Genomic DNA, 55,437 nt, shown 5'->3' on the forward strand with positions numbered 1-55,437 from the left:
GTCTCGGGCCGGCCGGTTCTCTCCCCAAGAGCAATTCCAGGAAAAGTGTGAAGCGGTTTTCCCGGGAAAAGCGCGGAGCGCTTTCCCTAGGGAATTGCGTAAAGCAATGTGGTCGGTTCCGGCCGCCATCAAGCAACGAAAGCACCACAATGTGGGAAGCCCTGATGATGCTGCGGCTGATCGCAGCGTATGGCCCAGTCGGTGGCCGAGTCGGTTCGCCCGGCCATGGCGCGCGAAGCGTGCAGCCGACGCTGCCGGCGGACACGCTCAAGGGTGAGATTCGGCTGAGCTTCGCTGCCTGGCGCCTTTCGCTGCCGCTTTCGACGCAGTCGAGCGCCGCCCTTCGTGACAAGAAAATTGCGTAAAGTCCGCCCATTGCTGATCACAGGCAAAGCGCTTGGCGCAATGCCGCTTAGTGGCCTATTGATGTGCTGGGCATCGCGGCCAAGACTTCATTCTCCTTGTCGAATACGCCCTGGTCACCGAGAAGGAGCGCAAGATGAGCCGCTTCGAGGCATTGCTCGACGCCCCGCGCAAGCGGGCGCAGCCGACTGCCATGACCTTCCGATTGCCATGACCTTCGACTGCAACTCCAGCGAAAGATGATCGACGCTATGCCCCTCCCATCCAGCCAGTCCTATCTGCCGTCGCGCCGATCCGCATCCTGGGCCGCGATGCTGGGCGCCGCGCTCTTTCTCGCATCCTGCTCGCAAGAAGAGGGCAAAGCCCCGGCAGGCATGGGCGCTGCCGGCCGGCCCGAGGTCGGTGTCGTCACGTTGCATCCGCAGTCGGTTGCCATCACCGCCGAACTGTCGGGACGCACAAGCGCTTCGCTGACAGCCGATGTCCGCCCGCAGGTGAATGGCATCATCCAGGCCCGGCTTTTCCAGGAAGGCAGCGAGGTCGTGGTCGGCCAGCCGCTCTATCTCATCAACCCCGCCAGCTACCAGGCAGCCCTGGATAGCGCGAAAGCTGCGCAGCAGAAGGCCGAAGCGGCGGTGCCTACCGCTCAGTCCAAGTTCGACCGCTACGCCGGCCTGCTGGCGCAAAAGGTCGTCTCGCAGCAGGATTACGACGACGCTGCCGCGACGCTGGCACAGGCGCAGGCGGATGTAGCGTCGGCCAAGGCGAGTGTGGAAACCGCGCGCATCAATCTCGACTACACCAAGATCACCGCGCCGATCGCCGGCCGCATCGACAAGTCGTCGCTGACGCCAGGCGCCCTGGTCACCGCCAACCAGGACACTGTGCTCACCACCATTCGCGCGCTCGATCCGATCAATGTCGATGTCACGCAATCAAGCACCAACCTGCTCAATTTGCGCCAGGCCATCAATGAAGGCCGGCTGAAGTTCAGCGGTCCCAACGTCTCGGTCAAGCTCAAGCTCGACAACGGCACTGTCTATACGCAGACCGGCAAGATGGAATTCGCCGGCGCCAATGTCGACCAGTCCACCGGCACCTTCGCGCTGAGAGCGCAGTTCCCCAACCCGGATCGCCTGTTGCTGCCCGGCATGTATGTGCGCGCGCTCATCGAAGAAGGCGTCGCCCAGAACAGTTTCCTGGTGCCGCAGCGTGCCGTCAGCCGCAACACCAAGGGTGAAGCGACGGCCATGGTCATCAACGCTGCCGGCAAGGTCGAGCAGCGTGTGCTCGCCGTGCGCAACACCGTCGGCAACAGCTGGCTTGTGGATTCCGGTGTCGGCGACGGCGACCGCGTCATCGTCGAGGGCGTGCAGCTGGTGCGCCCGGGCGGCGATGCGACCGGCGTCGAGGTGACGATCGACGAGGCAACCGGCGAGGTCAAGGACCGCGCGCAGACCTCCTCGGCCGTGCCCGCCGCCTCCGAAGTGGCGGCCAACGCCCCGAAGACCGGGAACTGAGCCGATGTCCGCATTCTTCATCAACCGGCCGATCTTCGCCTGGGTGATCGCCATCGTGATCATGCTGGGCGGGCTGCTCGCGCTCACCACCCTGCCGATCTCGCAATACCCGCAGATTGCGCCGACGACGGTCAACATCAGCGCCACCTATCCCGGCGCTGATGCCCAGACGGTCGAAAACTCGGTGACCAAGGTCATCGAGCAAGGCATGACCGGCATCGACAATCTCGACTACATGACGGCGACGTCGACCTCGACCGGTGCGGCCTCGATCACACTGACCTTCACCACCGCGGCCGATCCCGATACCGCGCAGGTGCAGACGCAGAACAAGCTGCAGCTGGTGCAGTCGCAGCTACCGCAAGTGGTGCAGAGCAACGGCATCACCGTCTCCAAATCCTCGACCGGCTTCCTGATGGTCATCGGCTTCGTCTCCAGCGAGGGCAAGATGAACTCGACCGACCTTGCCGACTATATCGACTCCACCATCAATGACACGCTGAAGCGCGTCGAAGGCGTCGGCTCGACGCAGCTTTTCGGGTCCGGCTATGCCATGCGCATCTGGCTCGACCCCGACCAGCTCGCTAAATATGCCCTGATGCCGAGCGACGTGGCCGCCGCAATCGAGGCGCAGAACACGCAGGTGTCGGCCGGCCAGCTCGGCGGCCTGCCGCAACGCAAGGGCCAACAGCTCAATGCCACGGTGACCGCCAAGAGCCGGCTGCAGACCGCCGAACAGTTTCGCAACATCATCTTGAAGAGCCAGACCGACGGCTCGCTGGTCCGCCTCAACGATGTCGCTACCGTCGCGCTCGGCGCCGAAAGCTATACGACGCAGGCCAATTACAACGGCAAGCCGGCAGCCGGCGTCGCCATCAACCTGGCGACCGGCGCCAACGCCATCAGCACGGCGGAAGCGGTGCGTTCGACGATCAACCGGCTGAGTTCGACCTTCCCGCAAGGGGTCGAGGTCGTCTACCCCTACGACACCTCGCCCTTCGTGCGGCTGTCGATCGAGGAGGTTGTCAAGACGCTGCTCGAGGCGATCGTGCTGGTGTTCCTGGTGATGTTCGTCTTCCTGCAGAATCTGCGCGCCACCATCATCCCGACCATCGCCGTGCCGGTGGTGCTGCTCGGCACGTTCGGCGTGCTGTCCTTCTTCGGCTATTCGATCAACACGCTGACCATGTTCGCCATGGTGCTGGCCATCGGCCTGCTCGTCGACGACGCCATCGTCGTGGTCGAAAATGTCGAACGCGTCATGCAGGAGGAAGACCTGTCGCCGAAGGAGGCGACGCGCAAATCGATGAACGAGATCACCGGCGCGCTGGTCGGCATCGCCACCGTGCTGTCGGCGGTGTTCGTGCCGATGGCCTTCTTCGGCGGCTCGACCGGCATCATCTACCGGCAATTCTCGGTGACCATCGTTTCGGCGATGGTGCTGTCGGTGCTGGTCGCACTGGTGCTGACGCCGGCGCTGTGCGCCACCATCCTGCGCCGGCCCAAGGACCACGCGACGCAGACCGGTCCGTTCGGCTGGTTCAACCGCGTCTTCGACCGCGGCACGACGGCCTATCGCGACGGCTCGCACGGCATCATCAACCGGTCCTGGCGTTTCCTCACCGTCTTCCTCGCCATCGTCATCGCCATGGGCTGGATGTTTGCCCGGCTGCCGAGCTCCTTCCTGCCGGAAGAGGACCAGGGCATCCTGATCACCAGCGTATCGCTGCCGGTCGGTGCGACGCAGGACCGGACCGAGCGCGTGCTGAAGCAAGTCACCGACCACTATCTCAACGACGAAAAGGACGCTGTCGCAGGGGTGTTTACCGCCTCCGGCTTCGGCTTCGGCGGCGCCGGACAGAATGTCGGCATCGCGTTCGTGCCGCTGAAGGAGTTCAGCCAGCGCTCATCGCCGGCCTTGGCGGCGCAAGCGGTCGCCGGCCGCGCCATGGGCGCCTTCCGCAAGATCAGGGATGCGCAGGTCTTTGCGCTTGCTCCGCCCGCCATCCAGGGTTTTGGCAACACCAACGGCTTCGACTTCTACCTGCAGGACGTCAACGGCGCCGGCCATGATGCACTGATCCAGACCCGCAACCAGCTGCTGGGACTTGCCGCGCAGAGCAAGTTGCTCACCGCCACAAGGCCCAACGGCCAGGAGGACCAGCCGCAATTCTCGGTCGACATCGACCAGGAGAAAGCCAGCGCACTTGGCGTCAACCTCGCCGACATCAACAACACGTTGTCGGCCGCCTGGGGCAGCGATTACGTCAACGATTTCATCGATCGCGGGCGGGTCAAGCCGGTCTATTTGCAGTCGGACCCGAACTTCCGCATGCAGCCGGAAGACCTGGACAAATGGCAGGTCCGCAACTCCGCCGGCACCATGGTGCCGTTCTCCTCCTTCGCCTCCAGCCACTGGACATTCGGTTCGCCGCGGCTCGAACGCTACAATGGCTCGGCCGCGGTCGAGATCCAGGGCGCCGCGGCACCGGGCATCAGCTCCGGCGCCGCGATGGACGAGATCGACAGGCTGGTGGCGCAACTGCCGCCCGGCTATTCCCATGAATGGACCGGGCTGTCGCACCAGGAAAGGCTTTCCGGCAACCAGGCGCTGTCGCTCTACGCTATCTCGGCGCTGGTCGTGTTCCTGTGCCTGGCAGCACTCTATGAGAGTTGGTCGATCCCGTTCGCGGTCATGCTGTCGGTGCCGATCGGCATCTTTGGCGCACTGCTCGCGGCAAGCCTGTTCGGCCAGACCAACGACGTCTATTTCAAGGTCGGCTTGCTGACCACGATCGGCCTCGCCGCCAAGAACGCCATCCTCATCGTCGAGTTCGCCATCGAGCGGCAGACGGCCGGCATGGGTCTGGTCGAGGCGACGCTGGAAGCGGCGCGACAACGATTGCGGCCGATCCTGATGACGTCGCTGGCCTTCATCCTCGGCGTCACGCCGCTGGCGATCGCCAACGGTGCCGGCTCGGGCGCGCAGAACTCCGTCGGCATCGGCGTCATGGGCGGCATGATCGCTGCGACGGTGATCGGCGTATTCCTGGTGCCGCTGCTGTTCGTCACGGTGCGGCGTATCTTCAAGGGCGGGGCGGCTAAACAGGGCGAAGCGCCAGCAGCAGCCAACCAGCAATAAGGGTTCTTCCATGACAGGTTTTGAACGTGGCTCGCGGGCCGCGAGGCGGACGCTTGCGCCTATACTTACCGCCGCCGTGCTCTCCGGCTGCGTTGTCGGGCCGGACTATCAGAAGCCGTTTCTGGCGATGCCGGCGGCATGGAGCGACCAGAAGTCGTCCAAACCGGCCAGTCCGCCGCAACTGTCGCAATGGTGGCAACGCCTGCGCGATCCGCAGCTGGACAGCCTTGTTGACGAGGCAGTTGCCGGCAATCTCGATGTCGCCACCGCCAGGGCCAAGATCCGCCAGGCGCGCGCCAGTTACCGCCAGAGCGCCGGGACCTTGTTCCCGACGGCCGACGGCAGCGGCTCCGCCACCCGCAACAAGACCGCAGCGACCACGGAAGGCGGCGCCGCCAGCGATGCCTACAGCTATTACCAGGCCGGCTTCGACGCCAGCTGGGAACTCGATCTGTTCGGCGCCAACCGCAGAGGCGTCGAGGCTGCCCGCTATGGAGTGGACGCTTCCGAGCAGGAGCTGCGCTCGACGCTGCTGACCCTGGTCGGCGACGTCGCCTCCTACTATGCCCAGGCGCGCGGCTACCAGGCACGCATCCAGCTGGCACGGCGCACCGCCGCATCGCAACAGCAGACCGCCGCACTCACCCGCACCATGCTGCTGGCCGGTACGGCGACGGCGGCCGACGTCGCCAAGGCCCAGGGACAGGCAAGCGCCACGGAGGCCGATGTGCCGACGCTGGAGGCCAGCTACGCGGAAGCCGTGCATCGACTTTCGGTGCTCACCGGTCGCCCGCCGGCGGCGCTGAACGAGCGGCTGAAGCGCGGGGCGCCAATCCCGACGCCGCGCCTGCCGCTTCCATCAGGCATTCCGGCCGACATCCTGCTGACCCGGCCTGATGTGCGCATGGCCGAGCGGCAATATGCCCAGTATACCGCCAAGGTCGGCCAGGCCGAGGCGGCCCGCTATCCCGCGGTCAGCCTGACCGGCAATATCGAGACCTCCGCCTTCAAGCTCGGCGACCTCGGCAAGAATTCCACCATCGGCTGGTCGTTCGGGCCGACGCTCAGCGTGCCGCTCTTCAATGCCGGGCAGCTGAAGGCCGCGGCCGACGTCGCCAGGGCCGAGCGCGATCAGTATTTCATCGCCTACAAGGCGTCCGTGCTGACGGCGCTCGAAGACGTCGAAAATGCCATCGTTGCGCTGCGCCAGGAGCGCATCCGCAACGGCAAGCTTGCGGCCTCGGTGAAATCCTATGGCGAGGCCGCAAATCTCGAGCGCACGCTGTTCAAGGCAGGCGAAGCCAGCCTTCTCGATGTGCTGGATGCGGAGCGTTCGCTCTATTCGGCCGAGGACGATCTCTTGCAAAGCCGCATCGCCATTGCCACCGACTATGTCGCCCTCAACAAGGCGCTCGGTGGTGGCTGGGACGGCACGATCGACAGCGCAAAACCCGAGATCGTCGACGTGAAGACGGGGCCAAGGCTGGCGTCGGCGGCCGCCACGCAGTGACGCGCATTTCGGCGAGGTGCTTCTACTTGAAGCTAAAGGCGGGTGCGCGTCTGGCGCTGCCCCGGAGCGGCATCGTCCGCCTTGAAATGCATCTCGTCCTGGACGGCGGCAAAAAACCGGCGGACATCGTTGGCGGCCGAAGCCGCATCGCTGCCGGCCGCGATCGCCTTGTCGAGGAGTTCGCGCGCCGTAGCTTTCCAGAAGGAGGTGGCCGTGTCGCCATGCAGCCTGCCCAGCCTGGCGGCGACCTCGCGCACCAGCATGGTCTGCCGGTCTAGCGGAAAGGCGCGCACATTTGCTGAGGACATATTCTGCACCATGACACTGACGCAACGAATCAGACGCTGCTCTACGCCGTCATGACTAGCTGTGAAGTCGGAAACGGAACCTTAACGGCGCGGAGTCCGTGCCGATTAGAACGAGTCGGTTGGTCGGCCTCGAGGCCAAGCAGAACTCTAGATCCGCAGGCCCCTTGCCTCGCCGCCGCGCTTGGCCGTCACCATCATGTCCCTGGCTAGCAGGCCACTGACCCGGCAGAATGCCATGAAGGCACGACAGGCGTCCTCGGTCTTGACCACGTCCACCGTGGCCCCGAAACAGGCGTTGAACGCCGCCTCATAGACCTTGCCCTGTCGCTTCTTTGGCCAGTCATGCAGGACATCCAGCGCCTGTTCGACGCTGTAGATCTCCTCTACCGGCAGCCCGGGCGCGGGTGCGATACGCACCGGCACCTCGAATTGCAATCTGTCCATTTCCAAGTCTCCCGAACGGCGTCGACCACAGCAACGCCGTTCGTTCCGAAAAGTTGCTTCAACCGCTTGTTGCGCAAAAATGTGTCGTCACTGCGGTCGCCGCAAACAAGCCGGCTACGGCGTATCTGCCGAGTGATCCGTGCGACGTCGGCTTTGCGGCTCAACAGCCTAGCAAGGCCACTCAAACACCGAATATCGCCGGCGCCAGCCCCTCGCCGGCAGTTCGTCCTTGAACCTTGCGGCTTCCAGTGCCAAATCTGGAGAGATTTTCGAACGGGCTGATATGCATTGCCCGCTTACAGGCAAAACGGACACTATGGTCACCTATCTCGACGCCGCCACTGCACCCCTCAGGAACACCGGCCAGATCCGCCTCTATGGCGAGGAAGGCTTTGCCGGCATGCGCAAGGCCTGCGATCTCACCGCACGCTGCCTCGACGAGCTGGTGCCGATGGTCCAGCCGGGCGTCACCACCGAGACCATCGACCGTTTCGTCTTCGAATACGGCATGGACCATGGCGCGCTGCCGGCAACGCTCAACTATCGCGGCTACACCAAATCGTCCTGCACCTCGATCAATCATGTCGTCTGCCATGGCATTCCCGACAACAAGCCGTTGAAGGACGGTGACATCGTCAACATCGATGTCACCTACATCCTCGACGGCTGGCACGGCGATTCCTCGCGCATGTATCCGGTCGGCACCATCAAGCGCGCCGCCGAGCGCCTGCTCGAAGTCACCCATGAATGCCTGATGCGCGGCATCGCGGCGGTCCGGCCCGGCGCCCGTACCGGCGCCATCGGCGCTGCCATTCAGACCTTTGCCGAGGCCGAGCGCTGCTCGGTGGTGCGCGATTTCTGCGGCCACGGCGTCGGCCAGCTGTTTCATGACGCGCCCAACATCCTGCACTACGGCACTGCCTCGGAAGGCGTCGAGATGCGGCCGGGCATGATCTTTACCATCGAGCCGATGATCAATCTTGGCCGCCCGCATGTGAAAGTGCTGTCGGACGGCTGGACGGCGGTGACGCGCGACCGCTCGCTGTCGGCGCAGTACGAACACACGATCGGCGTCACCGAGACCGGCTGCGAGATTTTCACGCTGTCGCCAAACAAGCTCGACCGCCCCGGCCTGCCGGCCTGAACGGTCGATATTTATCGGGACCGATTGACGCCCCACTAACTCACACCAGTCGCCTCAGCCGACAACAGCCGGGTGAAGCAGGTCTTCGAGGCCGATGTTGCGGTAGATCTCCCGGCGCACCCGGTCGGCGACGCCGTTGACGACCTCGGCGCCGTCCTGCGACGGGTCGACATGGACGCGGAACGGCCGCTTGCCGAACGGCATGTCGACGACGCGAACGATCTCGCGCGCCACTTCCGACGGGTCGGCGTCGGCGGGCTCGAGGCCGGCCAGCCCCTTCAGCGCCCGATCGGCGATACCGGCATAGGGCCCGGCCTCATATTCGGCCGCCCGCGCCGTATCGGACGGCTTGCCGGAATGCGCGAAATGATTGGTGCCCTTGGTGAAGGCGCCGGGAACCATGATGGTGGTTTCAATCCCCCACAGAGCGAGCTCGGTGGAATAGGACACGGCCAGCGCGTCCATCGCCGCCTTGGCGGCGAAGTAAGGCGCCAGGAACGGCGGGGTACCGCCGCGTGTCGAGGACGAACCAACCCAGACCAGCAGGCCCTTGCCCTGGCCGCGCAGATGCGGAAGTGCGGCGCGATTGACCCGTTGAGACCCCAGAACGTTGACGTCGTACTGCTGGATGAACTGGTCGGGGGTAAAGGCCTCGGCGGGGCCGAACACCATGTGACCGGTATTGTGGACGATGACGTCCAGCCGGCCCGCATCGGCGATGATGTGGGCGATGCCGGCCTCGGCCGAGGCGTCCGACTGCACGTCAAGCTCCGCGGTGCGCAGATCGGCCTTGTGCTCAGTGGCCCAGGCGGCAACAGCCGCGACCTGTGGCGCATTGCGCCCGGTGGTCTCGCGCATGGTGGCGTAGACGGTGTGGCCGGCTTCGGCCAGCGACTTGGCGGTCATCAGGCCGAAGCCCGAGGAAGCGCCGGTGACGAGGATGACGAATTTGGACATGACGATGTTTCCTTGAATGAAGTTGATTGAAGCGGTTTAGGGTTGCTGGGCCGGCCGGATCAGATGATCCCGCCATTGGCCCTGAGGGTCTGGCCGTTGATCCAGGCGCCGTCCGGGCCGGCGAGGAAGGCGACCGCGTCGGCGATATCCTTAGGCTGGCCGAGACGTTCGAGTGGAGCCAATTTGGCCAGGCGATCGACAAGGTCCTGCGGCTTGCCGTCGAGGAACAGCTTGGTTGCCGTTGGCCCCGGGGCGATGGCGTTGACCGTGATGTTGCGGCCGCGCAATTCCTTGGCAAGCACGCTGGTCATCGCCTCCACCGCAGCCTTGGTGGCGGCATAGACGCCATAGGTCGGCTGCAGCAGGCCGACGACGCTGGACGAGAAATTCACGATCCGGCCGCCGTCGCGCAGACGCTTCGCCGCTTCACGCAATGTGTTGAAGGTGCCCTTGAGATTGACGGCGATGTGGCGGTCGAATAGCGCATCGTCACTGTCGGCGATGGTGGCGAGGTTCATGATGCCGGCATTGTTGATCAGCACGTCGACGCCGCCGAAAGCGGTTTCGACCGTGTCGAACATGCGGACCACCGCAGCTGCGTCCGAGATGTCGGCCTTGGCCGCCACCGCCCTGCCGCCGGCCGCTTCGATCCTGGCGACAACCGCCTCTGCGGCAGCCGCATTGCCGGCATAGTTCACCACCACGGTGAAGCCGTCCCTGGCGAGGCGCTCGGCAACGGCGGCGCCGATGCCRCSCGAGGCGCCGGTGACGATGGCGATTTTGCCGGCCTGGTTGCTGATGGTCTGGTTGGTCATGGTCTGTCTCCTTTTTGGATGCCGTTGATCGGCTGACAGCAAGATGCGCCTTCCCGCATTGCGGATAATCAGACATAATCCGACATCATTAATCGGGAATTCGAACAATGGATCGCTTCGACGCCATGCGCGTCTTCATCCGCATCGTCGAGCGGCGCAGCTTCACCAAGGCCGCCGACGATCTTGGTCTGCCCCGCTCATCCGTCACTGATGCAGTGAAGGGGCTGGAGGCGCGGCTGGGCGTGCGGCTGTTGCAGCGCACGACCCGTCAGGTCAGTCCGACACTGGACGGCGAAGCCTACTATCAGCGCTGCGTCAGCCTGGTTGCCGATCTGGAAGACGCGGAGGGCGCCTTTGTCGGCGCCAAGCCGTCGGGCCTAGTCCGCGTCGACATGCACGGAACCCAGGCGCGATATTTCCTGCTGCCGGGCCTGCCCCGCTTTCGGGAGCTGTATCCCGATATTCGGCTGCATATCAGCGAGATGCACCAGCCATTGGATATGATCCGCGAAGGGTTCGACTGCCTCCTACGTGCCGGCGAACTGGCCGACAGTCCGCTGATCAAGCGGCGCCTGGCGACGTTGGAAAGGGGCACCTTCGCCAGCCCTGACTATCTCAGCCGCTTCGGCACGCCGCAGACGCCCGATGATCTGGAGGGACACGAAATGGTCGGCCTGATGGCGCCGGACGCAGCCGAGATCATCCCACTCGTCTTCGTCGTGGACGGCAAGATCCGCCAGTTCACCTTGCCCGCCATGGTCACGGTGACCGGCCCGGAGACCAATGTCGCTTCCGCATGCTTGGGCCTCGGGCTGATCCAGGTCCCACGCTACCGGGTCGTCTCGGAACTGGCGAGCGGCGCGCTGGTCGAGGTGCTCGCCGGCTTTCCGCCCTCGCCCTTGCCGGTGCACGTCCTCTATTCGCCCACGCGGCAATTGTCGCCGCGCCTGCGCGTGTTCATCGACTGGATGGCTCAGCAGTTCCGCAATCGAACCGCGCCGGCGGAATGAAGCACCCCACGCCAGCTGCCTTATCCTCTGAGGCCTCGATACGGCAGACGCAGTTCGTTCACCGCCGGCCTTACGCCTGGCGCCGAAAAGAACTCGACCTCCGGCTGCCTGTCGCTCTAATCTTGCCGAAACCTCGGGGGGATGGATGGGGAAGAGTGGCGACGACGAGCGAGGCTTTTTCTCCGAGCGGTGGATTGAACCGCCGGCGAAGGACAAGGCGCCAAAAGACAAACCGACGGAGAAGCCGCACTATCACGGCCATCGCGACCGCTTGCGCGACCGCTTCGTCGCCGGCGGCCCTGACGCCTTGCCCGACTACGAACTCCTTGAACTGCTGCTGTTTCGCCTGATCCCGCGCGTCGACACCAAGCCGATCGCCAAGGCGCTTTTGGCGCGTTTCGGTACTTTTGGCGAAGTGCTTGGCGCGCCGGTGGCGCTGCTGCAGGAGGTGAAAGGCATCGGCCCCGCTGTGGCCGTCGATCTGAAAGTGATTGCCGCTGCCGCGCAGCGCATGGCGCGCGCGGAAGTCCGCGACCGCGAGGTGCTGTCCAACTGGACGCAGCTTCTTGCGTACTGCCGCTCGGCCATGGCGTTCGAGAACCGCGAACAGTTCCGTATTCTGTTCCTCGACAAGAAGAACGTGCTGATCGCCGACGAGGTGCAGCAGGTCGGGACCGTCGACCACACGCCGGTCTATCCGCGCGAAGTGATCAAGCGCGCGCTGGAACTGTCGGCCAGCGCCGTCATCCTGGTGCACAACCATCCCTCGGGCGACCCGACGCCGTCGCGCGCCGACATCGAAATGACCAGGCAGATCATCGACAGCGCCAAGCCGCTCGGCATCGCCGTCCATGACCACATCATCATCGGCAAGAAGGGCAATGCCTCGATGAAGGGCTTGTTGTTGATCTGAGCCGACGTCGGGCGGGAGGGCAAATGCGGAGGCCGCAGTAGTACTAGCCCCACGCATTCGAACGAGCCCTGAGGCGGCTGATTTCCATGCCGCCCCAGATCCGGCCAATCTCTTTAGCTGAGCGACCCGGCTGCTTGCGAGATGAGCCCGGCGATCTCGTGCGGGTGAGAGATCAACGACAGATGGCTTGCCTTCACTTCGATGGTCTTTGCGTTCATGCGCTTTGCCATGAAGCGCTCGAGATCGGGGTTGATCGTGCGATCCTCGGTCGAGACCGCATACCAGCTTGGCTTCGAGCGCCAGGCCGCTTGCGTTGTCTTGCCGGTGAAAAGCTTGTCCGAGATCGGCCCCTGGACGGCGTAGAGGATGCGCGCCTTCTCGCGAGGAATATCGCCAGCGAAATCGCGCAGGAAAGCCTCCTCGCCGAGCTTGCCATAGCCTGCGGACCAGACAAGGCCGGCGGAGGCGGGCGGCGCCGCAAAAGTCTTGGCGAGCGCCGTGTAGTCTTCGCCGGCATCCGGCGCGCGCGCCGCGACATAGACGAGCGAGGAAACCTTTGGATCCATTCCTGCCTCGGTGACGATCATCCCGGCAAAAGAGTGTCCGACAAGGACTGTCGGTCCATCCTGGAGAGCGATCGCACGCCGCGTTGCCTCGACACCAGCCTCCAGCGTGGTCAGCGGGTGCTGGACGACGGTTGCGTTGAGGCCTGCCTGTTGCAGCTGGCCAACCACCTCCGACCAGCACGACCCATCCGCATAGGCACCATGGACCAGAACGACATTGCGAACCTTGGGGGCCGTCTGCGCTCGCGCCGTGTGGGAGCCGGCCAACAGGCTCGTTGCCACCCCCGCGACGAGCGCGGTGGAGAAAGTACGCCGATTTATCATGATCGTGGATTCCTTGAGAGGTTGGCGGATCGCGCCCAGACTTCGGCTGGGACGCGCCGCAGAATGTTTCGCCCGGCGCCTTCATCCAGTCTTCGCAGCCTGCCGGGCCCTCGTTACGGCCGTCACCGCTTCGTGATCGCATGCCTCGGGCTCTCGCCGAGTTCGGGGCTTTTTGCTGGGCTGAACCCGAACACACGCGCTTCAGCTGGCATTCCTCTCGAGCACGCCGGCGAGCCTGCCTTCCAGAAGATCGCGCCGCTGCTGCAACTCGGCGGAGACGAATTTGGTGAAGGCGTGCACGCGCGCGGTGCGGCGCAAATCGTCATGCACCAGCACCCACAGCGCCGAGCCGATCTCCTCGATCAGCCCTCCGACCCGCACAAGCCCGGGCAGACTGTCGCCGAGATAACAGGGAAGTGCGGCAACCCCCATGCCGGCGCCGGCAGCGTGCGACATCGTCACCAGGGAATCGGCGCGCAAGGCAATCTCGGCATTCGGCAGTGACGACCGCATCCAGCGGGCGACGCCGGTGTTGGCCAAGCTGTCATCGGGCGCGATCCAGCGCAGCGAATCGAATTTCGGCTCCGCTGGCAGCGTCTCGGCATAGGAGCGCGCCGCATAGGCGGCGAAGGCGACGCCCGAAATGCGCCTGCCGACCAGGATTTCCTGCGGCTGCGACACCGGCCGGATCGCCACGTCGGCATCCCGATGCGTCAGATTGGCAATCGAATTCTGCGTCATCGCCTCGACCTGTATGCCGGGATGGAGCTTGTGAAACGCAGCCAGGATCGGAGGCAGCACCGACACCATCAGCGTGTCGGTGGTGGTAATCCGCAACGTGCCTTCGAACCTGAGATCCTGCCCCGACAGTTTGCGCGCCAGCTCATTGACCGTCTCGGCCATTGCGCGCGCGGCACCCAGCAGCTCCTCGCCGCCGGCGGTAAGCGCATAGCCCGTCGGCAGCCTGTCGAAAAGACGGATGCCAAGCCGCGCCTCGAACGCGTTGACGCGCCGCAGCACAGTGGTGTGGTTCACGCCCAGTATGCGCGCCGCGGCCGCCAGCGAAGCGCCCTCGGCGACGGCCAGCACCATGCGCAGATCTTCCCAGTCGATATGGTCGCGAGAGCTGTGCATTCTTGCAGAAAGATAAGGGAAATCTATGTCGCTGGCGAGCCAAATGCAGTGCTACCTGTGCATGAATGCAGAGCAAGTAGGCAAATCGGCAGATCGATCTGCACAGGCGCGCAGGCCATATACGCCCAACAGTCGCGCCACCCAAATCTAGGGAATACAATCGTGGAAATCCTCTTCGTCCCCCTGGCGCTTGTCGCCGGCGGCCTGCTCGCAGTTCAGGCCGGCGCCAACGCACAACTGTCAAAGGCCGTCGGCTCGCCCTTTGCCGCTACCACGCTTCAGCTCGCGGTCGGCGCCATCGTGCTGCTGTCGATCACAGCCCTTACGGGAACAACGCCGGCGCTGCTCGCCGTTCGCAAAGCCGAATGGTGGCACGCAATTGGCGGCACGGCCTCGGCCTTCTACGTCGTTTCGACCATTCTTTTGTTCCCTCGCCTTGGCGCCGTCGTGTCCGTCGGGCTGTTCATCGCCGGGCAGATGCTTGCATCCTTCGCTCTCGACACATTCGGCTGGCTGGGGATTCCGGAAGCCGGACTGCGCGCCGGGCCTGCCTTTGGCGTGCTCATCGTGCTTGTCGGTGCTGCCCTCATCGTTCTCGAACAGAAGGGTGCGGCGGATAATCTGTCGCCTTCGAAACTGGGCTGGATCGGGCTGGCGCTGCTGGCAGGCGCGGTGCTGCCAGTGCAAGGTGCGGTGAACGCCTTGCTCCGGCACGACCTTGGCGGCGCGCCGTTTGCTGTCGGCACCATCTCGTTCCTGGTGGCGATGCTGGCGATGGCCGCGGTGCTTGTGGCCACACTTGCCCTGACGAAGGCGCCCCGCCCTCGCCTAGCAGGCCTGTCATCGATGCCCTGGTGGGGCTGGCTCGGCGGCTTCGCGGGCGCCACCTATGTCACGACCGTGTTCACCGCCATCCCCGTCATCGGTGCGGCGGCAGCCGTCAGCCTGACGGTGGCGGGCCAGCAGGTCGCCAGCATCTTCGTCGACACGTTCGGCTGGTTTCACCTGCCGCAGCGGCTGGTGTCGGGCATGCGGCTTGCCGGCGTCGTGCTGCTTCTGGCCGGCTGCATCGTCATCAAGGCGCTCTGATCCCGCTGGCGCGACACATGTGGCGAGCCTCAGCCGAAATCGATCACCGGCTCCTGTCCCTCCCTGATCTGGGGGTCGAGGTGTCGCCGCGATGTCACCAACGAAGCAAGGTCCGGCGCCGCAAAAGCAATTTTTCGCCCCTTCCACAGCCGGCTCTAGAATTTCGATCGCAAATCACGCATGATGCACTTTGGTATTTTCGTAGATGGCTTCGCGCCCTTGGAATACCGGGAGGAACGGGACATGCCCATAGTGGTAGTACTCGTTTTGATCGTCTTGGGCTCGGTGTTGTTCCACTTCCTGAGCCCATGGTGGTGGACTCCGATTGCCTCGAACTGGGACTATATCGACAGCACCATCATCATCACCTTTTGGATCACCGGCGTCGTTTTCGCCGCCGTGGTGCTGTTCATGGCCTATTGCGTCTTCCGCTTCCGTCACCGCGAAGGCAGCCGGGCTGCCTACGAACCGGAAAACAAGCGGCTCGAATGGTGGCTGACGATCATCACCGGGGTAGGCGTCACGGCCTTGCTGGTTCCCGGCCTGTTTGTCTGGAGCCGATTCGTCAACGTTCCAAGCGACGCAACCGTGGTCGAAGTCGTCGGCCAGCAATGGCAGTGGAGTTTCCGCTTGCCGGGCAAGGACGGCAAGCTCGGCACATCCGACACCCGCGACGTCACGGCCGACAACCCGCTGGGCGTCATCGCCAAGGATCCCAACGGCCAGGACGATGTCGTGGTCGAGGCGGCCGACCTGCATCTGCCGGTCGGCAAGCCGGTCAAGATGCTGCTGCGCTCGATCGATGTGCTGCATGATTTCTATGTCCCGGAATTCCGCGCCAAGATGGACATGATCCCGGGCTCGGTCACTTATTTCTGGTTTACCCCGACCAAGATCGGAACCTTCCAGGTCCTGTGCGCCGAGCTTTGCGGCCAGGGCCATCCGATGATGCATGGCATCGTCATGGTCGACACCGAGCAGGACTATGTGGCCTGGCTCGGCCAGCAGCAGACGTTCGCGCAATTGTCGGCGCCCCAGCAGACGGGCTCGGCGGAACAGACGCCGGACAACGCGACGGCGTCAGCTTTGAAAGTTGCGGTAAAACTCGAAACTGTCGGGTCCCGCTGAAAAGGGCACGGAGGTGCTCCGCCTATGGTCGATGTCACGCCTGCAGATGCCGTCCCGCCCGCCGAAGTCGCGGAAATGGAACTCTACCATCCGCACAGCTGGTGGACGAAGTATGTCTTCTCGCAGGACGCCAAGGTCATCGCGATCCAGTATGCGGGGACCGCAACGGCCATCGGCCTGGTCGCCCTGGTCTTGTCCTGGCTGATGCGCCTGCAGCTCGGCTTCCCCGGCACGTTCGACTTCATCACCCCGGAAGCCTACTACCAGTTCATCACCATGCACGGCATGATCATGGTGATCTACCTGCTCACGGCACTCTTCCTCGGCGGCTTCGGCAACTATCTGATCCCGCTGATGGTCGGTGCCCGCGACATGGTCTTTCCCTATGTCAACATGCTGAGCTACTGGATCTACCTGCTTGCCGTGCTGGTTCTGGTGTCGAGTTTCTTTGCGCCCGGCGGACCGACGGGCGCCGGCTGGACGCTCTACCCGCCACAAGCCATCACCAGCGGCACGCCAGGCGGCCAGGACTGGGGCATCATCCTGATGCTCGTCTCGCTGATCCTGTTCATCATCGGCTTCACCATGGGCGGCCTGAACTATGTCGTGACGGTGCTGCAGGCCCGCACGCGCGGCATGACCATGATGCGCCTGCCGTTGACCGTCTGGGGCATCTTCACCGCGACCGTGATGGCGCTGCTTGCCTTTCCGGCGCTGTTCGTCGCCTGCGTAATGATGCTGCTTGACCGCGTGCTCGGCACCAGCTTCTTCATGCCGGCGATTGCCGAGATGGGCGAGCAACTGCCGCACAATGGCGGCAGCCCGATCCTGTTCCAGCACCTGTTCTGGTTCTTCGGCCATCCCGAAGTCTACATCGTGGCGCTGCCGGCCTTCGGCATCGTGTCCGACCTGATCAGCACCCATGCGCGCAAGAATATCTTCGGCTATCGAATGATGGTCTGGGCCATCGTTGGCATTGGCGCGCTGAGCTTCGTGGTCTGGGCACATCACATGTATGTCAGCGGCATGGATCCCTATTTCGGCTTCTTCTTCGCCACCACGACATTGATCATCGCCGTTCCGACCGCCATCAAGGTTTATAATTGGGTGCTGACCTTATGGCGCGGCGACATCCATCTCACCATACCGATGCTGTTTGCCCTGGCCTTCATCGTCACTTTCGTCAATGGCGGGCTGACCGGCTTGTTTCTCGGCAACGTCGTCGTCGACGTTCCGCTGTCGGACACGATGTTCGTCGTCGCCCACTTCCATATGGTCATGGGTGTCGCTCCGATCGTCGTGGTTTTCGGCGCGATCTACCATTGGTACCCGAAGGTCACCGGCCGGATGCTCAACGAGACGCTCGGCCGGTTCCATTTCTGGGTCACGTTCCTCGGCGCCTACCTGATCTTCTTCCCCATGCACTACCTCGGCCTGATGGGCGTGCCGCGGCGCTACGCCGAACTGACCGACATGACTGTCATGACGGAGTCTGCCCACCATCTGAACTCGTTCATCAGCATCATGGCGTTCATCGTCGGCTTTGCCCAGATGGTGTTCCTGTTCAACCTGATCTGGAGCATCCGCCATGGCCGCGAGGCCGGTGGCAATCCATGGCGAGCCACGACACTCGAATGGCAGACGCCGCAGACACCACCGGCGCATGGCAATTTCGGCAAGGATCTGCCGATCGTCTATCGCTGGGCCTATGACTACAGCGTGCCGGGCGCCAAGGAGGACTTCATTCCGCAAAATATGCCGGGCACCTTCGGCCCCTCCAGGGAGCCGGCATGAGCGTCATCCTGGTCTTCCTGCTCGTGATCGCCGGCTTTGCCGGCTGGTGGCTCTCGCATCAGCGGCTGATGACCAAGCCATGGCTCGAGCAAGGTGTGGCGGGAGATTTTGTCGCCTTCGACCGGTCGGGCCTGCCGACCGCCAAGATCGGCCTCGGTGTCTTCCTTGCCGTCGTCGGTTGCCTGTTCGCGCTGTTCACCAGCGCCTACTTCATGCGTATGGCGCTGTCGGACTGGCAGCCGCTGCCGATGCCACGCCTGCTCTGGCTCAACACCGGCATGCTGGTCCTGAGCAGCATCGCGCTGCAATGCGCCTCGGTAGCGGCGCGCAAGGGCCAGATGGACACGGTCAGGCTCGGCCTTGCCGCGGCTGGGCTCACCGCGCTCGCCTTCCTCGTCGGGCAGCTCATGGCATGGCGGGACCTGACCGCCGATGGTTATTTTCTGGCCTCCAATCCGGCCAACAGTTTTTTCTACCTGATAACCGGGATGCACGGCCTGCACATAGTGGGAGGGCTGGTGGGCCTGAGCAGGACAACCGCCGGCGCCTGGAACGGAGCACGGCCGGAACGGCTTCGCCTCAGCGTCGAATTATGCGCCATGTACTGGCATTTCCTGCTTTTCGTCTGGCTCGCCATCTTCGCTCTTTTGGCTGGCTGGGCCGCGACGTTCATCGATATTTGCCGGCAGTTGCTGACCTAGGAGGTCGAGGAGCATGGCAGAAACGACACTGACGCACACCGGCCAAACGGAGTCGCGGCCCGCAGGCTGGCAAGGAATCGCCGCCGACTGGTCGTCGGATCAGCGCGCGTTCAAGAACGTGTCCTGGGGCAAGGCCATGATGTGGATCTTCCTGCTCAGCGACACCTTCATCTTCGGCTGCTTCCTGCTCTCCTATATGACCGCGCGCGTCTCCACGCGCGTGCCCTGGCCCAACCCGAGCGAGGTCTTTGCGCTTCGTATCGGCGGTTCGGACATTCCACTGATCCTGATCGCCATCATGACCTTCGTGCTGATATCGAGCAGCGGAACGATGGCCATGGCGGTCAATTTCGGCTATCGCCGCGACCGCCGCAAAACGGCAATCCTCATGCTTTTGACGRCAGCACTAGGAGCCACCTTCGTCGGCATGCAAGCCTTCGAATGGACCAAGCTGATCACCGAAGGCGTACGGCCGTGGGGCAATCCATGGGGCGCGGCGCAATTCGGTTCGACTTTCTTCATGATCACCGGCTTCCACGGCACGCATGTGACGATCGGGGTGATCTTCCTCATCATCGTGGCGCGAAAGGTCTGGCGTGGAGACTACGACGTCGGACGTCCCGGCTTCTTCACCAGCCGCAGGGGTCGCTACGAGAACGTCGAAATCATGGGACTCTACTGGCATTTCGTCGATCTGGTCTGGGTGTTCATTTTCGCATTCTTCTATCTTTGGTGAGAGGCTGACATGGCTGAAGCAACCGCAAACGGGCTTGGGCAACACGCACTTCACGCTGCCCATGCGCATGATGCGCCAGCGACCGGCGTCGCCCAGGCGGAGGTTCATCAGGAACACCCGATCAAGCTCTATATGGTGGTCTGGGCATGGCTGTTCATACTCAGCACCTGCTCCTACCTGGTCGATTATTTCGGCCTCCACGGCTATCTCAGATGGTCGCTGATCCTGATCTTCATGATCCTCAAGGCGGGGCTGATCGTCGCCGTGTTCATGCACATGGCCTGGGAGCGGCTGGCGCTGGCCTATGCGATCATCCTGCCGCCGGTTCTGATACTGGTGTTCGTGGCCATGATGCTGTTCGAAGCGGATTACACGCTTCTCACCCGGATGTCGTTTTTCGGGCCCGGGCCCTGACGCACAGTCCGGATTTGAGGCTTCGCCCGCGGCATTTCCAGTCAGGAACCGCAGGATCCTGACTGCGGTCCGGGTCGAGCTGCTGCTGCCTTGAAACAAGCGGCGGCTGATCCATCTTGCTATTATCGGAAACGATCGGAGGAGAATGATTGCCTTCGTTTCCAATGCGCCGCGAACTCCAGCAGGGAGGCCGAAGATGACGATCGCAAATAGACTGAAGGACTACATTGACGGGAGAGGAATCTCCTACGACACCGTCGCCCATCATCGCACATCGACGAGCAGGCAGTCCGCCATTGCCGCGCATGTGCCCGGCAGCATGATGGCCAAATCGGTGGTCGTTCACCACGAACTCGGTTATGCGCTGGCCGTGGTCCCAAGCACGCACAGAATCGAGCTCGGTACACTGCAGGACGTCATGGACAGGCGTCTTGGACTCGCCTCCGAAGACGAGGTGGTGTCACTCTTCGGCGATTGTGACACCGGCGCCATTCCACCGATCGGCGCGGCCTACGATGTCCCGGTGATCCTCGACGACAGCCTCGGCGAAGCCGCCGACATCTATTTCGAGGGCGGCGACCACAGGACGCTGGTGCATGTCAGCGGCAAGGATTTCCACAATCTGACGATGGACGCACGTCACGCCCGCTTCAGCCACGCTGCCTACTGAAAAAATCAACCGTCTGCACCGGCACTCTCGCCGGTGCAGCCCAGCCGGATATCGTCAACTCGTCGGCCTGGCGGGCGACGGCGGTTCCACAACCTTGCGGTAGACATGCCAGGTGGCGTGACCGAGGATCGGCAGCACCACCGCCAGCCCGGCAAACACCGGCAGCGAGCCGATGATGAGGGCGACGGCGACAATCAGTCCCCAGACGGCCATGGGGATCGGGTTCGCCAGCACCGCTCGCACCGAGGTGTGGATGGCTTCGTAGGCGCCGACATCGCGGTCGAGCAACAATGGGAAGGCGACGACCGTTGTGCACAACACCACCACGGCGAAGACGAAGCCGATGGCGTGCCCCAGGATAATCAGCGACCAACCGCGTCCGGTGGCAAATATTTCATTGATGAAGCCGGATATCGATGCCGGCGGAGCCGGGCCGAAGAGATATTGGTAGAACACCTGCGCCGTCAAAAGCCAGGCGATGAAGATTGCAACCAGCATGATTCCGACCGCCGCGATGGCTGGCAGCGCCGGAGAATTCCTGACCTCGAAAGCGTGCCTCCAGGAGGTGTCGAGCCCGGCTTCTCGCCTGCGGCTGATCTCATAGAGGCCGATCGCTGCGAATGGACCGATCAGCGCAAAGCCGGACACCAGCGGAAACAACATCGGCAGCGCATTGGCGCCCGAAGTCCAGGCAGCGAGCACGACGCCGACAAGCGGATAGATCAGGCAAAGAAAAACGATGTGCGACGGTTTGACCATGAAATCGTCAACACCGCGTTTGAGTGCGTCGAAAAGATCGGAAACACCGATTTTTCGAATTTTGGTGTGTTCCAGCGTTTCGCTGGCGCCTGCAATCACGTGAAAACTTGTCATGCCGTTCCTCCAGACCAGGTCCGGTAAGGTCGCGGTTTCACGGTGCTGCCGTTCTGCATGACTGGCCACGCAAAACCGCGACCTGCACCGCAATCAACATACCCCATTGCCTGGAACTTGTCGCCCTTTTGTCACAAAGGCTCGGAAGGCCATACGCTGGCTCTTGAGGCCTTTCTTCGATATCCTCTCCAATCGAAGGTGTCGGTGATGGACGGAAAAACAATTCTGCTGCTCGGCCTTGGAATCGTCGCTCTGCTGATCCTTGGATTCTGTGCTCTACCATCGTGAGCCGATCCTGGCGTGCAACGTTTTCGGTGCGGCGATCACCGACCTGCCGTCTCGACCCGGCGAGGGTTCCGAGAACAGCGGTAAAGCTGTCAACCTCCGGCTGACATGAACGCGCGCATCGCGATGGTGTCGGCAAGCAGCACGGCAAAGATCGCGAAAAGATAGAAAATCGAATAGGCAAACAGCGCCTTTGCGGGCTTCATCTCCTTGTCGGGAATGACCAGAGCCTTCCAGGCGTGCCAGATGAAACCGGCGCCCAATGCCGCCGAAATAATCCCATAGACCCCGCTCGTGAATCCGAACGCCCAAGGCAGCACGCCGATTGGTGCCAGGAGCAGTGAATAGGCGAAGATCTGCCTTCTGGTCGAGGCCTGGCCGGCCACGTTCGGCATCATCGGGATGCCGGCAGCGGCGTAGTCGCCGGCCTTGAATAGCGCGAGCGCCCAGAAATGCGGCGGCGTCCACAGGAAAATGATCAGGAACAGGATGAGGCTTTCAATGCCGATGGCGCCAGTCGCCGCCGCCCAGCCAATCATCGGAGGAAGGGCACCCGCCGCGCCGCCGATGACGATGTTCTGCGGCGTCGAGCGCTTCAGCCACATCGTATAGATGACGACGTAGAAAAAGATGGTGAAGGCCAGCAGAGACGCAGCAAGCCAGCCCACCAGCACGCCGAGCGTCATGACCGAAAGCGCGGACAGCACCAGGCCGAAGCCGAGAGCTTCGCCGGGCGTGACGCGGCCTGACGGAACCGGCCGCTTTGACGTGCGCGACATCAGCGCGTCGATGTCCGCGTCGTACCACATGTTGAGCGCTCCGGCCGCTCCCGCTCCAACCGCAATCGCGCCTATTGCGATCACGGCGATGACCGGGTTCATCGCGCCGGGCGCCACCATCAGACCGACGAAAGCGGTAAAGACGGCAAGCGCCATGACCCGCGGCTTCAAGAGCGCAAAGAAATCAGCGGCCGTCGCTTCCGAGAGGCGGACGCCGGTATCCTTGAGGCTTTCCTTGACCGACATTTGACACGACCATGGATGGAAAACGGGCAGCCTAGCCGGCCGAAGAGCCAGGCTACTGGGAAAATTGCTTCAGATAGGCGATGACGTTGGCGACGTCCTCGTCCTTCTTGAGGCCGGGAAACGCCATCTTCGTGCCTTTGACCATGGCCTTGGGATCGTGAAGGTAAGTCGTCAGCGTCGGTTCATCCCATTTGACGCCGGATTTGCCGGCGGCGATCATGGCTTCAGAATATTTGAAATCCGGATGCGTGCCGGCCGTCCGGCCGATAACGCCGTGCAACGAAGGACCGATCTTGTTCGTGTCTACGTCTGCGACGTGGCAGACCTTGCATTTGGTGAAGACCTTCTCGCCCGCCGCAGCATCCTGTGCCCGCGATGGATTGGCGATGAAGGTTGCAACAGACACGACGGCGAAAAACGCAACCAAGCGCATGGCATTTCCTCCCTGATCGTCAAATTTGCCTGAGACCGTCTGCACATGCCGATACCGCCAGCATACGCCTTGCACGGCAGAATAGATTCTCCGCTTTCTCCCCCAAATGGACTTGCGGCACCTGTCTACCACAGAATCTGGCCGGCAGGTAGAACAGGTCGACCGTACAAAGGTTTAGAGCAATTCCAGGAAAAGTGTGAAGCGGTTTTCCCGGGAAAAGCGCGTAGCGCTTTCCGTTGGGAATTGCGTAAGAACAAATACATAGAGCGGCTCGCCGTTTCCATGAAACGGTGAAGCGCTCTAGGTGGTTTGCGGTGGCTCAAGGCACATCCGCCACAACGAAAAAGGCCGCCTCAAGGGCGGCCTTTTCTGATCTTGTCTTCAGGCGCTTATTCGGCGTCCTTGGCGGCCTTCTTCTTCGGCGCGGCCTTCTTCTTGGGCTCTTCCGCGTCGTCGGCCTTTTCAGCCTTGTCGGCCTTCTTGGCAGCGGCCTTCTTTGCCGGCTTGGCCTTGGCTGTATCGGTCTCTTCGTCGTCGGCCATCAGCTCTTCCTTGCTGACCTTGACGTCGGTAACCGAGATCTGGCCGAGCAGATGGTCGACGACCTTCTCCTCGAACATCGGCGCGCGCAACGTGTTCAGCGCTTCCGGGTTGCTGCGGTAGAACTCGAAGGCTTCCTGCTGCTGGTTGGCCGGATAGCGGCGCACCTGCTCGAACAGACCGCGCTGCAATTCCTCGTCCGAAACGGTGACGCCGGCCTTCTCGCCGATTTCGGCCAGAACCAGGCCGAGGCGCACGCGGCGCTCGGCAAGGCGCAGATATTCGGCGCGTGCCTCTTCTTCCGTCGTCTCTTCGTCGGCGAAGGTACGGCCGGCAGCCTCGAGGTCGCGGTTGACCTGGGTCCAGATGTTGTTGAACTCGGCATCGACGAGCTTCGACGGCGCTTCGAACGAATAGGCCGCGTCAAGCTGGTCGAGCAGCTGGCGCTTGACCTTCTGGCGGGTCATCGAACCGAACTGGTTCTCGATCTGGCCACGCACCACGTCGCGCAGGCGCTCCAGCGATTCCAGGCCGAGATTCTTGGCCATCTCGTCATTGATTTCCAGCGCGCCGGGCTTGGACACTTCCTTGACGGTGACGTCGAAGGTGGCTTCCTTGCCGGCCAGATGCGCCGCCTGGTAGTTTTCCGGGAAGGTGACCGTGACCTGCTTTTCGTCGCCGGCCTTGGAGCCGATGAGCTGGTCCTCAAAACCCGGGATGAATTCCTTGGAGCCGAGCACCAGCGGCTGGTCGGTGCCGGCGCCGCCGGAGAAGGCCTCGCCGTCGATCTTGCCGACATAGTCGATCGAAACGCGGTCGCCCTCGGCGGCCTTGCCGGTCTTCGGCTCGAAGCTGCGTGCCGATTCGGCGACGCGCTGGACCTGCTCGCCGATCTCGCTGTCCGGCACTTCGAACACCTGGCGAGTCACCTTGATGTCGGAGAAATCCTTGATCTCGATCGCCGGGATGATCTCATAGTTGAGGCGGAATTCGAAGTCGGCGCCGCCGGCCAGGATCTTCTCGGCCTCTTTCTCGTCCTCGGTCATGATCACTTCGGGCTGCATGGCGGCCTTTTCGCCGCGCCCGGTGATGATCGAACGGGTCGAATCGTTAAGGATCTCGTTGACCACTTCGGCCATGAACGACTTGCCGTAGACCTTGCGCAGGTGCTGGACCGGCACCTTGCCGGGACGGAAGCCGTTGATGCGGACCTTGTCGCGGGCATCGGACAGCCGCGCCATAAGCTTGGCTTCCATATCACCGGCCGGCACGGTGATCTTGATCTCGCGCTTGAGACCGGAGTTGAGCGTTTCGGTGACCTGCATCGTAAAACCTTTATCTTCACCAAAGAGACTGCCACGGCGCTTTGCCGTTCACAGCCTGCCGGTACAATCTTGCCGGGAATGGCTTTTGGTACGGAACCTGGCGATTTGACCGAAATTACGGCTCAAACTCTTCCAAACTGCGTTCCAAGATGTGAATAAGTTCTTGTTTTTCCTACTTCTTATCACATTCTGCAGAAGCGGATCGGCGCGTCCCGTCACATTTGACACGCCTTTTGTCACAGGCGAGGCTAATTTTCAACCATCTTCGCGTTGCAGCGAATTGCCGCCATTTTCGCCCCGACATTGACAGAATGATGGCTACATGGGATTGCCGGGCCACGCGGGTATGGCGGAACTGGTAGACGCACCAGATTTAGGTTCTGGCGAGTGATCGTGGGGGTTCGAGTCCCTCTACCCGCACCACCCTTCGCTCTTTCGAGCTTCGGGTGGCAGGCCACGGGAAGCTCGAAAGAGCGAAGGGTGTCCTCCGAAGCCTTGGCGAAGGAGGACTGGCGGCGCCCTACGCTTCAAACACCTGGCCCGTGAACCAATCTGCCAGCTTCGCCAGTTCAGGCCCCAGCACCCGGTCGGCATCAACCGGCGGCACGATCTGCCTGATATCCGCGACAAAATCCTGCAGCGCCGGCGGCGTGGCGCGTTCGGTGACGTGCAGCGCCTGCGAGGCGATCATGGCCAGCATCGCCATCGCCGCATCGAGGCAGCGGCCTGCGGTTGCCTCCTTGGTCCAGGCGAAGAATGCCGTCGTGGCGACGTCGTCCTGGCCGGCGCCGGCGGATTCGGTTCCCGGAATGAAGGTGCGTTGCGCCGCGAGCTTGGCCTGCTCGAGATAGCCGGTGATCGCCATCGGCACATAACCGACATTGCCGTGGCCGTCGCTGTCGGCCCAGTGCCGCCCGGTCATCAACAGGTCGGGCAGCAGCGACACCTTGCCGTTCAGCAGCTTTGAGGCGTGGCGGTCGCAGAGCAGGCAGAGATCGGCCCAGATCGCCGCCAGATCATCAAGCGCCGGCGTCGCCATGGCATTATGATAGCCGCCGGTGGAGATGCAGCGTCCCAGTGGGTGCGCTTCGTCGGGCGGGATATAGACCGGATTGTCCGATATCGAGGCCAGCGACACGGTGGCCGCCCGTTCCGCGCCAGATAACGCACGATGCGCGTGGCCGAGCACGCGCGGCACGGTGCGGTAGCTGACCGGTGCCTGGTAGTTGCGCCGCCCGTCTCCGGCGCCGACCAGAAACTGCCGCAATCCGCGCAAGGCCGCCGCTTCGTGTTCGTCGCCCCAGAGCCCGTCGAGCGCGGCATCATAGTGCTCAAGCGGGGCGCGAAACGCTTCGATCGACAGCGCAAACACCTTGTGCGCCATGGCAACGCGACGACGCGCGGCCAGCGCCGCGTCCGCGACCAGTGCCGCCGCGCAAGGCGAGCCGTTGATCAGCGAACCTCGCTCCTTCACTTCGAGCTCCAAGCCAGCGGTAAGCGCGGCAAATAGCGGATAGAGTGCCAGGATCTCGCCGGCGCCGCCCTGCCCCTGCGACGGCACCACCGGCATCGGTCCGCCGTCCAGCATCGCGGCAACCGCCTGCGCGATGCGCGGCGTGGTGGCCGCATTGCCTTCGATGAAGTTGGTGAGACGGGCCAGCACGATCGCCCTGACGACACGCTCCGGCAGCGGCTCGCCAAACGATGTGGCGGCGGCAAAAGCCTTGATGCGCGCATGGCGGTCGCGCTCGTCACGTTCGAGCTTGCGGCTCGCCAGCTCGCCCATGGCGGTGGTGACGCCATAGATGACCGGCGGCGGATCGGATTCGATGAGTTTCAGGAACGAGGCACGGCATTCGGCAATGCGTTGCAGGGCCATGTCGCCGATTTCGACCGTGTCGTTTTTCCAGGCGACACGAAACACAGAGTCGAGATTAATGTCTTCGCGCGTCGTCAGCGTAATCGTCATGGTTCTTCGCCCGAACTTTGTTGCCTGCGGGCGAAGCGATCGATCTTTACCGAAACCCATGCCCTGAAATGAATTCCAGTCGTCAATTCTAGTAGAGCGGTTCCTCGAACATTGTCTTGTCGCCGTCCATCAGCGCCTTGATCTGCGCCTCCCCATTGGCCGCGAGCGCAATGCGCACCCCGAATGGCCGCACCCGCATGTCGTTCTGGATCGCCATGCCCTGTCCCTCCGGCAGGTAGAAGCGGTCGATGCCGTATTGCGGCGCGATCGTGGATTCGGGGTCAAGCGTCCAGCCCGGCGCGACCTGGCCGACAATATCGGCTTCGTCGGCGGCTGCCAGCGTCGGAGCCTTGCCGAACCAGGCCGTGGTCGCATGCCAGTAGCCGTCGGCGCCCGACTTCAGCCGGACCACGATCGGCGTGTTCTCGCTGGTGGTCTGGCCGGCCGCAATGTTGGCGATCAGCTTTACCGGCAAGCGCGATATCTCGTAGCCTAGGATGATATAGTCGCCGCGCAAAAGATCACGCGGGTCGACCGGCTCGATCTTCAGCAACACTTCCTTGCCGTTGCGCAGGATTGCCGCGCGGCCGGCGATGATCCAGCTCAGGAAGCCGATCTGGACGAGCGCCAGGACCAGCGCCGAGATGACAAGTTTCTTTCCCGATATCATGCTGCCGCTCCTTCCGGGGCCTTCATGCGCTTTTCCACGCGGATGATGACGAGGGCCAAGATGCCGAACAGCACCGCGGCGGCCAGGAAGAAGCCGGCCGTGTCGAGCATCGACTGCAAGGTCACCACGTAGATGATGGCGAGTTCGAAGGCAAAGCCGGCATAGGCGACCCAGCGCAGCCCCCTGCTCTCGCGCCCGCCCAGCATGATCGCCGCAGCAATGCCGGCCAGTGCCACGACCGAGGCGATGGCAAAGCCGCCGTTGAATGTGCTGTGATCGCCAAGCTCGAACTGGATCATGGCCAGGCCGGTCAGAAAGCCGATCAAGGCGTGCAAGGGCAGCCGCCCGCCGAGCTGCAAAATCCTGTCGACCGGCTCGGCGGCGAAGATCGCGACCGCAAACAGCAACGCCGACACCACGACCAGCGGGATGGCCAGCAGCAGCGTGTTGTGGTCCATGCCGCGCACCGCAATATAGAAAATGACTGAGAGCAGGATCAGGTGGCGGGCCGGCTGGCTGCGCGTCCAGAACGAGATAACAAACAGCACCGGCGCCATGATGACGAAGAAATTCGGGAATTCGGTGCGGCTGTAGAAGTCGAACTCGCGCACGAACAGCCAGGCAACGGATATGCCGACGGCCGCGACGGTCAGCGGGTTCGAGCGCAACGCCACTGCGGCAAGCGCCGTGCCGATGCCCCAGGTGACGATGGCCGAGGCCTCGTCGCCTGTGAGATGGTACATCTGGCCGATCAGCGCGATCGATCCGCCGAAGGCCGCGGCCGCCACGATCCACAGCGCCTCGCCGATCGCCGCATGGTCGCGCATCTTCAAGAGCGCGCCGCCGACATAGCCGGCGAGAATGACGGCAAACAGTGCCGCGACGCGCACCAACCGCGGGATGGCGTCCCAGTTGGAAGCGACGAACAATAGGATCGCGGCGCCAAACAGCAGCGCCGCCATCATTGCCAGGATGGTGCCGAAGCTCAGCGATTTGCGTTCGTTTGCCTCGATATCGCGCGTCAGCGCATCGGCCGTCGGCGCATCGATCAGACCGGCCTGCAGCCAACGCCCGATATCCGACCTCACCCGTGACGAATAGCTCGCCATGCCGCGTCTCCCCCAGTTTGGTCTTTCTGACAGCCGATCGGGTCAAATTATTGACGCCACGGCATTTTCCGATTCGGGTTTCTTTATGTCGAAGCCGTGAACGGGCGTTAATGTTGCATTGCACAATTTGCATTGCTGCCATGCGTCAATGGCACTTTTAAATCGATATAGTCCCACCTATTTTCTGTTCGTACACAAACGGAATGATCCGAAGAAAGACGAAACGAGTACTACCATGAACCTGATCCGCAACTACCGCAACTGGCGCCGCTACCGGGACACGGTCTCCGAGCTGAGCCGCCTGTCGACCCGTGAACTGACCGACCTCGGCATCAGCCGCAGCGACATCCACTACGTCGCCCGCAAGGCGGTCTAATCCTCTTCGGATCGCAAATGGTCCGAACCTGTTTTGAAAAAGAGAACGACAATGAACCTGATCCGCAACTATCGTAACTGGCGCGTTTATCGCGACACCGTTACCGAGCTGGGTCGCCTTTCGAACCGCCAGCTCCATGATCTCGGTATCGTCCGCGACGAGATCAAGATCATCGCCCGCAAGGCGACGATCTAACCAGAATTTCGCCAGGGTCGACCTCCTCCCCGACCCTGACGGAAACGGTCAGCCTTCACCTCCTCCCGAGGGTTGACCACCAAAACGGCGCCCGCCGCACCTCCTCCCGCGGCGGGCGTTGTTTCCGAAGCGAACGTAGTTCGTCTTCCAGGGATTTCGCCTCCCTCGATCCGGCGAAAAGAATTTCGTCAAAGCCGACCTCCTCCCCGGCGATGACGAATAAGGCCGATCCCCACCTCCTCCCGAGGATCGGCCCCCAAAACGACACCCGCCGGATCCTCCCCCGGCGGGTGTTGTTGTTTCTAGGGCAGGTTTTCAGCTGAGCACGCTGTCGACCAGGGCGATTATGCCGCCATGAGAGCATCGTCGCGGACAGACTGGACAAGAAAGTCGAGCACCGTCGTCACGCGCAGCGGCATGTTCTTGCGCGATGGGTAGACGACGTTGATCGGCAGCCGCGTCGGCGGAAAATCCGGCATCACCTTGACCAGCCTGCCTTTCTCGATGTCCGGCCCGGCCAGGATATGGGACAGCACCGCAAGCCCTGCTCCCGCCAGCGTTGCCCGATGGACGGCCATTGAATTGTTGGCGACCAGGCGAGGCTCAACCCGCAGAACAACATCATCCGCCCCGTCGGAGAACGACCATGACCGGCCATCGCCGGCACGGCTGTAACAAATGCAGCTGTGATCTCTGATGTCTTGCGGCGTTTGCGGTGTATCCCGCCCTTCGAGATAGCAAGGCGAGGCCACGAGAAAGGCAGTCGTCCAGCCGATCCGGCGGCAGATCAGGCTGCTGTCGCCGACCGGGCCGAGGCGCACCTCGAGATCGATGGCATCAGCGACGAGATCCGAGGGTTCCTCCCGCAAGATCAGTTCGACGGCAAGAGATGGATGGCTCTCCAGCAGCCTTGCAAGGCGGTCGCCGATAAACAACCCGAGCGGCGTGGGCAGGCTAAGCCGCACTTTTCCCGATACGGTTGCGCCCTCAGTGCCACTCGCTTCGCTCAGCGCTTCGACCGCTTCCACCACGCGCTGAGCCATCGGCAGCATCTGTTCACCCTCCACCGTCAGGGCAAGCGCGCTCGTCGTGCGATGCAAAAGGCGCGTCTTCAGATGCGCTTCCAGCGCCGAGACCTGCCGGGATACGGCCGGCTGCGTCAGATTGAGGTCGATCGCGGCCGCGGAGAAGGACCTTGTCTGCGCCACCCGCAGGAACGTTCGCAACGCCGATACGACGTCCATCCTCATCCCCATTACCTTTCGACATATGCCTTATGTCCGCATCCTAGGCGGCAGGCGCTTTACTGTCCAGCTATTATGGATATTAATTATCCTTAAGGACACAAAATATCCTCAAAACCCCCGGAAGGACAAGCAATGACACAGCGTCTGAACGCCGCCCAACAATCGCCCGAGCTGTTCAAGAAACTTTCCGACCTCAGCATGGCCGAGGCACACAGTGCCATCGAAGAGAAGATCCGCGATCTCGTCCATATCAGGGCATCGCAGATCAATGGCTGCGCCTTCTGCCTCGACATGCATGTCAAGGAAGCAAAGATCCATGGCGAGAGCGAGCTGCGGCTCTACCATGTCGCCGTCTGGCGGGAATCGACCCTGTTCATTCCGCGTGAACGCGCCGCCCTCGCCTGGACCGAAGCCGTCACCAAACTGCCCGAAGGCGGCATTCCCGACGACCTGTATGAGCGCGTGCGCGGGCAGCTTTCGGAAAAGGAAATCTCCGACCTGACCTTCTCGATCATGGCCATCAATGCCTGGAACCGCGTCAGTGTTGCCTTCAAGGCCGTGCCCGGCTCCGCCGACAAGTTCTACGGCCTCGACAAGGCCGGCCTGAATTAACGCGTTCCCAGAGCAACCCATCAATCGACGCGGCGCGACAGCGCGCCGCAAACGGAGAGCATCATGAAAATCGTTATCATCGGCGGAACCGGCCTCATCGGCACCAAAACCACCGAACGCCTGCGCAAACAGGGCCACGAGGTGATCGCCGCCGCCCCGAATACCGGCGTCAACACCATCACCGGCGAAGGCCTGAAAGAGGCGCTGGCCGGCGCCGAGGTCGTGATCGATCTCGCCAACTCACCCTCCTTCGAGGACAAGGCCGCCATGGATTTCTTCACGATTTCCGGCCGCAATCTGCTCGCGGCAGGCAAGGCTGCCGGGGTCAAGCACCATATCGCGCTCTCGGTTGTCGGAACCGAACGCCTGCAGGACTGCGGCTATTTCCGCGCCAAACTCGTCCAGGAACAGCTGATCAAGGCGTCCGGCATTCCCTACACCATCGTTCATTCCACGCAGTTCATGGAATTCCTCGCCGGCATCGCCAAGTCGGGCACGGTCGGCGAAGCCGTGCATCTGTCGCCGGCCTATGTGCAGCCCATCGCATCCGACGACGTCGCCGACGTCATGGCGCGTGTCGCGCTCGCCGCGCCAATCAACGGCATGATCGAGATTTCCGGTCCGGAGCGCGTGCGGATGAGCGAACTCGTCACCCGCTACCTCAAGGCTGTCGGCGATCCCCGCAAGGTTGTGGCCGATCCGGAGGCGCTCTACTTCGGCGCGCGGCTGAACGACAATTCGCTCGTCTCCAACAACAATCCCCGCCTTGGCCACATCACCTTCGAGCAATGGTTTCCGACCTCGGCGCGGAAATGACCGTCAGGCTGCGCTGTTAGTCCAGGCGCAGCGCATTGCCTCACACAAAGGAGTTCTCAAATGATCAAATCAATCGTCGCTGCCCTCATCGTGACGGCCGCTGTGGCTGGCCCGGCCGGAGCCACAGATACACATCCCGCTGGCGAAAAAGCTGCCAAGGTCACCCTCGTCTATGAGCATGAACTGCCGAATGCGCCGGGCAAGAGCATCAAGGGCATCCTGGTCGAATACGGCCCCGGCGGCTTCTCGGAGGCGCACACGCATCCAAGCTCGGCGTTCATCTACGCGACGGTTCTGGAAGGCTCCATCCGCAGTCAGGTCAATGACGATCCGGCCAAGGTCTACAAGGCCGGCGAGAGCTTTTCGGAGATGCCGGGCGATCGCCACAGCGTGAGCGAGAACGGCAGCAAGACGAAGCCCGCAAAACTACTGGCCGTCTTCGTCGTCGATACCGCTCAGAAGGAATTGACCTATCCGGTCACGAAGTAGGCCGAAGAGGCCGGGCGCCTTGCTGGCGTCCGGCCCTGCCTTGAGTTTGTATCATATCGGGGACCCATGTTCGGCGATCATCACTTCCTTGCCCTGGTCTTGATCAATCTGCTGGGGCTTGCCGGCATTGTCGTCTGGCGTTTTCAGGGTCGCGGGCGCTCGATGGCACGCCTGATCGTCCAGATCCTGTTCTTCGCCGGCATGACCGCGGTGCTCGGCTTCAGCGGTATCCTGCCGCATTGGGTGGCTGAGACAGATCTCACAGATATCCAAGGCGCGGGCGTGTATCTGGCAAAGTCGGCGCGCATCCTCTGGTGGATACACCTTGCCTGGACGCTCGTCGGCTTTGTGCGCCTCTATGTCGTCGTGGAACACCGGCCACGAGAAGCGCGCCTGCTCCAGGAACTGGTCGTCGCAGTCATCTATCTCGGCGTGGCGCTGTCGATAACGGGTTTCGTCTTCGGAGTTCCCGTCGCAACGCTGGCGGCAACGTCGGGCGTGGTTGCCATCATTGTCGGGTTTGCGCTGCAGAACACGCTTGGTGACGTCTTTTCCGGCATCGCGTTGACACTGGGCCGACCCTACACGCTCGGTGACTGGATCATGCTGAGCGACGGTACGGAAGGACGCATCGTCGAAACAACCTGGCGCTCCACCCACCTGCTTACCGGCGCCAACAACATCGTCGTCCTGCCCAACAGCGTGTTGGCGAAGATCAGCCTGACCAATCTCAGCCGTCCCGACGAGAGGCAGTTGATAAGCCTGACCGTGCGGATTGCCGCGACGCACGCGCCGCACATCATCGAGGAGGCCATGCACGCGGCTCTCCAGAAATGCCAACGGATCGTCAAAGAGCCGGCACCGCTCGTCGCGCTCAAGGAGATCGACGCGGTGGCAATCGGGATCGACCTGCTCTTTTGCGTGGCCGGTCCGGGCGACCGGTTGCTGGCCAGGAATGAGGTGATCGACCTTGTCCATCGCCACTGCGAGGCGAATGGTCTGTTCCTTGCGATGTCGCCCCAGAGCTATGCCGTGGTATTGCCGGCGACGGCTGACCAGCCGCCCGCGACGGTCATGCGTTCACGTTCATCCGGCGCGCTCTAGCACCCATTCAAAACTGTCCTTCCAAAGCTCCGGCGGGATCTCCTGCGCCAGCGCTTCGGTGAGGTCGGAAAGCCTGACGCTGCGCAGTTTTGCCCGCCAGGCCTCGTCGGCTTCCCACATGATGCGCGACACCGCGCATGGGCTGCTTTCGCAATAGCCCTGCGGACGGCACGGATTGTTTTCGCGGATGTTGGTGCACACAAATGTCCGCGCCTTGCCCTCCACCGCTTCCACGATCTCGAGAAAGGTCAGCTCGGCCGGCGGCCGTGCCAGCCGGTACCCGCCTGACGGCCCGAGCGTCGTATCGACCAGGCCCGCCTGAGACAGGCTTTGCAGCGCCTTGGAGAGATACTCTTTTGGAAGGCCGTGGAACTCGGCGAGCGCTTTTGTGGAGAGATAACGCCCTGCAGGCAGGCCCGCGAGAATGGCGCAGCAGTGCAGCGCCCATTCGACTTGGCTTTTCAGGATCATCAATGGATTCCGGGTCGATACCGATCGAACTTATATTAAGGATATGAAATATCCCTATTTTTCTGCCGTGTAAACAGACGGTCCGGCGGAGTGGTTACGGGGGCAACAACGGCCTACCCTCGCAGCCGGCCAATTGCAAACAGCGCGCCAAGCGATTATTCCGGCGCTCATGAGCAAAAATCCTATCCACATCGTCGGCGGCGGCCTCGCCGGCTCCGAAGCCGCCTGGCAGGCGGCACAAGCTGGCGTTCCGGTAATCCTGCATGAGATGCGCCCGGTGCGCGGCACCGATGCGCACAAGACCGACGGTCTGGCCGAGCTCGTCTGCTCCAACTCCTTCCGCTCCGACGATGCCGAGAACAACGCCGTCGGCCTGCTGCATGCCGAAATGCGGCTGGCCGGTTCGCTGATCATGAGCGCCGGCGACGCCAATCAGGTGCCAGCCGGCGGCGCACTCGCCGTCGACCGCGACGGTTTCTCCGACGCGGTGACCAAAAAACTCGAAGCCCACCCGCTGATCACCATTGAGCGCGAGGAAGTGCCGGGCCTGCCGCCGGCGGAGTGGGATCAGGCGATCATCGCCACCGGCCCGCTGACTGCCCCTTCGCTCGCCCAATCGATCGCCGAGGCAACCGGCGCCGATGCGCTGGCCTTCTTCGACGCGATTGCCCCGATCATCCATTTCGACACCATCGACATGGACACCTGCTGGTTCCAGTCGCGCTACGACAAGGTCGGCCCCGGCGGCACCGGCAAGGATTACATCAACTGCCCGATGGACAAGGACCAGTATCTTGCCTTCGTGCAGGCGCTGGTCGACGGCCAGAAGACCGAATTCAAGCAATGGGAAGGCACGCCCTATTTCGACGGCTGCCTGCCGATCGAGATTATGGCCGAGCGTGGTGTCGAGACGCTGCGCTACGGCCCGATGAAGCCGATGGGGCTGACCAATGCCCACAATCCGACGGTCAAAGCCTATGCCGTGGTGCAGCTGCGCCAGGACAATGCGCTGGGCACGCTCTACAACATGGTCGGTTTCCAGACCAAGCTGAAGCATGCCGAGCAGGTGCGTGTCTTCCGCACCATTCCGGGCCTGGAAAACGCCGACTTCGCCCGACTGGGCGGCCTGCACCGCAACACATACATCAACTCGCCGACCTTGCTCGACGCTTCGCTGCAGCTGAAGTCCCGGCCAGGATTGCGCTTTGCCGGCCAGATCACCGGTTGCGAGGGCTATGTAGAAAGTGCAGCGATCGGCCTGCTCGCCGGCCGCTTCGCCGCCGCCGAGCGTCTCGGCTATGAGCTGTCGCTGCCGCCGCTCACCACCGCCTTCGGCGCGCTACTCAACCACATCACCGGCGGCCACATCGTCTCCGACGATGAGCCGGGAAAACGCTCCTTCCAGCCGATGAACGTCAATTTCGGCCTGTTCCCGCCGGTCGAAGCCGTGAAGATCGAAGGCAAACGCCTGCGCGGCAAGGACAAGACGGTGGCCAAAAGACACGCCATCACCTCGCGCGCCCAGGCCGATTGCCGGGAGTGGCTAGGGCTGCCGTCGCGGGCAGAGGCGGCGGAGTAAGCACGTTCAGGTTGGACGCTCGGCACAAAGTAGGATAGTATCCTACTTTGTGCATGATGGAGCCCAATCATGGAATCCGCCGAAAAGCTGTCAGTCACCGTTACTCCTGCCATGGCGCGGATGATCCGCGAAAAGGTCGAGGACGGCTCGTTTGGCTCGGCAAGCGAGGTTATCCGCGCGGCACTTCGCGCCTTCCAGCGTGAGGAAGATGAGCACGCAGAGCGCATTGCCTCGATCCGAGCGCGGGTGAAGGCATCGATCGAGGACACAAGGCCCGCTGTCCCTCTCAACGAAGCAATTGATCGGGTGAAGAGCCGAATCTCGCAACTGGCGCAGGACTATGATGATCCAGCGCCTCGTCGTCGTTCTTAGCGAAAACGCGATCTCCGATCTCGAAGCGATTGCCAGCTACATCCTTGAGGCAAGCGGCAGCGAAAACGTAGCCAAAGGTTTCGTGGATCGGATCAGGGAGCGCTGCCAGAGCATCGGCAACGCGCCTCGCGGCGGCCGATCGAGAGATGATATCTCGCTTGGACTGCGCACTGTCCCGTTCGAGCATTCAGCCGTCATCGCCTATGTGATCGAGAGCGATGCAGTTCTCATCGTCAACATCTTCTACGGCGGTCGCGACTATGAGGCACTTATGCGGGATGGCGGATCGGGCGACCCATCCTGAAAAGCAGCTACTCCGCCGGCTCAGCACCCGCCATCGGCAGCCCCGGCTTACCCGCCTCCCCCGGATTGCGCCTGACATACGCCGCCTTCAAACTCTCCGAAGTTTCGCGCGAGCCGTCATGGCTCCAGCCCGGCGGCTTGATCAGGTAGTTGAGGCGATCGCGCATCGTCAGCCCCGGCGCGAAGGCATCCCTGAACATGCCAATCCATTCGTGGAACGCCACTTTCAGCGGATTGAAGGTGCCGAGATTTTTGACGATGCCATAGCGCGGCCGGTCCTCCTCCAGCTCCGCGACGAAGGTGCCGAACATGCGGTCCCAGATGATCAGCGTGCCGGCATAGTTGGCGTCGAGATAGCGCGGGTTGGTGGCGTGGTGGACGCGGTGGTGCGAGGGTGTGTTGAAGATGAATTCGAACCAGCCCCACATCTTGCCGATGGCTTCAGTGTGAATCCAGAACTGCCAGACCAGATTGAAGCCGAAGGTGAAGGCGATGACCGCCGGATGGAAGCCAAGCAGCACCAAAGGCGCCTGCAGCACGAACATGAAGGTGAACAGCCCGGTCCAGCTTTGCCGCAGCGCCGTCGACAGATTGTAATGCTGGCTGGAATGGTGGTTGACGTGTTCTGCCCACACCCAGCGCACCCGGTGAGCGATACGGTGGTAGATGTAGTAGCGCAGATCATCGAGCAGGAAGGCGACCAGGAACACCCACGCGGACAGGCCGAGATTGAAGAGGCGGAACTGCCAGAGCCACAGCAGCGCCCAGTAGGAGACGACGCCGAGCAGCAGCCCGGCAACGACGTTGCCGGTGCCCATCATCAGGCTGGTCAGTGTGTCGCGCGTCTCGAATGAGCCCTTGGCGCGGCCGGTCCGCACCAGCCAAAGCTCGATCAGGATGGCGGCGACAAAGAACGGGATGGCAAGCTGGGTCACCTCAGGGAAATTGTAGTCGTCCATCACGCGGCCTCCTTCGCCAGGCTCGGATTGTGCGGCCCAAGCGCTGCCGCAACAGCCTTGGCGTCAGCCTTGTCGGCGAAGGCGAAGCGTCCGCCCTTCCAGGTGAAGTCAGCCAGCCCGAGCGAGACGGCGCCGGCTTCATCGATGTCCAGGGCCACGATGTCGTGCGGCGTGACGATGCGCGTCAAAAAGCAGTCGCCAACACTGTGAACAATACCGATGCGCTCCTCCCCGAGATCGAGGAACGCCGTCCTGGCGTCCGCCGTCAGGCGTACCGCCGCCATCCTCTCGTCAGGAAAATCATCGGCGAAACGGCTAAGCGCCTGATCCGCGCCGTCAAGCGTCGCAACCTTGCTGCCGCCGGTGAAGTGCACGGCGAGAACCGACAGCGCAATGCCGACAACGACGAGTGCGACCAGCACAGGCAGGCTCATGAACAGCTGTCTCCTCCGGACCGGTCGCGTCTTTCGGCGGCAATTTCGGGCCGACGGAGTCCTAGCACGATTGACGTTTACGTCAAATGGGCCGCCAGCCCCGCGTCGCGCGTCTGAGCAGCAGCCAATGCCGGCGCAAGGCCGAAAGCCGCACGGTCCCGGCCAACGGCGATCGGCGACCACTCGCCATCTTGCCGAGATAGGCGCTGGTCAGGGCCAGCGGCAAAAATGCCGGGCGCAGCGTCTCCGGCAGGGCCGAAGCTCCCTGCTCGAAAGCACTGAGATGCTCCTGCGCCAGCGCGATCATTGCAGCCACCGCCCGCGCCGCGCCGGGACCGCCATCGCCACTGACAAATTCTTCCGGTGACGAGCCCGCCGCCGCCAGGATATCGGCCGGCACAAAGCATTGCCCGCGCCGGCGATGCAGCGGCAACAGCAGCAAAAGGCCGGTCATCGCCTGGGCACAGCCCGCCCTGCCCGCAAGTTCAGCAAAGCGCGGCGCCTCAACGGGATCAAGCACCATCGCCGCCAGTTGGATCAGCGCCGCCGCCGTCTCGCCGCAATAGCCTTCGAGATCGGTGCGCGACGGCATCAGATCGTCATAGAGGTCGAAGATGCGCGCTTCGAGCATGTTGTCGAACGCGGTTTTCGGCAGGCCGTGGGCGGCAATCGTCGCCTTCAGCGCATCGGCGAGCGGGTTGCCGGTGGCCGCCGCCTCGGCGGCAACGATATCGCGCCACCATTGCAGCCGCACCTCGCCCGGTAAGGACTCATGAATGCGGTCGCGAACCGACGCGATCTCGGCATTGAAGGCGTAAAGCGAGAACAGCGCCTGGCGCTTGTCGGCCGGTGAGTAGAGTGCGCTGACATAGCGGTCATGGTCGCCGGCGCGCACCGCCTCCATGACGATGTTGGCGGCGTCGGTCACGTCAGTCGACGGCGATCAGCGCCGCAGCCACGGCGCGGTCTTCGGCGAGCAGCACATTGTAGGTTCGCACCGCCGCTCCCGTCGACATCGGGTCGGAGGCAATACCCGCCGCTTTCAGCGCCGCCCGAAGTGCCGCCGGCAAGGGCCGCAAATCCTTGCCCATGCCTACCAGCAGGATCTCGACCGTGCCGGCCTCGGCCAGCAGCAAGCCGAAATCGGCCGCCGTCAGCGCCAGCGGATCGGCCGGCTCCCAGCCATGGATGCCGGAGGGCAGGCACAGCAGCGAGCCGCGATGCGACATGTCGGCGAAACGAAAGCCGCCATTGCCGTAGGCCTCGATCGGCGCCCGGCCAGGAAAGTGCGCCTCACGGATGACGATGCCTTTTGCCACGTGAGCGGCCGTCAGGTCGCCACGGCCTTGCCGCCACCAACCGGCTTCTCCTCGTCGGCGCTCGCCTGTGGCCGCAGCCTGAACAGGATCAGCAAGGGTGCGGCGATAAAGATCGACGAATAGGTGCCGAAGACGACGCCAAACAGCATCGCCATGGTGAACGAGCGGATCACTTCGCCGCCGAACAGTACCAGCGCCAGCAGCGCCAGGATGGTCGTCACCGAGGTCAGCGTCGTTCTCGACAGCGTCTCGTTGATGGCGTTGTTCAACAATTGCGGCAGCGGCATTCGCTTGTATTTGCGCAGATCTTCTCGAACGCGGTCATAGACGACGATCGTATCGTTGAGCGAATAGCCGATAATGGTCAGGATTGCCGCCAGCGACGACTGGTTGAACTCGAGCCCGGTGATGACGAAGAAGCCCAGCGTCATCACCACATCGTGGACGGTCGCCACGATGGCGCCGACCGCGAACTGCCATTCGAAGCGGAACCAGACATAGACCAGGATGCCGATCAGCGCGACGATCATCGCAATCGTGCCTTGCTTGGCCAGCTCGCCCGAAACCGTCGGTCCCACCACTTCGACGCGGCGGAAATCATAGGTATCCTGCAGCTCGCCGCGCACCTTGTCGATGACAGTCTGCTCGGCGTTCTCGCCGCCCTCCTGGGTGCCGACACGGATCAGCACGTCATTGGGGGCACCGAACTGCTGAACCTGGACTTCGCCGATGTTCAGTTCCGACAGCCGGCTTCTGATATCGCCGATATTGGCATCACCTTGCTTGGACTGAACCTCGATGATCGAGCCACCCTTGAAGTCGATGCCGTAATTGATGTCGACGGCAAAGAACAGCACCACCGACAGGATCGACAGCAGGCTGGACAGGGCGAAGGTCCAGCGCCGGATGCCCATGAACGGGATCTTGGTGCCGGGCGGAACAAAGGTGATCGGCGCGCGCGGCAATTCCTTCGGACGCGCGCGGCGCAGCCAGATCGACACCAGCAGGCGGGTGAAGGTGAAGGCGGTGAACACCGTGGTCAGAATGCCGATGGCATAGGTGATGGCAAAGCCCTTGACCGGACCGGTACCGAGATAGAACAGCACCACCGTCGCAATCAGCGACGTCACATTGGAATCGACGATCGTCGCCAGGGCCTTAGTGAAACCGGTATCGATCGCCTGGATCACCGAGCGGCCGGCGCGTCGCTCCTCACGGATGCGCTCATAGATCAGCACGTTGGAATCGACCGCCATGCCGATGGTCAGCACGATACCTGCAATGCCGGGCAAGGTCAGCGTTGCGCCAAGCAGCGACAAAAGCCCGACGATCATCGCCACGTGGACGGCCAGCGCAATGTTGGCGAGGAAACCAAGGAAACCGTAAGCGACGAACATGAAGGCGACGACGAGAATGGAACCGATGATGCCGGCGACCTTGCCTGCATGGATCGAATCCTGGCCGAGGCCTGGACCTACAGTGCGTTCTTCGATCACGGTCAGCTTTGCCGGCAGCGCGCCGGCGCGCAGCAGCACGGCAAGATCATTGGCGCTTTCAGCGGTGAAATTGCCCGAAATCTGGCCGCTGCCGCCAAGGATCGGTTCGCGAATGACCGGCGCCGAAATCACCTGGTTGTCGAGGATGATGGCGAATGGCTTGCCGACATTCTGCTGCGTCGCCTGGCCAAACCGCGTCGCGCCGCGCGAATTGAAGGTGAAGGAAACCACCGGCTCGTTGTTCTGCGAATTGTAGGTTGCCGTCGCCTTGGCGAGATCTTCGCCGGACACGATGACACGGTTCTCGACCAGATAGGGAACCGGCGGATCGTCCTGCGAGTAAAGCACCGAGGAGCCTGCCGGCGGGCGGCCATTCAGCGCATCCTGCACCGACATCGAAGTGTCGACCATCTGGAAGGTCATCTTGGCGGTCTGGCCGATGATCTCCTTCAGCCTTTGCGGATCCTGCAGGCCCGGCACCTGGACGAGGACACGATCGTCGCCCTGCCGCTGCACGATCGGCTCGGTGGTGCCGAGTTCGTTGACGCGACGCTCGACGACTTCGATCGACTGCGCCAATGCGGCCGAGGTACGGTATTTGATGCCGGCGTCGGTGACGGTGAATTTCAACAGGCCGGCTTCGGAATCATCGAGCGACATTTCCTGGATGGAGCCGCCGGTGAACAGGCCGGCGGCGACCGGATCTGTCAGCGGCTTCAGCGCTGTTTTGGCGGCATCGATCTGAGCCGGGTCGGTGATGCGCACCTGCACGGTCCTGCCGGTGCCGCCAAGGCCGGTATAGCCCACTTTGGCGTCGCGCAGCAGCGTGCGGATTTCGTCGCGCGTCGTCTCCAGCTGAGCCTTCACCAGATCGTTCTGGTCCATCTGCAGGAGGATGTGCGAGCCGCCCTGCAGATCGAGACCGAGCGTCATCTGCCGCTTCGGCACCCAGCTGGGCAACTGCGCCAATGTGCTGGCCGGGAAGAGATTGGGCGCGGCAAGGATGAACGTGGCGGCGACAGCCAGCCAGATCAGGATCATCTTCAGGCGCGAAAAATACAGCATATGGCGTTGTCCGTCAGGGCGTGCTGGCGGATCGTTCCGCCGACAATTCGGTTATTTCTTGGCGTTGTTATTTGCCACCGGCTCGCCCTTACCCCGCACACCGTCGATTGTCGAGCGCGCCAACGCCAGATTGCCGCTGCCGCCGGGGTGGGTTCCGGCGTCAATCGGTTGATTTTCGGCCTTATTATAACTCGGAACACCGCCAGGCGTGATGCGAAATCAACATCCGGCTTTTACCCGTCGTATCGGCGGATGACACCGCCCGAAGGGCCCGTATCTCCGGATGCTTACTTCTTGGCGTTCTGGTTGGCCACTGGCTCGCCCTTGACGCGCACATCGGCGATCGTCGAGCGCAGCGCCGTCACTTTGGTGCCGCCGCCGAGGTCGATCTCGAGCTCGTTGTCGTCGATCACCTTGGTCACCTTGCCGACGAAGCCGCCGCCGGTGATGACCGTGTCGCCGCGGCGCACCGCCGAGATCATCTCCTGGCGCTTCTTCAGCTGCGCGCGCTGCGGCCGGATGATGAGAAAATACATGATCACGAAGATCAGGACGAACGGGAGTATCATGCCGATATCCCCGAACGGACCAAGCGGAGTTCCCGTGGCTTGGGCGTATGCCGGTGTGACGAACATCAAGAACTCCTGGTTACGAAGAAGGCCATAAGGCGGCCTCGCCAAATTTGGCCGGAATATAGTGGGTAAAGTTGCCAATGCAACTGCGCGGCCCGGCTTTCGGCTGCTTTTCCAGCCCCGTGACCCGTGTTAGAGCATGCTCCCGGATAACGGGCGTGGTTTTCGCAAAAGATCATGCTCAAACAAAAGCTTGGAACCCGTTTCTATCTCACCCGGACCAGCACGATTTCCCCCTGCGCACGTTCGTGCAGAAACAAACAAAGACCGAGACATGACCGACAGCACCATCGAGGCCCTGAACCAAAAGCTCGACCGCCTGATAGAGGCGGTCACCCGCCTCGCCCCGCCGCCGGTGCCGCGGACCGATCTTGCCGTGGCCGATTGCTTCGTCTGGCAGGCCGATCCCGGCTATCTCGAGCCGGTGCGCAAGGTCAATCGCGTCGACATCGGCCTGATCCGCGGCGTCGACCGCGTGCGCGACATTCTGGTCGAAAACACCGAGCGCTTCGCCGCCGGCCACGCCGCCAACAATGTGTTGTTGTGGGGGGCGCGCGGCATGGGCAAATCCTCGCTGGTCAAGGCCGTGCATGCCGAGATCAACGCCAAGGCCAAGTCCGATCTGCCGCTGAAGCTGATCGAAATCCACCGCGAGGACATCGACACGCTGCCCAGGCTGATGGGCCAGTTGAAGGCAGCGCCCTTCCGCTTCATCCTGTTTTGCGACGATCTTTCGTTCGACCATGACGACACGTCCTACAAGTCGCTGAAGGCAGCCCTTGAAGGCGGCGTCGAGGGTCGCCCGGCCAATGTCATCTTCTATGCCACCTCGAACCGCCGGCACCTGTTGCCGCGCGACATGATCGACAATGAGCGCTCGACCGCCATCAATCCGTCCGAAGCGGTCGAGGAAAAGGTTTCGCTGTCCGATCGTTTCGGCCTGTGGCTCGGCTTCCACAAATGTTCGCAGGACGAATATCTCGACATGATCAACGGCTATGCCAGCCATCACGGGCTCACCATCGACCCGGAACAGTTGCGCGCCGAAGCGCTCGAATGGGCAACGACGCGCGGCAGCCGCTCGGGCCGTGTCGCCTGGCAATTCACCCAGGATCTGGCCGGCCGCCTCGGCAAGCCGCTCAACGATTGATATCCGACCACGATCCCGAAAAGTGGAAGCCGGTTTTCGGACAAGATCGTGGTCGAACAAAAACCATTGAAAAAGCCCGCCCCTTGCGGAGCGGGCTGAGCCGGCGGGCCGGACTGGAGGTCAGACGGCCTGCAATCGTTTATTGTTCTATTCGAGATAGCGCGACTATTCGAGATAACCTGAGGGATCGACCGGGGCCGAGTTCTTGCGCACTTCGAAGTGCAGTTTCGGCGAGTCGGTGGTGCCGCTCATGCCCGACAGTGCGATTTCCTGGCCGCGCTTGACCTTCTGGCCGCGCTGCACCTCGATCGAACTGGCGTGGCCGTAGACGGTGACCAGACCGTTTTCGTGGCGCACCAGCACCGTGTTGCCGAATTCCTTGAGGCCGTCGCCGGCATAGATGACGACGCCATTCTCAGCCGCCTTGACCGGCGTCCCTTCCGGCACGGCGATGTCGACACCATCCTTGCCGCCACCAAAGCTGGAGATCACGCGGCCACGCACCGGCCAGCGCATCTTGCCGATGCCGGTGGCGTCCGGCGCCACGGCGTCGTCGTCCTCGGCCTGCTGGATGACCTTGGTGTCCTTCCTCGGCGGCGTGTAGGTGGCGAGTGTCTCCGTCGGCTTTGCCGCCGGCTGGGTGGCCGCCGTCGTCACCGGATCGACCTTCGCCGGCTTGGCGCTGGCGACCGTTGCCGTGCCGCCGGCCGGAACCTTCAGCGTCTGGCCTATCTTGAGCAGGCCGTCCTGCATGCCGTTTGCCTGCTTCAGCGCGACGACGCCAACACCGGTCTTGCGTGCAATCGAGGACAGGCTATCGCCCTGCTGGACCGTATAGGTGCCCGCGCCCGCCTTGGGTGCGGCCGCAGCCGTCTGCTGCGCCGGCTTGTCGGTCTTCGGCTTGTTCGCGGCCGAAGCATCGACCTGCGCGGCGGATTTGCCGTCCTTGAGTTTCGGCTGCTGCGGCAGCACGGCGACCTTCTCCGGCGCCGGTGCCTTGGGGCTGTTCGCCGGCTTGCCATCGGCAAGTTTCGGTTCGGTCCCCTTGCTCGAATAGGCATAGGCCGGAATGACCAGCTTCTGGCCGGTCTTGAGCCCCTTGGTGGCGCTCAGGCCGTTGACCTTCATGATCACGTCGGCCGGCACGTGATAGTGCTGCGCGATGCCGGAAATGGTCTCGCCGTCCCTGACGACGATCTCGGTGGCGTGCGGCGTGCCGACAGCAGCCGGCTTCGGCGCGTCGGGCTCACCAGCATTCTTGAACGGCCTCGCCGGTTGCACGGTGCCAGTGGTCGTCCTGTCGACATGCGGTGCAGGCGCAAGGGCGGGCGCCGAGGCGGTGCGCATTGGAGCAGCCTTGGCCTGGCTTGGCGGCGGCAGCTGCTGGACGGTGACCGGCTCCAGGCTGGAACGGCTGACCGACTGGCTATGGCTGCCATCGATCGGTGCAGCAGCGATCGGCTCGGCCGCCACGTCGCCCGGATAGGGCTGCGCGGTGCTCTGCTTGTCGATAATGGCGCGCTGATTGTTGGTCGAGGAGGTGAAGACGTCGTCGACACCGTTGAACCGTGAGGCCTGGGAGCTACACCCCGCCGCCACTCCGGCTAGCATGAGGACAGCGCAACCCCGCGACAGAGTACGCCCGTTTGCCTTCAAAACACTGAATTGCATCGCACTAACCCGCACAGACCCGGTACACACTGGTCATGATTAAAGCGCGTTAATGTTACTGGCGGGTTAACCCCATAGAATCAGACGCAAATTTTCTTAAAACATTTTCGAAGCCGCCGAAGGTGCGTTGAGATTCAGGTCAGCGCCAGCTTCGTCACCCCTGGGCGAAGCAGCCGCGAAGCGGCGTCGCGGAGACCCTGGGATCCTGTGTGTTGGCTCTGTTGTATGGTTGAAGTGGGAAGGAGACCGAGTGGATCCTGGTCGTCCTTTCGGACAGGCCGTGGAATGGCCCGGTCCCTTCCCACCGATGAACCATCAACCTGAACAGTTGCACGGGGCTGTTCCAAGCAGACCCCGCACCACAGGAAGAGGCGTGGACATGATAATGCAGAACTATGTCGGCTGCGACATCTCAAAGCAGTGGTTGGACTTTTTCGATGAGGCGAGCGGTCACTACCAGCGCATCGACAACCAGGCCGATGCGATCGCTGCCTATGTGGCAGGTCTTCACCCCGGTCGAGATTTTGTGGTCATGGAGGCGACAGGCGTTCATGACCGGCTGCTGCGTCATGCGCTGGCCAAGGCCGGCGTGCCGTTCTCGCGGCACAATCCGGCCCACACTCACCACTATGCGAAGTCGACGAGACGGCGCGCCAAGACCGATCCTCTCGATGCCAGGATGCTGAGCGGCTATGGCCGCCGCTATCATCCTGAAGCCGAGCCAGCGCCCTGTGAAGGAGGCGAACAGCTTCAATCGCTTGCACGCCACCGTGACCAGCTGGTCGAGATCAGGGCAAGGCTGAAGAGGTATCGCACTGAAGCCTTCAACGAGATTGTCATCGCCGAGATCGAAGAGCTGATCACTAACTTCGACACACGCATCAAGGCGCTTGAGAGCCGGATCGCCCAAGTCATTCGTCAATCCGACGATACTGCACGCGACAACGCGCTGATGATCTCCGTACCCGGCGTCTCCAAGATCACCGCGTTCTCGCTCCTGGCGCATCTGCCCGAACTCGGCCAGCGCTCGCCAAAGTCGATCGCAGCACTCGCCGGCCTTGCCCCCTTCGACAACAAAAGCGGCAAGCTCAAGCGCAAGAGCCAGATTCAGGGCGGCCGATCGCGCGTACGTCGCGCCCTCTACATGGCAGCGCTCGGCGCCATCCGAGCTTGTCAGCGCTTCAGAGCTTTCTATAGCGCCATCGCAGCCCGCTCGGGTTCCAAGAAACTGGCCATCATTGCCGTCGCAAGGAAGCTCCTGGTCGTCCTAAACGCCGTCATTCGAGACAAAACCGCATTCGCGTAAACACAGTTGCCATGCCGTGACCTTGGCCGTCGAGTGCAGCGGAGCAGAATTGTGCACCGTGGTGAAGCGTTTGAGTCGCGGCATGGATCCTCGGGTCTGCGCTGCGTCGCTTTGCTCCTTGCTCCGCCCGTGGATGACGAAACAATAGGCGTCGGCCTACCTTCGAAGCAAGCGATGCACAGAGATCAAATCACCGCCGCGACGCTGCGCATGATCGGCTGCAAGCGCACCGTGCCGATATCCTCGCGCTCGAAACGGCTGCCGACCTTGGTCAGCTTGGCAAGAACCTGCTCGCCCTCCTCCGGCCCGATCGGCGCAATGACAATGCCGCCGCTCGACAGCTGGTCGAGCAGGAAGCGCGGCAGGGTGTCGAAAGCCGCCCAGGCGACGATGCGGTCGAACGGCCCTTCATTGGCAAGCCCGTTGGAACCGTCCGCCTGGCGCACAATGACATTGCCGATGCCGAGCGCCTCGAAGCGTTGCCTCGCCTGTTCGGCCAGCGTCTTGTAGCGGTCGACGCTGACGATGCGCGCCGCCAGTCGCGACATCACCGCTGCCGTATAGCCCGAGCCGGTGCCGATCTCGAGCACCCGGTTGCCGGGCTCTATTGCCAACGATGCGATCACCGCCGCCTGCAGGTCGGCGCCTTCGATCGCCTCGCCGCAGTCGATCGGCAGCATGCCGTCCGACCAGGCGATCGAATGGTATTGTCCGTTGAGGAAGCCGCGCCGCGGCGTCGCCTCGAAGGCAGCGATCAGCGCCTTCGGCACCGCGCCGCGGCCACGCAGGCGCAACAGGAAAGCGGCAAAACCCTCGCGGTCGTCGAGCGGCAAGTTCATGCAAAAACCTTGTTCATGCCAGACCCTTATTCGGACAAAGCCTTGGTCAGTTGGTCGCGGATTTCATGCGCGGTGAGGTCGAGTTGCAGCGGCGTCACCGACACCAGCCGGTTGCGCAAAGCGTGGAGGTCGGTGCCTTGCTTGCCCTCGACCGGCTCGCGGCCGAAGCGCAGCCAGTAGTAAGGCAGGCCGCGCCCGTCCCGGCGCTCGTCGACCCACAGGCTGTGCACCAGCTTGCCTTGCGAGGTGACGACGGTGCCGGCGACCTCGTCAGGCTGGCAGTTCGGGAAATTGACGTTGAGCAGCACGCCATCCGGCAGCGGCATGGCCACAAGCTTTTTCAGCAGCGCCGGCGCCAGCGTTTCGGTGGTCTCATAAGGCACCACACGATCCTCGCCGACATAGGAATAGCCCTGGCTGAGCGCGATCGAGCGGATGCCGAGCAACGCGCCTTCCATGGCGCCGGCGACCGTGCCGGAATAGGTGACATCGTCGGCGATGTTGGCGCCGGAATTGACGCCGGACAGGATCAGGTCGGGCGCGCCGGGCAGGATCTTCTTCACGCCCATGATGACGCAGTCGGTCGGCGTGCCGCGCACGGCATAGTGTTTCTCGCCAATTTTGCGCAGCCTGAGCGGCTCCGAAATCGACAGCGAATGCGCGTAGCCCGACTGGTCCTGCTCCGGCGCCACCACCCAGACATCGTCCGACAGGGTGCGGGCGATGCGCTCGAGCGACGCCAGGCCCTCGGCATGGATGCCGTCATCATTGGTCAGAAGAATGCGCATTATTTCGATTCGATCTTCGCCAGACCGCCCATATAGGGCCGCAGCACTTCAGGAATGGTTACGCTGCCATCCTCATTCTGGTAGTTTTCGATGACAGCTATGAGAGCGCGGCCGACGGCGGTGCCCGAACCATTCAGCGTGTGCACGAAGCGGTTGCCCTTGCCATCCTTGTCCTTGTAGCGGGCATCCATGCGCCGGGCCTGGAAATCGCCGCAGACCGAGCACGACGAGATCTCGCGATAGGCGTTCTGCCCCGGCAGCCAGACCTCGATGTCATAGGTCTTGCGCGCACCAAAACCCATGTCGCCGGTGCACAGCACCATGGTGCGGAACGGCAGTTCCAGCCGCTTCAGCACCTCTTCGGCGCACTCGGTCATCCGTTCATGCTCGGCGAGCGAGGACTCCTGATCGGTGATGGAAACCAGCTCGACCTTGTAGAACTGGTGCTGGCGCAGCATGCCGCGCGTGTCGCGCCCGGCCGAGCCCGCTTCCGAGCGGAAACATGGCGTCAGCGCTGTATAGCGCAGCGGCAGTTTTTCATGCGCGGTGATTTCCTCGCGGACGAGGTTGGTGAGTGGCACTTCAGCGGTGGGGATAAGCCCGAGCCGACCCTCGCCATGCTGGACGAAAAACAGATCGTCCTCGAATTTCGGCAACTGATTGGTGCCGAACAAAACTTCGTCGCGCACCATGAGCGGCGGGATGATTTCCTCATAGCCGTGCTCGGTCGTGTGCAAATCGAGCATAAACTGGCCAATCGCGCGCTCCATGCGCGCCAGTCCGCTCTTCAGCACGGTGAAGCGCGACCCCGAGAGCTTTGCCGCCCGCTCGAAATCCATCATGCCGAGCGCTTCGCCGATCTCGAAATGCTCCTTCACCCAGTTCGGCCGGGTCGGTATCTTGCCGACGATGTGCCTGACGACATTGTCGTGCTCGTCCTTGCCCACCGGCACGTCGTCGAGCGGCACATTGGGCAGCACCGCCAGCGCGTCGTTCAGCGCCTTGTCGAGTTCGCGCTCGCGCGCCTCGCCATTCTGGATGAAGGTCTTGATGTCGCCGACTTCGGCCTTGAGCTTTTCGGCAAGTGCTGCATCGCCCGAACGCATGGCGTTGCCGATCTCCTTCGAGGCGGCGTTGCGGCGTTCCTGCTTGGTCTGCAATTCGGTGACGTGCTCGCGACGAGCCTCGTCCCTGGCGATCAGATCATCAACCGTGGACTGCGCCTCGTCAGCCGACCACGAGCGCTTGGCCAGCGCCTCGACAAGGGCCTTCGGGTTGTCGCGAATCCATTTGATATCAAGCATGGGTAGTACGCTCCTGGGTAGCATGTCGCCCAAAAGTGCGCAGCGGTTTTGGGACGACGACATGCTTCAAACAAAACTGAAACGCATCGCTTTGATAGCGATGCGTTTCAGCCAGAGGGCGTAAACCGCATCCTTGATCGATGCAAGACGAGCGTTCGGCGGCTGTCGCGTTTTTCCGCTGGCGGAACGCTGTCGGCTAGGAAGGAGCCTGCGTTGAGGACGCTTTCGCTGCCTTTTCGGCCACCGCTTCGGCGGCTTCCTGCTTTTCGCGCGCCAGCTTCTGCTTGACCTGATCGCGCTCGATCAGCCGGGCCGCCCAGATCGAGACCTCGTAGAGCAGGATGGTCGGGATGGCCAAACCGATCTGGCTCATCGGATCGGGCGGCGTCAGCACGGCCGCCACGACGAAGGCGATGACAATCGCCCATTTGCGCTTTTCGGCCAGCGCCTTCGACGACAGCATGCCGACGCGCGTCATCAGGCTGGTCACCACCGGCAGCTGGAACACCAGGCCGAAGGAGAAGATCAGCGTCATGATCAGGCTGAGATATTCCGACACTTTCGGCAACAGCGATATCTGCACCTGATCGTCGGTGCCGGCCTGCTGCATGGCGAGGAAGAACCACATCACCATCGGGGTGAAGAAGAAATAGACCAGCGACGCGCCCATCAAGAACAGGATCGGCGAAGCGATCAGGAACGGCAGGAAGGCGTTGCGTTCGTTCTTGTAGAGGCCGGGCGCGATGAATTTGTAGATCTGCGTGGCGATCAGCGGAAAGGCGATGACCATGCCGCCGAACATGGCGAGCTTGACCTGCGTGAAGAAGAATTCCTGCGGCGCCGTATAGATCAGCTCGACCTTGTGCGGATCGAGCCCTGCCCATTGCGTCGCCCATTTGAACGGGACAACCAAAAGGTTGAACAGCTTCTTGGCGAAGAAGAAGCAGACGAGGAAGGCGACGAAGAAGCCGCCGATCGACCAGATCAGCCGCCGCCGCAGTTCGATCAGATGCTCCATGAGCGGAGCCGACGACTTCTCGATCTCGTCCTTTTCGGTGTCCGAAACGCTCACTTGGCGGCTCCCGCCGTCTTCTTAGGCGCAGGCTTCTTGGCCGGCGCAGATTTCGGGTCAGCCTTTGCGGCAGTCTTTGGTGCAACAGCTGATTTGGCGGCTTTTGCCGGCGCCACCTTGGCGGGCGCTGCTGACGGCTTGGCCGAAGCTTTAGCCACAGGTGTAGCCTTTGCCGGTGCTGCCTTGGTTGCCGCCGTCCTGGTTGCCGGCGCGTTAGCTTGCTTCGGTGCCGTTGCCTTCTTTGCAGGCGCTTTTTGCGGCGCTGTCGTTGCAGCGGGCGGTGTTACCACGGACTCATCGGTCATGGCCGGAAAGATCGGCGCTGGCGGGACGGCGTCCGGCGCGCTCACGCCGGGCATCACCGTCGCACCGTTCTTCAGCGGCTCGGCGGCTTGTGGCGTCTCTGCCGCCGGCGCTGAGGGATCAGCGGCGGGCTTGGGCTTCATCACCGCATCGACGCCGGAGCGCACATCGGCTGCCGCCTGCTCGAATGGATTGAGCTGCTTGCGGATCTCGGCTGCCGGATTGAGACTCCTGAGCGTATCGACCGACTTCTTGACGTCGTCGAGTTCAGCTTCCTTCAGCGCCTCGTTGAACTGCTTCTGGAAGTCGGAAGCCATGGCGCGCAGCTTCGCCGTCGTGCGGCCGAAGGTGCGCAGCATATTTGGCAAATCCTTAGGCCCGACGACCACGATCATGACGATCGCGATCACCAGCATTTCGGTCCAGCCGACTTCAAACATGGCAATCTGTTCCGACTAGAACCTTGGGCTCAGCTCTTGCTGGCCTTTTCCTTCACTGCCGAAACGGTCTCGTCAGGGCGATGCTCGACAGTGCGCTTGTCATCGGCGGTTTCGTCGTCGGCCATGCCCTTCTTGAAGCTCTTGATGCCCTTGGCCATGTCGCCCATCAGCTCGGGAATCTTGCCGCGGCCGAACACCAGCAGCACGATCACCAGCACGATCATCCAGTGCCAAATCGAAAATGAACCCATTGTAACTCTCTCTCGAATGTTTTCCCTGGCGATGATCTATGCGTTTTCGCGTTGGGATTCAAACACAACCGCGACAAAGTTTATGAAGGCGCGGCTTATGTCACGCATTTTCGGCAAAGCTGCCCGCTACCAATCGGCGCATCTACAGCAGCAATGCAGCTTTTTGACAGCGGCTTGCGGTCAATCTTCCGTGACGCGCGGCGTCAACAGGCCGAGTTCCTCGAGGTCGATGTCGGTCAAAGCATCCTCGTCCTCGGTCAGCGCATCCGGATCGGCAGGCGGCAGCGGGATGGCGAAATTCGACGGCATGCGGCCGGAAAGCAGCCCTGCGCCCTTCAGTTCGTCCATGCCGGGAAGATCGCGGATCTCCTCGAGCGCAAAATGGTCGAGGAAAGTGTCCGTCGTGCCGTAGGTGACCGGGCGGCCCGGCGTGCGGCGGCGGCCGCGCATGCGCACCCATTCCGTCTCGAGCAGCGTATCGAGCGTGCCCTTCGAGGTCTCGACGCCTCTGATGTCCTCGATCTCCGCGCGCGTCACCGGCTGGTGGTAGGCGATGATTGCCAGCACTTCGAGCGCCGCGCGAGAAAGCTTGCGCTGCTGGACCGTATCGCGGCTCATCAGGAAGGCGAGATCGCCGGCAGTGCGGAACGCCCAGGCGTCGCCGACCCGCACCAGATTGACGCCGCGCCTGGCATAGATCTGCTGCAACTCGGCCATGGCAGTGGCAATGTTGATGCCGTCGGGCAGCCTGGCTGCGAGCTGCTTTTCGCTGACCGGCTCGGCGCTGGCGAACACGATCGCCTCGGCCATGCGCACGGCTTCCGCCATATGCAGCCGCTCGCCAGGATTCATGGGCGCGTTCTGGGGCGAGTTCTGGGTCTCAGTCGGGTCCTGGGCGATAATGCCCTCCTCCGTCTCTTCTTCGACCTTGAACGGAATGACCGAAGCGTTGGCGCGTTCGCTCATGATGCCACCTCGACTGCCTTGATTGGCTGCGCGCGGCCGCGCAGATAGAGCGGCGCGAACACCTGGTCCTGCCGCATCTCGATGCTGCCTTCGCGCACCATCTCAAGCGACGCCGCAAACGAGCTGGCAATCGCGGTGCGCCGCTCTTCCGGGCTGGTCAGATAATCGATCAGGAAGCCGTCCAGCGCCGTCCAGTCGCGCAGCGAGCCGATCAGCCGGGCCAGGATGTCGCGCGCGTCCTTGAGCGACCACACGCCCCGCCGTGCGATCGTCACATTGGTGATCGCATGTTTCTGGCGCTGCTGGGCGTACGCGGTAAGCAGATCGTAGAGCGAGGCCGAATAGGCGTTGCGCTTCTCGACGATAACCATTTCCGGCATGCCGCGCGCGAACACGTCGCGGCCGAGCCGGTTGCGGTTGACCAGCCTTGCCGAGGCGTCGCGCATGGCTTCCAGCCGCTTCAGCCGAAACTGCAGCACCGCCGCCAGTTCCTCGCCGCTTTCGCCTTCCTCACCGGGCTGCTTGGGGATCAAAAGCTTCGATTTGAGGAAGGCCAGCCACGCCGCCATCACCAGATAGTCGGCGGCAAGCTCAAGCCTCAGCGCCCTCGCCGTCTCGACAAAGGTCAGATATTGCTCGACCAGCGCCAGGATCGAAATGCGCGCCAGGTCGACCTTTTGTGTGCGGGCAAGGTGCAGCAGAAGGTCAAGCGGACCTTCGAAGCCGGCGACGTCGACAACCAGCGACGGATCACCCGTGACGCGTGAATCGTCGTTCTCGGCCCACAGACGGTCCATCGGTGCGGCCTTCGTAGCCTTGCTGTCCAATGTTTCCGCCACTTGCCCCTTTGTCTCCTGTTTAGGCCACCGCGTCGAAATAGGTGGCAAACTCGGCGCGTATTTCGCTTTCGTCGGCCCGGTCGTGGTCCTGTATATAGGTCAGCGCCCGCTTGGCGCGTTCCAGCGACGTGCCTTCAAGTCCTGTGGTTCGCGATGCGATGCCCGCCATCTCCTCGAAAACGCCGTTGCAGTGAAGGACCAGATCGCAGCCCGCCGCAAGGATCAAGGCCGCCTTTGTCGGGAAATCCCCAGAAAGTGCCTTCATCGAGGTGTCGTCGCTCATCAACAGCCCGTCGAAGCCGATCTCGCGGCGGATGATCTCGTCGATAACCTTGCCCGACGTGGTCGCCGGGTTGTTCGGATCGATGGCGCTGTAGACGACATGCGCCGTCATCGCCATCGGCAGATGGCTAAGCTCCCGGAACGGGGCGAAATCATGCCGCTGCAGGTCGCTCAGCGGGGCGTTGACCACAGGCAGTTCGAAATGCGTGTCGGCAAAGGCGCGCCCATGGCCCGGAATGTGCTTCATGACGGGCAGCACGCCGCCCGACATCAGCCCTTCCGCCGCCGCGCGGCCAAGCTCGATAACCGGGCGCGGCTCCTTGCCGTAGGCGCGCGCGCCGATGACGTCGCTGGCGCCCTCGATCGGCACGTCCAGCACCGGCAGGCAATCGGCCGATATGCCGTAGCGCAAAAGGTCGAAGGCGTGCAGCCGCGCCATCAGCCAGGCGGCGCGGGTGCCGGCATCATGGTCCTTGCGCCACAATGCGCCGAGAGCGCCGCCGGCCGGATAGTTCGGCGCCAGCGGCGGCCGCAGGCGTTGTACCCGGCCACCCTCCTGGTCAATGAACACCAGCGCATCGGGGCGCCCGATACAGTCGCGCATCTCGGCGACCAGGTCGCGGATCTGCTCGGTCTCGCCGATGTTGCGCGCAAACAGGATGAAGCCCCACGGGCATTCATTGCGATAGAAACGGATTTCGTCGCGGGTGAGCGATTTCCCGGCACAGCCAAGGATCATGGATTTTGATTCGGTCATCCCGTGAGTTTAGGGCTTCGCGCCGTCAAAGGGAATCACCCCGGACGGCAACCGTCTGAACCCCTCGCCCATCCGCATGAAAAAGCCGGCGCGACCCCTTGGGAACGCGCCGGCTTTGATGATTGGTCAGGTCTTAGCGCGACACGAAGCAGTTGCCGCCGGCAGCCTTATAGCTGGTGCACAGATTGATCGCATCGTTGCGCGACTGCGCCGGGACGCGGACACGGTAGAAAGTGCCCTTGCCGGCGATCTCCGCCTTGACGATGTTGGCGGTACGACCGGCGAGCACGCTGCCATAGCGGCGCTGCAGGTCTGCATAGTTGGCCTGGGCGCTTTCGACCGTCGGCTGCGAAGCAATCTGCATCGACCACGAACCGCCTGATGTCGCAGCCGTCGCCGGAATGGAGGCAACCTGGTCGGGCTTGACCTCGCCGACCACATCGACCGGCTGGTCGGACGGGCGCTGCGGCGCCACGGCAACCGTCTCCGGCGTATTGGCGGACTGCGCCTCAGCCTTCGGTGCAGCCGCCGGCTTCACTGGCTTAACCGGTTTGGCGGGTTCGGCACTCGCCTGGTCGCTGCTTGCCTGATCGGCGGTAGGCGCCACGGTGCCGGTCGGCTCGGCATCGGCTGAGGGGGCGACGTGCTGTGGCGCCGGGTCAAGCGGCTCGGCAGCCGCAATCTGCGGCGCGGCAGGCGCCGGATCCTCGCGTGCCACCAGCGAGCCGTCAGGCTTGACCACCATGGTCCGCACCTTGCGCGGGGCAACGGCGACCGTATCGGGGTTCTTGTCGGCTTCCTGCAGCACCTGCGCGATGCGGTCCTCGGACTTGGGTGCCGGTGCCACAGCTGCGTCAGGATTGCCGGCGGCGTCGGGATTGCCGGCAGCGTCGGTGCCCGGGGCAGCATCGGTATCATCTGGCGACAGGTCGACGACGCGGCTTTCCGGCTCCTTCGCCTTCACATCAACCGGCTCTTCGGTGTTGGTGACCAGCTTTTCCTGCACCGGCTCGGCCGGCTTGGTGCCCTTGGCCACCGCGTCATAGACCTTGTTGTCCTGGTTCGGCACCACGGCGCCGCCTGGATTTT

The 55,437-nt window shown here is 62.8% G+C and carries 57 protein-coding genes and 1 tRNA gene (1 of these 58 only partly in view); 26 read left to right on the top strand and 32 right to left on the bottom strand.

From position 1 onward, the window contains the following. The 4 genes from AC1DYO_RS17775 to AC1DYO_RS17790 all read left to right on the top strand — a co-directional run. On the top strand, positions 1–365 hold a 365-nt coding region (locus tag AC1DYO_RS17775), incomplete at its 5' end, for a hypothetical protein (protein ID WP_477265392.1). A 249-nt stretch (positions 366–614) separates the two neighbouring features. Beyond that, a complete protein-coding gene (locus AC1DYO_RS17780; RefSeq protein WP_477265394.1) occupies positions 615–1,883 on the top strand; it encodes an efflux RND transporter periplasmic adaptor subunit in 1,269 nt (422 codons plus the stop codon). A 4-nt stretch (positions 1,884–1,887) separates the two neighbouring features. Next, positions 1,888–5,025, top strand: coding sequence for an efflux RND transporter permease subunit (locus AC1DYO_RS17785; RefSeq protein ID WP_477265396.1), 3,138 nt, complete (start codon positions 1,888–1,890; stop codon positions 5,023–5,025). A gap of 10 nt (positions 5,026–5,035) precedes the next feature. Further along, complete coding sequence (locus AC1DYO_RS17790) at positions 5,036–6,535, top strand: efflux transporter outer membrane subunit (protein WP_477265398.1); 1,500 nt, start codon at positions 5,036–5,038, stop codon at positions 6,533–6,535. Positions 6,536–6,567: 32 nt separating this feature from the next. Here the strand turns inward: AC1DYO_RS17790 and AC1DYO_RS17795 are convergent, their stop codons facing one another. Both AC1DYO_RS17795 and AC1DYO_RS17800 read right to left on the bottom strand, forming a co-directional pair. Further along, positions 6,568–6,843: a DUF6074 family protein gene (locus AC1DYO_RS17795; RefSeq protein ID WP_477265400.1), complete on the bottom strand. Its 276-nt coding sequence runs from the start codon at positions 6,841–6,843 to the stop codon at positions 6,568–6,570. 147 nt (positions 6,844–6,990) lie between these two features. After that, the gene (locus AC1DYO_RS17800) at positions 6,991–7,287 is read right to left on the bottom strand and encodes a DUF982 domain-containing protein (RefSeq protein WP_181061247.1); all 297 of its coding nucleotides are present in this window, start codon (positions 7,285–7,287) and stop codon (positions 6,991–6,993) included. A 316-nt stretch (positions 7,288–7,603) separates the two neighbouring features. Between AC1DYO_RS17800 and map the strand changes: the two genes are divergently transcribed. Beyond that, positions 7,604–8,431, top strand: a complete 828-nt coding sequence (gene map, locus AC1DYO_RS17805) for a type I methionyl aminopeptidase (RefSeq protein WP_477265402.1) — start codon at positions 7,604–7,606, stop codon at positions 8,429–8,431. Positions 8,432–8,485: 54 nt separating this feature from the next. Here the strand turns inward: map and AC1DYO_RS17810 are convergent, their stop codons facing one another. Beyond that, positions 8,486–9,388, bottom strand: a complete 903-nt coding sequence (locus AC1DYO_RS17810; RefSeq protein ID WP_477265404.1) for an SDR family oxidoreductase — start codon at positions 9,386–9,388, stop codon at positions 8,486–8,488. A 59-nt stretch (positions 9,389–9,447) separates the two neighbouring features. Beyond that, positions 9,448–10,203 carry an SDR family oxidoreductase gene (locus AC1DYO_RS17815; RefSeq protein WP_477265406.1) on the bottom strand — a complete coding sequence of 252 codons (756 nt, stop codon included), beginning with the start codon at positions 10,201–10,203 and terminating at the stop codon, positions 9,448–9,450. Between the two features lie 107 nt (positions 10,204–10,310). On the opposite strand from AC1DYO_RS17815, the gene AC1DYO_RS17820 reads away from it, so the two are divergent. Beyond that, entirely contained in the window at positions 10,311–11,213 is a 903-nt protein-coding gene (locus AC1DYO_RS17820; protein ID WP_477265408.1) for a LysR family transcriptional regulator, read from the top strand. 145 nt (positions 11,214–11,358) lie between these two features. Continuing rightward, complete coding sequence (radC, locus tag AC1DYO_RS17825; protein ID WP_477265410.1) at positions 11,359–12,126, top strand: RadC family protein; 768 nt, start codon at positions 11,359–11,361, stop codon at positions 12,124–12,126. Between the two features lie 113 nt (positions 12,127–12,239). Here the strand turns inward: radC and AC1DYO_RS17830 are convergent, their stop codons facing one another. Continuing rightward, the gene (locus AC1DYO_RS17830; protein ID WP_477265659.1) at positions 12,240–13,019 is read right to left on the bottom strand and encodes an alpha/beta hydrolase; all 780 of its coding nucleotides are present in this window, start codon (positions 13,017–13,019) and stop codon (positions 12,240–12,242) included. A 198-nt stretch (positions 13,020–13,217) separates the two neighbouring features. Beyond that, entirely contained in the window at positions 13,218–14,150 is a 933-nt protein-coding gene (locus tag AC1DYO_RS17835; protein WP_477265412.1) for a LysR family transcriptional regulator, read from the bottom strand. Positions 14,151–14,312: 162 nt separating this feature from the next. Between AC1DYO_RS17835 and AC1DYO_RS17840 the strand changes: the two genes are divergently transcribed. The 7 genes from AC1DYO_RS17840 to AC1DYO_RS17870 all read left to right on the top strand — a co-directional run bounded on the left by AC1DYO_RS17840 (position 14,313) and on the right by AC1DYO_RS17870 (position 20,682). After that, positions 14,313–15,239 (top strand): DMT family transporter, encoded by a 927-nt coding sequence (locus AC1DYO_RS17840; protein ID WP_477265414.1) that lies wholly within the window; start codon positions 14,313–14,315, stop codon positions 15,237–15,239. A gap of 243 nt (positions 15,240–15,482) precedes the next feature. Beyond that, complete coding sequence (locus AC1DYO_RS17845) at positions 15,483–16,367, top strand: cytochrome c oxidase subunit II (protein WP_477265416.1); 885 nt, start codon at positions 15,483–15,485, stop codon at positions 16,365–16,367. Between the two features lie 24 nt (positions 16,368–16,391). Continuing rightward, positions 16,392–18,161 (top strand): cytochrome c oxidase subunit I, encoded by a 1,770-nt coding sequence (gene ctaD, locus AC1DYO_RS17850; RefSeq protein WP_477265418.1) that lies wholly within the window; start codon positions 16,392–16,394, stop codon positions 18,159–18,161. Continuing rightward, entirely contained in the window at positions 18,158–18,862 is a 705-nt protein-coding gene (locus AC1DYO_RS17855) for a cytochrome c oxidase subunit 3 (RefSeq protein ID WP_477265420.1), read from the top strand. The genes ctaD and AC1DYO_RS17855 overlap by 4 nt, the downstream gene beginning before the upstream one ends. Before the next feature lie 13 nt (positions 18,863–18,875). Further along, positions 18,876–19,598 carry a heme-copper oxidase subunit III family protein gene (locus AC1DYO_RS17860; protein WP_477265422.1) on the top strand — a complete coding sequence of 241 codons (723 nt, stop codon included), beginning with the start codon at positions 18,876–18,878 and terminating at the stop codon, positions 19,596–19,598. A gap of 9 nt (positions 19,599–19,607) precedes the next feature. Further along, positions 19,608–20,012: a cytochrome C oxidase subunit IV family protein gene (locus AC1DYO_RS17865; protein WP_477265424.1), complete on the top strand. Its 405-nt coding sequence runs from the start codon at positions 19,608–19,610 to the stop codon at positions 20,010–20,012. Positions 20,013–20,208: 196 nt separating this feature from the next. Beyond that, entirely contained in the window at positions 20,209–20,682 is a 474-nt protein-coding gene (locus tag AC1DYO_RS17870) for an aminoacyl-tRNA deacylase (protein ID WP_181056106.1), read from the top strand. Between the two features lie 54 nt (positions 20,683–20,736). On the opposite strand, the gene AC1DYO_RS17875 is transcribed toward AC1DYO_RS17870, so the two are convergent. The 4 genes from AC1DYO_RS17875 to tig all read right to left on the bottom strand — a co-directional run bounded on the left by AC1DYO_RS17875 (position 20,737) and on the right by tig (position 25,163). Next, positions 20,737–21,555: a DUF2189 domain-containing protein gene (locus tag AC1DYO_RS17875; RefSeq protein ID WP_477265427.1), complete on the bottom strand. Its 819-nt coding sequence runs from the start codon at positions 21,553–21,555 to the stop codon at positions 20,737–20,739. A gap of 377 nt (positions 21,556–21,932) precedes the next feature. Beyond that, complete coding sequence (gene cyoE, locus AC1DYO_RS17880) at positions 21,933–22,865, bottom strand: heme o synthase (RefSeq protein ID WP_477265429.1); 933 nt, start codon at positions 22,863–22,865, stop codon at positions 21,933–21,935. Positions 22,866–22,917: 52 nt separating this feature from the next. Next, on the bottom strand, positions 22,918–23,298 hold the full coding sequence (locus AC1DYO_RS17885) for a c-type cytochrome (protein ID WP_477265430.1): 381 nt from the start codon (positions 23,296–23,298) through the stop codon (positions 22,918–22,920). A gap of 389 nt (positions 23,299–23,687) precedes the next feature. Continuing rightward, a complete protein-coding gene (gene tig, locus AC1DYO_RS17890; RefSeq protein WP_477265432.1) occupies positions 23,688–25,163 on the bottom strand; it encodes a trigger factor in 1,476 nt (491 codons plus the stop codon). 340 nt (positions 25,164–25,503) lie between these two features. On the opposite strand from tig, the gene AC1DYO_RS17895 reads away from it, so the two are divergent. Further along, positions 25,504–25,586: transfer RNA gene (locus AC1DYO_RS17895), tRNA-Leu, on the top strand. Between the two features lie 97 nt (positions 25,587–25,683). Here AC1DYO_RS17895 and AC1DYO_RS17900 read toward each other — a convergent pair. From AC1DYO_RS17900 to AC1DYO_RS17910, 3 genes are all read right to left on the bottom strand, one after another. Further along, complete coding sequence (locus tag AC1DYO_RS17900; RefSeq protein WP_477265434.1) at positions 25,684–27,132, bottom strand: aromatic amino acid lyase; 1,449 nt, start codon at positions 27,130–27,132, stop codon at positions 25,684–25,686. An 88-nt stretch (positions 27,133–27,220) separates the two neighbouring features. Then, positions 27,221–27,802 (bottom strand): GDYXXLXY domain-containing protein, encoded by a 582-nt coding sequence (locus AC1DYO_RS17905; protein ID WP_477265437.1) that lies wholly within the window; start codon positions 27,800–27,802, stop codon positions 27,221–27,223. Continuing rightward, positions 27,799–28,911, bottom strand: a complete 1,113-nt coding sequence (locus tag AC1DYO_RS17910; protein ID WP_477265439.1) for a DUF2157 domain-containing protein — start codon at positions 28,909–28,911, stop codon at positions 27,799–27,801. Before AC1DYO_RS17910 ends, AC1DYO_RS17905 begins: the two co-directional genes overlap by 4 nt. A gap of 235 nt (positions 28,912–29,146) precedes the next feature. Here AC1DYO_RS17910 and AC1DYO_RS17915 point away from each other — a divergent pair, with 235 nt between their 5' ends. Together AC1DYO_RS17915 and AC1DYO_RS17920 are read left to right on the top strand one after the other, a co-directional pair. Then, on the top strand, positions 29,147–29,287 hold the full coding sequence (locus AC1DYO_RS17915; RefSeq protein ID WP_091596947.1) for a DUF1127 domain-containing protein: 141 nt from the start codon (positions 29,147–29,149) through the stop codon (positions 29,285–29,287). A 51-nt stretch (positions 29,288–29,338) separates the two neighbouring features. Further along, positions 29,339–29,482 carry a DUF1127 domain-containing protein gene (locus AC1DYO_RS17920; RefSeq protein ID WP_142865062.1) on the top strand — a complete coding sequence of 48 codons (144 nt, stop codon included), beginning with the start codon at positions 29,339–29,341 and terminating at the stop codon, positions 29,480–29,482. A 344-nt stretch (positions 29,483–29,826) separates the two neighbouring features. Here the strand turns inward: AC1DYO_RS17920 and AC1DYO_RS17925 are convergent, their stop codons facing one another. Beyond that, positions 29,827–30,726, bottom strand: a complete 900-nt coding sequence (locus tag AC1DYO_RS17925) for a LysR family transcriptional regulator (RefSeq protein ID WP_477265442.1) — start codon at positions 30,724–30,726, stop codon at positions 29,827–29,829. Between the two features lie 135 nt (positions 30,727–30,861). Here AC1DYO_RS17925 and AC1DYO_RS17930 point away from each other — a divergent pair, with 135 nt between their 5' ends. The 4 genes from AC1DYO_RS17930 to AC1DYO_RS17945 all read left to right on the top strand — a co-directional run bounded on the left by AC1DYO_RS17930 (position 30,862) and on the right by AC1DYO_RS17945 (position 33,750). Continuing rightward, positions 30,862–31,341 (top strand): carboxymuconolactone decarboxylase family protein, encoded by a 480-nt coding sequence (locus tag AC1DYO_RS17930; protein ID WP_181056098.1) that lies wholly within the window; start codon positions 30,862–30,864, stop codon positions 31,339–31,341. A gap of 63 nt (positions 31,342–31,404) precedes the next feature. Continuing rightward, positions 31,405–32,157: an SDR family oxidoreductase gene (locus AC1DYO_RS17935; protein WP_477265445.1), complete on the top strand. Its 753-nt coding sequence runs from the start codon at positions 31,405–31,407 to the stop codon at positions 32,155–32,157. A 60-nt stretch (positions 32,158–32,217) separates the two neighbouring features. Then, a complete protein-coding gene (locus AC1DYO_RS17940; RefSeq protein ID WP_477265446.1) occupies positions 32,218–32,646 on the top strand; it encodes a cupin domain-containing protein in 429 nt (142 codons plus the stop codon). A gap of 66 nt (positions 32,647–32,712) precedes the next feature. After that, positions 32,713–33,750: a mechanosensitive ion channel family protein gene (locus AC1DYO_RS17945; protein WP_477265448.1), complete on the top strand. Its 1,038-nt coding sequence runs from the start codon at positions 32,713–32,715 to the stop codon at positions 33,748–33,750. On the opposite strand, the gene AC1DYO_RS17950 is transcribed toward AC1DYO_RS17945, so the two are convergent. After that, entirely contained in the window at positions 33,733–34,221 is a 489-nt protein-coding gene (locus AC1DYO_RS17950; RefSeq protein ID WP_181056094.1) for an RrF2 family transcriptional regulator, read from the bottom strand. The genes AC1DYO_RS17945 and AC1DYO_RS17950 overlap by 18 nt on opposite strands. 169 nt (positions 34,222–34,390) lie before the next feature. On the opposite strand from AC1DYO_RS17950, the gene trmFO reads away from it, so the two are divergent. The 3 genes from trmFO to AC1DYO_RS17965 all read left to right on the top strand — a co-directional run bounded on the left by trmFO (position 34,391) and on the right by AC1DYO_RS17965 (position 36,476). Continuing rightward, positions 34,391–35,800: a methylenetetrahydrofolate--tRNA-(uracil(54)-C(5))-methyltransferase (FADH(2)-oxidizing) TrmFO gene (gene trmFO / locus AC1DYO_RS17955; protein ID WP_477265450.1), complete on the top strand. Its 1,410-nt coding sequence runs from the start codon at positions 34,391–34,393 to the stop codon at positions 35,798–35,800. A gap of 69 nt (positions 35,801–35,869) precedes the next feature. After that, the gene (locus tag AC1DYO_RS17960; RefSeq protein WP_477265452.1) at positions 35,870–36,172 is read left to right on the top strand and encodes a type II toxin-antitoxin system ParD family antitoxin; all 303 of its coding nucleotides are present in this window, start codon (positions 35,870–35,872) and stop codon (positions 36,170–36,172) included. Continuing rightward, a complete protein-coding gene (locus AC1DYO_RS17965; protein WP_477265661.1) occupies positions 36,144–36,476 on the top strand; it encodes a type II toxin-antitoxin system RelE/ParE family toxin in 333 nt (110 codons plus the stop codon). Before AC1DYO_RS17960 ends, AC1DYO_RS17965 begins: the two co-directional genes overlap by 29 nt. A gap of 7 nt (positions 36,477–36,483) precedes the next feature. On the opposite strand, the gene AC1DYO_RS17970 is transcribed toward AC1DYO_RS17965, so the two are convergent. From AC1DYO_RS17970 to yajC, 6 genes are all read right to left on the bottom strand, one after another. Next, positions 36,484–37,434, bottom strand: coding sequence for a sterol desaturase family protein (locus AC1DYO_RS17970; protein ID WP_477265454.1), 951 nt, complete (start codon positions 37,432–37,434; stop codon positions 36,484–36,486). Further along, positions 37,434–37,868 (bottom strand): hypothetical protein, encoded by a 435-nt coding sequence (locus AC1DYO_RS17975; RefSeq protein ID WP_477265456.1) that lies wholly within the window; start codon positions 37,866–37,868, stop codon positions 37,434–37,436. Before AC1DYO_RS17975 ends, AC1DYO_RS17970 begins: the two co-directional genes overlap by 1 nt. Before the next feature lie 82 nt (positions 37,869–37,950). Continuing rightward, complete coding sequence (locus AC1DYO_RS17980) at positions 37,951–38,772, bottom strand: phytoene/squalene synthase family protein (RefSeq protein WP_477265663.1); 822 nt, start codon at positions 38,770–38,772, stop codon at positions 37,951–37,953. A 25-nt stretch (positions 38,773–38,797) separates the two neighbouring features. Then, positions 38,798–39,187 carry an Mth938-like domain-containing protein gene (locus AC1DYO_RS17985; RefSeq protein WP_477265458.1) on the bottom strand — a complete coding sequence of 130 codons (390 nt, stop codon included), beginning with the start codon at positions 39,185–39,187 and terminating at the stop codon, positions 38,798–38,800. Between the two features lie 11 nt (positions 39,188–39,198). Beyond that, positions 39,199–41,748: a protein translocase subunit SecDF gene (gene secDF, locus AC1DYO_RS17990; RefSeq protein ID WP_477265460.1), complete on the bottom strand. Its 2,550-nt coding sequence runs from the start codon at positions 41,746–41,748 to the stop codon at positions 39,199–39,201. A gap of 287 nt (positions 41,749–42,035) precedes the next feature. After that, positions 42,036–42,383 carry a preprotein translocase subunit YajC gene (yajC, locus tag AC1DYO_RS17995; protein WP_023667680.1) on the bottom strand — a complete coding sequence of 116 codons (348 nt, stop codon included), beginning with the start codon at positions 42,381–42,383 and terminating at the stop codon, positions 42,036–42,038. 271 nt (positions 42,384–42,654) lie between these two features. Between yajC and AC1DYO_RS18000 the strand changes: the two genes are divergently transcribed. Further along, a complete protein-coding gene (locus AC1DYO_RS18000; protein WP_477265462.1) occupies positions 42,655–43,530 on the top strand; it encodes an ATP-binding protein in 876 nt (291 codons plus the stop codon). Positions 43,531–43,695: 165 nt separating this feature from the next. On the opposite strand, the gene AC1DYO_RS18005 is transcribed toward AC1DYO_RS18000, so the two are convergent. Next, entirely contained in the window at positions 43,696–45,201 is a 1,506-nt protein-coding gene (locus AC1DYO_RS18005; RefSeq protein WP_477265464.1) for a peptidoglycan DD-metalloendopeptidase family protein, read from the bottom strand. Between the two features lie 379 nt (positions 45,202–45,580). Here AC1DYO_RS18005 and AC1DYO_RS18010 point away from each other — a divergent pair, with 379 nt between their 5' ends. After that, entirely contained in the window at positions 45,581–46,507 is a 927-nt protein-coding gene (locus AC1DYO_RS18010; RefSeq protein WP_477265665.1) for an IS110 family RNA-guided transposase, read from the top strand. A gap of 185 nt (positions 46,508–46,692) precedes the next feature. On the opposite strand, the gene AC1DYO_RS18015 is transcribed toward AC1DYO_RS18010, so the two are convergent. The 10 genes from AC1DYO_RS18015 to AC1DYO_RS18060 form a co-directional block, all read right to left on the bottom strand. Continuing rightward, entirely contained in the window at positions 46,693–47,346 is a 654-nt protein-coding gene (locus AC1DYO_RS18015; protein ID WP_477265466.1) for a protein-L-isoaspartate(D-aspartate) O-methyltransferase, read from the bottom strand. Positions 47,347–47,372: 26 nt separating this feature from the next. Then, complete coding sequence (gene surE / locus AC1DYO_RS18020) at positions 47,373–48,134, bottom strand: 5'/3'-nucleotidase SurE (protein WP_477265468.1); 762 nt, start codon at positions 48,132–48,134, stop codon at positions 47,373–47,375. Further along, positions 48,134–49,438, bottom strand: a complete 1,305-nt coding sequence (serS, locus tag AC1DYO_RS18025; RefSeq protein ID WP_477265470.1) for a serine--tRNA ligase — start codon at positions 49,436–49,438, stop codon at positions 48,134–48,136. The genes surE and serS overlap by 1 nt, the downstream gene beginning before the upstream one ends. A 196-nt stretch (positions 49,439–49,634) precedes the next feature. Further along, the gene (gene tatC, locus AC1DYO_RS18030; RefSeq protein ID WP_477265472.1) at positions 49,635–50,510 is read right to left on the bottom strand and encodes a twin-arginine translocase subunit TatC; all 876 of its coding nucleotides are present in this window, start codon (positions 50,508–50,510) and stop codon (positions 49,635–49,637) included. After that, the gene (tatB, locus tag AC1DYO_RS18035; RefSeq protein WP_477265474.1) at positions 50,507–51,253 is read right to left on the bottom strand and encodes a Sec-independent protein translocase protein TatB; all 747 of its coding nucleotides are present in this window, start codon (positions 51,251–51,253) and stop codon (positions 50,507–50,509) included. Before tatB ends, tatC begins: the two co-directional genes overlap by 4 nt. A gap of 29 nt (positions 51,254–51,282) precedes the next feature. Further along, positions 51,283–51,504, bottom strand: coding sequence for a twin-arginine translocase TatA/TatE family subunit (locus tag AC1DYO_RS18040; RefSeq protein WP_181056079.1), 222 nt, complete (start codon positions 51,502–51,504; stop codon positions 51,283–51,285). 180 nt (positions 51,505–51,684) lie between these two features. After that, entirely contained in the window at positions 51,685–52,470 is a 786-nt protein-coding gene (gene scpB / locus AC1DYO_RS18045) for an SMC-Scp complex subunit ScpB (RefSeq protein ID WP_477265476.1), read from the bottom strand. Further along, on the bottom strand, positions 52,467–53,267 hold the full coding sequence (locus AC1DYO_RS18050) for a segregation and condensation protein A (protein WP_477265667.1): 801 nt from the start codon (positions 53,265–53,267) through the stop codon (positions 52,467–52,469). Before AC1DYO_RS18050 ends, scpB begins: the two co-directional genes overlap by 4 nt. 61 nt (positions 53,268–53,328) lie before the next feature. Then, entirely contained in the window at positions 53,329–54,348 is a 1,020-nt protein-coding gene (nagZ, locus tag AC1DYO_RS18055) for a beta-N-acetylhexosaminidase (RefSeq protein ID WP_477265478.1), read from the bottom strand. A gap of 133 nt (positions 54,349–54,481) precedes the next feature. Beyond that, a protein-coding gene (locus tag AC1DYO_RS18060; RefSeq protein ID WP_477265480.1) for an SPOR domain-containing protein crosses the window boundary here: on the bottom strand, positions 54,482–55,437 show its final stretch. 2,356 nt of this gene lie beyond the right edge of the window; only the last 956 of its 3,312 coding nucleotides appear in the window; its start codon lies off the right edge, out of view — the gene reads right to left on this strand; its stop codon occupies positions 54,482–54,484.

The sequence above is a fragment of the Mesorhizobium sp. P2_F5 genome, from assembly GCF_056403715.1.

Bases quoted from the DNA above. Each gene is read 5' to 3' on its own strand.
- AC1DYO_RS17925 (WP_477265442.1), bottom strand. From the start codon at position 30,726: ATGGACGTCGTATCGGCGTTGCGAACGTTCCTGCGGGTGGCGCAGACA.
- AC1DYO_RS17915 (WP_091596947.1), top strand. From the start codon at position 29,147: ATGAACCTGATCCGCAACTACCGCAACTGGCGCCGCTACCGGGACACG.
- AC1DYO_RS17810 (WP_477265404.1), bottom strand. From the start codon at position 9,388: ATGTCCAAATTCGTCATCCTCGTCACCGGCGCTTCCTCGGGCTTCGGC.
- surE (WP_477265468.1), bottom strand. From the start codon at position 48,134: ATGCGCATTCTTCTGACCAATGATGACGGCATCCATGCCGAGGGCCTG.
- AC1DYO_RS18005 (WP_477265464.1), bottom strand. From the start codon at position 45,201: ATGCAATTCAGTGTTTTGAAGGCAAACGGGCGTACTCTGTCGCGGGGT.
- map (WP_477265402.1), top strand. From the start codon at position 7,604: ATGGTCACCTATCTCGACGCCGCCACTGCACCCCTCAGGAACACCGGC.
- ctaD (WP_477265418.1), top strand. From the start codon at position 16,392: ATGGTCGATGTCACGCCTGCAGATGCCGTCCCGCCCGCCGAAGTCGCG.
- AC1DYO_RS17790 (WP_477265398.1), top strand. From the start codon at position 5,036: ATGACAGGTTTTGAACGTGGCTCGCGGGCCGCGAGGCGGACGCTTGCG.
- AC1DYO_RS17930 (WP_181056098.1), top strand. From the start codon at position 30,862: ATGACACAGCGTCTGAACGCCGCCCAACAATCGCCCGAGCTGTTCAAG.
- yajC (WP_023667680.1), bottom strand. From the start codon at position 42,383: ATGTTCGTCACACCGGCATACGCCCAAGCCACGGGAACTCCGCTTGGT.
- scpB (WP_477265476.1), bottom strand. From the start codon at position 52,470: ATGAGCGAACGCGCCAACGCTTCGGTCATTCCGTTCAAGGTCGAAGAA.
- AC1DYO_RS18000 (WP_477265462.1), top strand. From the start codon at position 42,655: ATGACCGACAGCACCATCGAGGCCCTGAACCAAAAGCTCGACCGCCTG.
- AC1DYO_RS17935 (WP_477265445.1), top strand. From the start codon at position 31,405: ATGAAAATCGTTATCATCGGCGGAACCGGCCTCATCGGCACCAAAACC.
- AC1DYO_RS17950 (WP_181056094.1), bottom strand. From the start codon at position 34,221: ATGATCCTGAAAAGCCAAGTCGAATGGGCGCTGCACTGCTGCGCCATT.
- AC1DYO_RS17900 (WP_477265434.1), bottom strand. From the start codon at position 27,132: ATGACGATTACGCTGACGACGCGCGAAGACATTAATCTCGACTCTGTG.
- AC1DYO_RS17795 (WP_477265400.1), bottom strand. From the start codon at position 6,843: ATGTCCTCAGCAAATGTGCGCGCCTTTCCGCTAGACCGGCAGACCATG.
- AC1DYO_RS17870 (WP_181056106.1), top strand. From the start codon at position 20,209: ATGACGATCGCAAATAGACTGAAGGACTACATTGACGGGAGAGGAATC.
- AC1DYO_RS17960 (WP_477265452.1), top strand. From the start codon at position 35,870: ATGGAATCCGCCGAAAAGCTGTCAGTCACCGTTACTCCTGCCATGGCG.
- AC1DYO_RS17905 (WP_477265437.1), bottom strand. From the start codon at position 27,802: ATGATATCGGGAAAGAAACTTGTCATCTCGGCGCTGGTCCTGGCGCTC.
- AC1DYO_RS17800 (WP_181061247.1), bottom strand. From the start codon at position 7,287: ATGGACAGATTGCAATTCGAGGTGCCGGTGCGTATCGCACCCGCGCCC.
- AC1DYO_RS17910 (WP_477265439.1), bottom strand. From the start codon at position 28,911: ATGGCGAGCTATTCGTCACGGGTGAGGTCGGATATCGGGCGTTGGCTG.
- AC1DYO_RS17980 (WP_477265663.1), bottom strand. From the start codon at position 38,772: ATGGAGGCGGTGCGCGCCGGCGACCATGACCGCTATGTCAGCGCACTC.
- AC1DYO_RS17845 (WP_477265416.1), top strand. From the start codon at position 15,483: ATGCCCATAGTGGTAGTACTCGTTTTGATCGTCTTGGGCTCGGTGTTG.
- AC1DYO_RS17975 (WP_477265456.1), bottom strand. From the start codon at position 37,868: ATGAGCCTGCCTGTGCTGGTCGCACTCGTCGTTGTCGGCATTGCGCTG.
- AC1DYO_RS17940 (WP_477265446.1), top strand. From the start codon at position 32,218: ATGATCAAATCAATCGTCGCTGCCCTCATCGTGACGGCCGCTGTGGCT.
- AC1DYO_RS17965 (WP_477265661.1), top strand. From the start codon at position 36,144: ATGATCCAGCGCCTCGTCGTCGTTCTTAGCGAAAACGCGATCTCCGAT.
- AC1DYO_RS18040 (WP_181056079.1), bottom strand. From the start codon at position 51,504: ATGGGTTCATTTTCGATTTGGCACTGGATGATCGTGCTGGTGATCGTG.
- cyoE (WP_477265429.1), bottom strand. From the start codon at position 22,865: ATGTCGGTCAAGGAAAGCCTCAAGGATACCGGCGTCCGCCTCTCGGAA.
- AC1DYO_RS17785 (WP_477265396.1), top strand. From the start codon at position 1,888: ATGTCCGCATTCTTCATCAACCGGCCGATCTTCGCCTGGGTGATCGCC.
- nagZ (WP_477265478.1), bottom strand. From the start codon at position 54,348: ATGACCGAATCAAAATCCATGATCCTTGGCTGTGCCGGGAAATCGCTC.
- radC (WP_477265410.1), top strand. From the start codon at position 11,359: ATGGGGAAGAGTGGCGACGACGAGCGAGGCTTTTTCTCCGAGCGGTGG.
- AC1DYO_RS17875 (WP_477265427.1), bottom strand. From the start codon at position 21,555: ATGACAAGTTTTCACGTGATTGCAGGCGCCAGCGAAACGCTGGAACAC.
- AC1DYO_RS18010 (WP_477265665.1), top strand. From the start codon at position 45,581: ATGATAATGCAGAACTATGTCGGCTGCGACATCTCAAAGCAGTGGTTG.
- secDF (WP_477265460.1), bottom strand. From the start codon at position 41,748: ATGCTGTATTTTTCGCGCCTGAAGATGATCCTGATCTGGCTGGCTGTC.
- AC1DYO_RS17920 (WP_142865062.1), top strand. From the start codon at position 29,339: ATGAACCTGATCCGCAACTATCGTAACTGGCGCGTTTATCGCGACACC.
- AC1DYO_RS17865 (WP_477265424.1), top strand. From the start codon at position 19,608: ATGGCTGAAGCAACCGCAAACGGGCTTGGGCAACACGCACTTCACGCT.
- AC1DYO_RS17855 (WP_477265420.1), top strand. From the start codon at position 18,158: ATGAGCGTCATCCTGGTCTTCCTGCTCGTGATCGCCGGCTTTGCCGGC.
- AC1DYO_RS18015 (WP_477265466.1), bottom strand. From the start codon at position 47,346: ATGAACTTGCCGCTCGACGACCGCGAGGGTTTTGCCGCTTTCCTGTTG.
- AC1DYO_RS17970 (WP_477265454.1), bottom strand. From the start codon at position 37,434: ATGGACGACTACAATTTCCCTGAGGTGACCCAGCTTGCCATCCCGTTC.
- AC1DYO_RS17945 (WP_477265448.1), top strand. From the start codon at position 32,713: ATGTTCGGCGATCATCACTTCCTTGCCCTGGTCTTGATCAATCTGCTG.
- serS (WP_477265470.1), bottom strand. From the start codon at position 49,438: ATGCTTGATATCAAATGGATTCGCGACAACCCGAAGGCCCTTGTCGAG.
- AC1DYO_RS17820 (WP_477265408.1), top strand. From the start codon at position 10,311: ATGGATCGCTTCGACGCCATGCGCGTCTTCATCCGCATCGTCGAGCGG.
- trmFO (WP_477265450.1), top strand. From the start codon at position 34,391: ATGAGCAAAAATCCTATCCACATCGTCGGCGGCGGCCTCGCCGGCTCC.
- tatB (WP_477265474.1), bottom strand. From the start codon at position 51,253: ATGTTTGAAGTCGGCTGGACCGAAATGCTGGTGATCGCGATCGTCATG.
- AC1DYO_RS17780 (WP_477265394.1), top strand. From the start codon at position 615: ATGCCCCTCCCATCCAGCCAGTCCTATCTGCCGTCGCGCCGATCCGCA.
- AC1DYO_RS17885 (WP_477265430.1), bottom strand. From the start codon at position 23,298: ATGCGCTTGGTTGCGTTTTTCGCCGTCGTGTCTGTTGCAACCTTCATC.
- tig (WP_477265432.1), bottom strand. From the start codon at position 25,163: ATGCAGGTCACCGAAACGCTCAACTCCGGTCTCAAGCGCGAGATCAAG.
- AC1DYO_RS18050 (WP_477265667.1), bottom strand. From the start codon at position 53,267: ATGGACCGTCTGTGGGCCGAGAACGACGATTCACGCGTCACGGGTGAT.
- AC1DYO_RS17835 (WP_477265412.1), bottom strand. From the start codon at position 14,150: ATGCACAGCTCTCGCGACCATATCGACTGGGAAGATCTGCGCATGGTG.